Here is a 57671-nt window from a genome sequence, read left to right on the forward strand (position 1 = left end):
TCAGCGTGCCTTCCAGACGGTCGCTGGAAACGATCCCTGGTTTCTGATACGGGAAATAGCTGGAAGGATAAAAGGCCGCCGGACGCATCTGCTCATCCAGCACCAGAACATTTGGCGCATACACGGTTTTACCGGTCGCAATACTGGTCAGCGTAATTTCAAGTGAACCACGGTCGGCAGGCAATGCGAATGCCCCGACGGCGCCCTGAATTTGCCCCTGATTAATCTGTGCGCTGGAAGTCCCGAGCGTCACATCCTGCGTCACTGGCGGAACCAGCGGCGTCCATGAAAGGTTGCGTAAGGTCTGGCTGGAAATCGCCGGAGCGGTATTCGCATCATTCTGCGCCGCATTCACGACCGCAGGTGCAGCAGCCAGCAGGCTCAGCGACAGACACAGTGACAGCAGATTTTTTTTCATTATTGTTTCCTTTGAAATCACCATGAAGGCTGGCGTTTATCAGCTGATAATCCGCCAGCCAGCACATCTTCTTTACTGCTTGTACTTTTAAAAACTGGCACAGATTCTCGACGTCATTTGAGTTGCAGGAAGGCGGCAGCTGAACTCATCCCCGGGAGCGTACATTAAGTACGTGACCGGGGTGAGTGAGGGCAGCCAACGCACCTGCGGCTCAAAGGACAAAGAGAATTACCACCAAATTTCCATCTGGGCACCAAACGTTACTTCATCGTCATTACCACGGCTGAAGGTACGGGTGCTGGTGTCGTTCATTGCTAAGCCATTGCTGGAACCGCTGTCTGTATCATAGCCCCATTTTTCATCCCAGTTTGCGTAGGTTGCAAACACACGGATGGCCGGACGTGACCAGATGCTGTCGCCAGCCTGCCATTGTTGCGCCAGGGTGACTTTGTACTGACCGTTTTTGTCGCCGGTACGCTGAGATTTCACGTTGTCGTAACCGACTTCCAGCAAGGTGCTCATGATCGGGGTCCATTTATACATCGGACGCACACCCACGGTGTACCAGGTTGTCCCGTTATTGTTATCACGGTCAACGTCCTGATACATCGCCACATACATCAGGCTCCAGGTATCGTTGAAGTCGATGGCACCGTGGTCGAGAACACGGATCATACTGCCGTTGTTGTCGATGGCTGCACCGTTGGAGTGGCCGTTCGCTGCGCCCTGGCCCGGATCGGTCATGGAATCAGATGCGTATTGCAGTACGAATTTGTTGTAACCGTTGTAGATGCTTTGCGTGTGCTCAGCCGTCAACAGGAAGCCGTCTTTGGTCGCATTGTCTGCGAAGGAATAACCGTCACGCGCATTGGCACGACCGTAATCCACACCTAACTCCAGCACACCGCCCGGGTTAGTTTGCAGGCCTGCTAAACGAACGTCGAACACGTCGTTGGACGTTGGCACTTCGTTACGCTGATCGGCGATATAGCCGTATGAGCCGCCGCTTTCGGTGTTACGGGTTGCTGCCAGAGACAGTTTACCGAAGCCCAGATCCACATCTTCCAGACCCGCACCAGGACCTGAAATATCCCAGTAGTAGAAGTCGATCATATGAACGTCATGACGTTGGTAGAAACGCTTACCGGCCCAGATGGTGGAACCCGGCAGCCATTCGATCAGGTTCTTACCCTTCACGTTTGCTTCGCGGAAAGCCGGATCGGTTGACTCCCAGTCGTTCTGTTGTGATACGGAATACGCCACGTTGGTGTCGAAGTAGAAGCTCTTATCCCCTTCTTTCCACACTTCCTGACCGAGTTTTAACTCAGCATAGGTTTCACATTCGTTACCAAGACGGTACTTACTGTCAGCGCCTGTCGCTTTGAAACATTGCTGTTCGCCGCCGCTGCCAGTCCAGCCGATGCCCGAACGGGCATAACCGGTAAAATCAACTGCCATTGCTTGTGTAGAAAGGATTCCGGCAGCCACTGCCAGCGCCAGGGAAGAACTACGCATTGTAATCATCATTTTCTCCTGTAGGGGATCGCGTGCTTTCAAACACCAGATTCGGGATGTAACCGGCGACATGCAGTTCCGTCCTCGCGGAACAGATGGCAACGGTGTGGTGGCAACCCGATGGCGAATGTTGCACCTTCTTCTACCAGCACCACGTCGTTCTGGCGGTACACCAGGTTCTGACGAATTGCCGGAATTTGGATGTGGATCTGTGTTTCGTTACCCAGTTGCTCGACGACCTGCACTTCACCGGAAAGCGTCACTTCAGCGACGTCGCTTGGCAGAAGATGTTCAGGACGGATACCCAGCGACAGATTGCTGCCGACTTTCACGTCGGTGCCTTCGACGGGCAGCCAGACTTGCTGGCGGTTTGGCAACTCGACCTGCACACGTGCAGGTTCTGCACCGGTGACTTTCACCGGCAGGAAATTCATTTTTGGAGAGCCGATAAAACCGGCGACAAAACGGTTGGCAGGATAGTGATACAGCTCGAGCGGTTTACCGACCTGAGCGATATGTCCGGCATCGAGCACCACGATTTTATCGGCCAGCGTCATCGCTTCGACCTGATCGTGGGTCACGTAAATCATGGTGCGTTTCAGGCGCTTATGCAGGCGTGAAATCTCAATACGCATCTGTACACGCAACGCGGCATCTAAGTTGGAAAGCGGTTCATCGAGCAGGAATACCGTCGGTTCCGCGACCAGCGTACGGCCAATCGCCACGCGCTGACGTTGTCCGCCGGAAAGCGCTTTCGGGCGACGATCCAGCAGGTGCGCCAGCTGCAATACTTCAGAAACCTGATTCACCCGCTGATTAATTTCGGCTTTCTTTGCTCCGGCCAGCTTCAGACCAAAAGACATGTTTTCAGCGACCGACAGGTGCGGATAAAGCGCATAAGACTGAAACACCATACCGATGCCACGTTCGGCCGGAGGGACTTCGTTCATGCGTTTATCGCCAATTTTCAGTTCGCCGGACGTGATGTCTTCCAGGCCGGCAATCATGCGCAGCAGGGTTGATTTGCCGCAGCCGGATGGCCCGACAAAGACCACGAACTCGCCCTCCTCGATTTCCAGATTGATGTCGCTGGAAATCACGGTTTCACCAAAGGCTTTGTACACGCTGTTAAGGGAAACGCTCGCCATCCTGAACTCCTGTACTTGCTGCCAGCGAGAAAACTCAATGCAACGAAGAGTGAAGGAATAGCCGCTAAGCGTAATCATCCGTAACAAAATTTTTCATGGGGGAGGAGCAGGGAGGATGACGGATTTGCGCAACCGGATGAAAGTTCACATCAAAAACCAAATTCGTGATCTGAATGGCAAAAAACGATGCATATTTTTGAGTGATGAACCACATAACGCCTGAGAGTGTCGGCGGGATCACATTCTGAGAGGCGGGGGCGTAGAGGGGGGGATGATGAAGCGTTGTCGGGTTGAATCCACACTGGCGCCGTACCCTGTCTTTTCCCGTCTCAGACGACAGAAAACCGACTCCTCACAGGAAATAAAAAGGATTGGATTATGACTCTCAGCATTAAAAAGATTGTTAAACAAACACTGGCACTCTCAGCGCTGGCTACGCTGGTGTTGTCATCTTCCGCATTTGCCAAAATAGAAGAAGGAAAGCTGGTCATCTGGATCAACGGTGACAAAGGCTATAACGGCCTGGCGGAAGTCGGTAAGAAGTTTGAGAAAGACACCGGCATTAAAGTCACGGTAGAACATCCGGACAAGCTGGAAGAAAAATACCCGCAAGTGGCAGCCACCGGCGACGGCCCGGACATCATCTTCTGGGCGCACGACCGTTTCGGCGGTTACGCGCAATCCGGGCTGCTGGCTGAAATCAGCCCGGATAAAACCTTTAAAGACAAACTGTTCCCGTTCACCTGGGACGCAGTGACCTACAACGGCAAGCTGATTGGTTATCCGGTCGCGGTCGAAGCGCTGTCGCTGATTTATAACAAAGACATCATTAAAGAAGCGCCAAAAACCTGGGAAGAAATCCCGGCGCTGGATAAAGAGCTGCGCGCCAAAGGCAAGAGCGCCATCATGTGGAACTTGCAGGAACCGTACTTCACCTGGCCAATTATTGCCGCTGACGGCGGTTATGCCTTCAAATATGAAAACGGCAAATACAACATTAAAGACACCGGCGTGAACAACGCGGGTTCTCAGGCTGGCCTGCAATTCATCATCGACCTGGTGAAAAACAAACACATCAATGCCGATACCGATTATTCCATCGCCGAAGCCGCGTTCAACAAAGGCCAGACCGCGATGACCATCGACGGCCCGTGGGCATGGTCCAACCTCGACAAGAGCAAAATCAACTACGGCGTGACGCTGTTGCCAAGTTTCCACGGCAAACCGTCTAAACCGTTCGTCGGCGTGCTGACTGCCGGTATCAACGCCGCCAGCCCGAACAAAGAACTGGCGAAAGAGTTCCTGGAAAACTATCTGATCACCGACGAAGGTCTGGCAGTGGTGAATAAAGACAAACCTCTGGGTGCCGTGGCGCTGAAAACGTATCAGGAACAGCTGGAAAAAGACCCGCGCATCGCTGCCACCATGGCTAACTCCAAAAACGGCGAAATCATGCCTAACATCCCGCAGATGAGCGCCTTCTGGTATGCAGAACGCAGCGCCATCATCAATGCGGTGAATGGCCGTCAGACTGTTGTGCAAGCACTGAAAGACGTAGAAACACGCATTACCAAGTAATGCCGAAGCATTAGCTCAATGAACGGTGCGGGACTCACGGGTTTCGCACCGCCACCACAAGGATTGTCCTTATGCCAAGAGCCAAAAAACGGCCGTTTAGCAATGCGTTCAAATGGCTGATCATCGCCCTGCTCGCCTGCTTTACCGGTTATCTGATCGTGCTGATGTATGCGCAGGGCGAAACCCTTTTTGCCATTCTGACCCTGATCCTCTCCGGCGTCGGGTTATACATTTATGGCAACCGCCGTGCCTATTCATGGCGTTATGTCTATCCGGGCCTCGCCGGAATGTCGTTATTTGTGCTGTTCCCGCTGGTCTGCACCATCGCGATTGCCTTCACCAATTACAGCAGCACTAACCAGCTGACGTTTAAACGCGCGCAGTCGGTGCTGATGGACCGTCAATTCCAGGGCGGAAAAGCGCTTAACTTCTCTCTCTTCCCTGCCGGTGAAGAGCAGGCCGGGGACAAATGGCAGCTGGCACTGACTTCTGCGGATAACAGCGAGACGCTGGTTTCTCCGCCTTTTGCTTTCAATGCCTCCGCACCACAAACGCTGGAGATGCTCCCGCAGACCGCCCCTTCCGCTGAAAAAGCCGGATTACGCGTGGTGACACAAAACCGTGCAGCGCTGGGTCAGCTCTTCGCAAAATTACCCGACGGTGAAATACTGCGTATGAGTTCTCTGCGCCAGTTCTCCGGCACCCAGCCACTGTACAAACTGGGCGACGATAAAAAGCAGCTGACTAACGTTGAAACCGGCACAATCTACCGCCCGAATACCCATACCGGCTTCTATCAGGCAGTGAATGCACAGGGTGAATGGCAGCCCGAACAACTCAGCCCCGGCTTTACGGTCGGTATCGGCTGGGGAAATTTCCTGCGCGTGCTGCATGACGAAGGGATCCAGAAACCCTTCCTGTCGATTTTCGTCTGGACCGTTGTTTTTGCCCTGCTGACCGTCATCCTGACCGTTGCCGTGGGCATGGTGCTGGCCTGCGTGGTGCAGTGGGAAGAGCTGAAAGGCAAAGCCGCTTACCGCATCCTGCTGATCCTGCCTTATGCGGTACCGGCCTTTATTTCGATTCTGATTTTCAAAGGGTTATTCAACCAGAGCTTTGGTGAAATCAACCTGATGCTCAGCGCGTTGTTTGGCATCAAACCGGCGTGGTTCAGTGATCCGTGGACCGCCAAAAGCATGATCATTATCGTCAACACCTGGCTCGGTTATCCGTACATGATGATCTTGTGTATGGGTCTGCTGAAAGCCATTCCGGATGACCTTTATGAGGCGTCGGCAATGGACGGTGCCACGCCGATGCAAAACTTCTTCCGCATCACGTTGCCGCTTTTGATTAAGCCGCTGACGCCGCTGATGATTGCCAGTTTTGCCTTCAACTTTAATAACTTCGTGCTGATCCAGCTGCTGACTAATGGCGGACCAGACATGATCGGCACCACCACGCCAGCGGGTCACACCGATTTACTGGTCAGCTACACCTACCGTATTGCCTTCGAAGGCGGCGGCGGACAGGACTTCGGGCTGGCGGCGGCAATTGCCACGCTGATCTTCCTGCTGGTCGGTGCGCTGGCTATCGTGAACCTGAAAGCCTCACGCATGAAATTCGACTAAGGAGAAACAGACAATGCCCATGGTTAAACCTAAGTCGCAGAAAGTCAGATTACTGGTAACGCACCTTTTACTGCTGTGTTTTCTGGCGCTGATCCTGTTCCCGTTGCTGATGGTGTTTGCCATCTCGCTGCGCCCGGGTAACTTCGCCACCGGCAGCCTGATCCCGGATCAGATCTCGTGGGATCACTGGAAACTGGCGCTCGGCATTGCCGTCACCAACAGCGACGGCAGCATCACGCCGCCGCCGTTCCCGGTGATGTTGTGGTTGTGGAACTCGATCAAGATCGCCGGGATCACCGCCGTCGGGATCGTCGCCCTTTCCACCACCTGCGCCTACGCCTTTGCCCGCATGAAATTCCGCGGTAAAAGCTCGTTGCTCAAAGGAATGCTGATTTTCCAGATGTTCCCGGCCGTCCTTTCGCTGGTAGCGCTTTACGCCCTGTTCGACCGCCTCGGCATGTATGTGCCGTTCCTCGGTCTGAACACTCACGGCGGCGTAATATTTGCGTATATGGGCGGCATTGCGCTGCACGTCTGGACGATTAAAGGCTATTTCGAAACTATCGACGGTTCGCTGGAAGAAGCCGCCGCACTGGATGGCGCCACCCCGTGGCAGGCGTTCCGTCTGGTGCTGCTGCCGCTGTCGGTACCGATTCTGGCGGTGGTATTTATTCTGTCGTTCATCGCGGCCATCACCGAAGTACCGGTGGCATCATTACTGCTGCGTGACGTGAACAGCTACACCCTGGCTGTCGGGATGCAGCAATATCTGAACCCGCAAAACTACCTGTGGGGCGATTTCGCGGCGGCAGCCATATTGTCCGCCATCCCGATCACGGCAGTGTTCCTGATTGCTCAACGCTGGCTGGTCGGCGGCTTAACGGCAGGCGGTGTGAAAGGTTAAATGTAAGGCTAATGCGCTTTGTAGTACTTGATCAATTCCCTGTGTCTTGGGCGGCTGAATAAGCCGCCTTTTTTTATGTCAGTCGCAGATTCCCAACTCCTTCCCACCTATTTCACGGGCGTGCCGGAAAGCGCTTTTCAATGAATCCATATCTTTCCCACTGACCGCAAATTCTTCAAAGCAATTACGCCACTCGCGCACCGCCTTCCAGACGGAATCGATTTCACCCATTGCCCGTTTCCTGCTTAGACCAAAACGCTCTGACCACGAAATAGCGTTAGTCAGTGTAGCCTCACGGCCATATTCTCCAACCCCCAGATGGAGAAGTCGGGAATATGCTACTCCTGGGCGAGGAACAACGTCGTAGAGCGGACTAAGCCGCCAGGCCAGTGAAACCTCTTCTTCGGGCTCTTGAAAACCAAAAATCGGAACGAGATCAGGGGATTCCTTAAGAAGAAATCCGTGATTACGCAGATGATCATCATCATGATTAATTAAAATATTAAATACCATACGCCGGTAGAGTTCAGTCAGATCGTGTTGCAGAAACTGCGCATTCAGATGTCTTCTCATTGCATCTGCTATCTGCGCATAGCTGCTTTTAGGAGAATCCATTTCATGTAAATTCATGAATGTCAGGGCGGAATTAAAATGGCGTTTTCCGGTTAAAGCCCCACAGCCTATCCGATCAAAACGTTTTATCAGCATGGCAAAACGATTATCACCAATTTCTTTAATCTGCGTCGGCGGAACATGCAAACCGGTCAGACGGGCTAATTCAAGTGTTGCTCTTTCCACCTTAGGGATATCAAGCCCACGGTCATTGGGTGATGAAAATTTCGCTAACCAATGGCTTTCATCCGAATCCAATAACGTCGCCTTTGGGCGCATTCCCCCCATGCTGGAACCTGCATCCAAAAGGTTGTGTAAATTGGCCGGAACTGATAACCCCTGTTCAACCCGATCAAACGCTTCCTGAATGTATCCAAGAGACCGAATATCGCTTGCTTTTGAATGCTCACGGGCCAAATCACCGTCAGCCGTAATATCCAGCGCGCCCACCCTGTTGGCACCGGCTTCCTGCAGATAAACAGATTCGGAAAGAGAATTAACAGGTACACGAAATTTTGCTTCAATCACCCGGCGCCCCCATGAATCTGGTGCAGCATCCCGGATACCGCCAAACAACGTGGTATTCGCGGGATAGAGTTCCATTCTTGCAACGTCACGACCATCCAAAAAATTCAACGAGGTGGGATCAATTTCAATCGCGCCTTTTCGTTTTAGATATTTCAGGCCGTAGATAAAGCTGCAGGAAAGGACCTCTGCTCCCGCCTCCGTTATTTTTAATTTTCCGGCAGGAACGGCCCGTGTCGCTCCGGGTAAAAAAGCGTGAACTAATAAAGTGCTTTCAGAAGTCATAATCCTTTAGTTCCTTCTCAGATAATACCCTGGCACGTTTAGGCCTGAAATTCTCATTCATGGCATTGACAACGTTATCCTCAACATTTAGCAGCGAGGACAATGTTTGCCCCGGACGAATGGCATCGAGATAACGCAATATTTGACCTATTGCCACACCTGAATCGCCATTCTCAATTCTGCTGACGGTATTTCTACCGAGATTGGCACGTACCGCAGCTTCAGATTGCGTCATTCGGCGCGCAATCCGTCCTTCGGCAAGTAACCGCCCCAGGCTGTGTAGTTGCTGTAAGATATCGTCAGAAATCAGCAAGGTTTGAGAACGCTTCATATTGCACCTTAAAATAAACCCAATGTCATTAGTGATTACTTTAAGGTGCAATTAGAACTTAACAAGGTGTAATTTTCAGCTTAAGGAACAAACGCCTTTAACATGACGCACACCTCATTGATATTGTTTGTTTTTTTATCATAAAAAAGGGCTTCTGATTTTATTCAGAAGCCCTTAAGTCATTTATAAATATTTTAGCTCACAGAAACTTTTCTCCGGCGTTTATCGAGGTCTTTAATCAGCTTGTTCACCTGCTCATCGGCAAACATCTCTTCGAGAGATGTGGACAATTTACGGCGCCAGTTCGGGTATTCATCGCTGGTGCCGGGCACGTTGACCGGTGCGTCCATATCCAGCCAGTCTTCCGGTTGCAGACCGAGTAAGGCACAGGCGCTGTCCGCGACGTAGCGTTGCAGACCACGGTTGAGCACCGGCGTCATCTCCATCAGCGCCGCTTTACGTCCGGTTTTCTTTGGAATGCAGTCGTAATGATGCAGGCCGTCGAGCAGTCCCTGACGCGCACGGGCGCGGTCGGCGTACAGCTCCTGAAGCACGTCCTCATCACGATACAATCCCAGCGATTTACCCAGCGCCAGATCGTCACTTTGCCAGTATCCGCGCAGCGTCGGCAGGTCATGCGTGGTGATCGTCGCCATCGCCTGAACCGGATACGACTGCGGCGCGCGGAAGTTGTTTTCCTCATCACGCTCGAAATACAGCACTTTGTAGGAATACACGCCGCCCTCACGCAGCTTACTGACGATCTCAACCGGCACAGTCCCCAGATCCTCACCAATCACCATGCAGCGGTGACGCTGACTTTCCAGCGCTAAAATGGCCAGAAGATCGTCCACCGGATATTGCACATACGCGCCTTTATCCGCCGTTTCACCCGCCGGGATCCACCATAAACGCAACAACGTCATGACGTGATCGATACGCAACGCGCCGCAGCTGGTCATGTTGGATCGCAGCAAATCGATAAACGGCTGATAGCCCCGTTTTACCATCACATGCGGATCCATCGGGCGCAGATCCCAGTTCTGACCGAGCGGCCCGAGGATATCCGGTGGTGCGCCGACCGAGGCTTTCAGGCAGTACAATTCGCCGTCACCCCAGGTTTCCGAGCCACCTTCCACCACGCCGACAGCCAGATCACGGTAAAGCCCCATCGGCATATCGTGTTGCTGGCTGGTGTGATAGCACTGCGTAAACTGTGTTTCGGCCAGCCATTGCAGCCACAGATAGAACTCCACATCCTCGGCATGTTGCTCGCAGAAAGCGCGCACTGCCGGGCCACGGGCATCATGATATTGCTCCGGCCAGCGGTTCCAGCCGAGGGCAACATCCGTTTCTTTCGCCAGATGTTCGTATAAAGCGTCAAACGCCGCCTGCAAATACAGGCTCTCGCCGCCCTGCTTCACGAAGGCTGCCAGCGATTTCACCTGCGGATCCTGAGCTTTACGCTTCAGGAACTGCGTATAAGCCAGGCGTAAACCTTCGAGTTTTAGCGGCATCACTTCGCCGTAATCTACCCAGTCGCTGGCGCGCACGGCCTGTAACCGTTGCTGCGTCAGCGGCTGATGCCACCACTGTTGCGCCGCCTCGCTCAGCCTGAAGTCTTCAACAGCGCTGACGTCGATATAAATGACGTTCAGCCAGCGGCGGGATGACGGACTGTAAGGGCTGGCCGCTACCGGATTAGCCGGATACAGCGCGTGGATCGGGTTCAGCCCGACAAACGCACCGCCGCGTCCGGCGACATTTTTCAGCAGCAAACTGAGATCGCCGAAATCGCCGATACCCCAGTTACTTTCCGAGCGCAGCGTATAAAGTTGCACGCACGCGCCCCACAGCTTTTTACCGGCCAGCAGCGCATCAGGTTCATAACAGCGTTTCGGGGCGACAATCACCCGGCAATCCCACTGCCGCGCATCCTGCGTCAGCGTCAGCTGGTGGTAACCGGCAGGAATTTTGCCGGGCAGCGCCAGCGTCATTTTGCCACTGATGCGCCCGTGCTGCATCGCACCGCTTTCCAGTTTCAATGTCCAACCGTATTCACCCTCGCCACCGACCGGCAGTGCCAGACGGCTGCCGCAGATGAACACTTTTACCGCGGGCACCGGCGTGACAGCCGGGCGGCTTTGGGCCACCCAGCCCATTGCGGCTAACAGTTCACGCTTGGTTTGTGGCGCTATCGCCTGCTGCTTACCGTGCGCATTAATAAAACCAGAGGAAATACCCGCCTCCCTGGCGGCCTGCTCCAGTGCTTTGTTCTCCATGCGGGCTCCTTAACGTTTCGCCTGCCAGATCCGCTGCTGGTAATCGCGGATCGAGCGGTCGGAACTGAACATCCCAACACGCGCAGTGTTGAGAATGGTTTTGCGCGTCCAGTCGTCCTGGTCGCGGTAAAGAACATCAACTTTTTGCTGCGCTGCGCAATAATCAGCAAAGTCCGCCAGCACCAGATACGGGTCGCCGCCGCCCAGCAGGCTGTCGAGCATCAGGCTGAACGCCTGTTTGTCGCCATCGCTGAAGAAGCCGTTTTCCAGTTCTTTGAGGATCTTATCCAGATGTTTATCTTTCTTGCGGATCTTCAGCGGATCGTAGCCTTTTGCCTGCAACGCTTTGACCTGATCGACGGTATTGCCGAAGATGAAGATATTGTCTTCCCCGACTTCTTCAGCAATTTCGACATTCGCGCCGTCGAGCGTGCCGACGGTCAGCGCGCCATTCAGCGCCAGCTTCATGTTGCCGGTGCCGGACGCTTCTTTCCCGGCGGTGGAAATCTGCTCGGAAACGTCTGCGGCCGGGATCATCAGTTCGGCGACCGAAACGCGGTAATCCGGAATAAACACCACTTTGATGCGATCATGCACCAGCGGATCATTATTGACTTTCTCCGCCACTTTATTGATGGCGTAGATAATATTTTTCGCCAGGTAATAACCCGGTGCCGCTTTCGCGCCAAACAGGAATACACGCGGCACCATGTCCATTTCCGGGTTATCACGCAGCTGGCGATACAACGACAGAATGTGCAGCAGGTTAAGATGCTGGCGTTTGTACTCATGCAGGCGTTTGATCTGCACGTCGAAGATCGCGTCAGGGTTAAGCGTCAGCCCCATCACCTGTTTCACGTAGTGCGCCAGTTTGATTTTGTTCTCGCGCTTAATCGCCTGATAACGCTGACGGAATTTCTTATTGTCGGCGTAACTTTCCAGCCCTTTCAGGGCGTCGAGGTCATTCACCCACTCGGTTTTCAGCGTCTCATCAATCAGCGAAGACAGCGCCGGATTGCACTGCTTCAGCCAGCGGCGCGGCGTAATGCCGTTGGTGACGTTATGGAATTTGTTCGGCCAAAGCTGGTGATATTCCGGGAACAGGTCTTTCACCACCAGTTCGGAGTGCAGCGCCGCCACGCCGTTCACCGCAAAACCGCTGACCACGCAAAGATTCGCCATGCGGACTTGTTTGTTCTGGTGAACAGACAGTTTTTCCCACACCGCTTTATCGCCCGGCCACTGTTTTTCGACCACTTTTTTGAAGCGGGCGTTAATGGCTTTGATCAGCGAGAAGTGGCGCGGTAACAGGCTGTGCACCAGTTTTTCGTCCCAGCATTCCAGCGCTTCCGGCATCAGCGTATGGTTGGTATACGCAAAGGTCTGGCTGGTGACCGCCCAGGCAGCGTCCCAGTCCAGCTGATGTTCATCGAGCAAAATACGCAGCAATTCCGGAATGGCAATGGTCGGATGGGTATCGTTAAGCTGAATGACTTCGAATTTCGGCAAATCCTGAATTTTGCGACCCAGGAAATGATGACGGCGCAGGATATCGCCGACCGAACAGGCGCACTGGAAATACTGCTGCATCAGGCGCAGGCGTTTACCGGCGTCGTGGTTGTCATTCGGGTACAACACTTTGGTGAGCTTCGCGGCATCAATGCCTTTTTGCTCGGCCTTAAGGAATTCACCGTCGTTGAACAGGGTCAGGTCAAACGGATGTACGTCGGTCGCCTGCCACAAACGCAGCGGCTGAGTGACGCCATTTTTATAGCCGACCACCGGCAGATCCCAGGCTTCCCCGCGCAGGGTGAACGCCGGATGCCACTGCTCTTCGCCCTTTTCGTTCTTGGTCAGTTTACCGCCAAAGGCGACGTCGACAGACAGCGAGCTGTTGTGGCTGAACCACGGATAGCTTTCGCGATGCCAGTTATCAGGCGCTTCCTGCTGTTTGCCTTCGCTGAAAGACTGGCGGAATAAACCGTACTGATAATTCAGGCCATAGCCGGTCGCCGGTTGTCCGACGGTCGCCATTGAATCGAGAAAACAGGCCGCCAGACGGCCTAATCCGCCATTTCCCAGCGCCGGATCGGTTTCCTGTTCCAGCACATCAGCCAGCTCGGCGCCCTGCTCTTTCAGCGCCTGACTGACCGTTTCATACCAGCCGAGATTGATCAGGTTATTCGCGGTCAGACGCCCGATCAGGAATTCCATCGAAATATAGTTCACGTGCCGTTGCGGCTGTTTCGTCGCTTTTGGCGCGGGCTGCGCGCTCAGTTGTTCGGAAAGCGCGGCGCTGGTGGCCTGCCACCACTGATGCGGTGTCATATCCTGTGCCTGTTGCAAACCGAATCCCTGCCACTGGCGTTTTAGCGCGGCTAAAAACTGCGTCTTATCCAAAGTCACCTGCATCACATGCCTCTTTATCCGGGAATTTGTAGGGAAGTCTGATGTTCATTATCACTATGCTGACGCTTGTGCCTGTGAGCAGCATCATCCTGCCAAAGATTAGGCAGGGAGGAGAAACGGGGCGTAGCCGGAGGAGGCGGGAGATCAGGGGGATGCTCTGAAAATTTGTATTTAGAAGTGTGATGTAGAGCAACTTAACGGCATGTAAAAACGTAACATTCTTGCAATCAATGTTTCAAAGGAGGACTTTAGAAAAAGTGATTAATTACACGCTGCGAAATAATTATTACGCCCGCTGACTACCGTCAAAAGAATCGAAAAAAATGCTGATCCCGTCGAAATTGAGCCGCCCGGTGCGGCAGCAAAATACAGTGGTTCGCGATCGTCTGCTGACGAAGCTCTCGACTGCGCCAAATTATCGCCTGACCCTGGTCGCCAGTCCGGCGGGCTATGGGAAAACGACGCTGGTCGCACATTGGGCGGCGGGCAAAAGCGATCTGGGCTGGTATTCACTGGATGAAAGTGACAACCAGCCGGAGCGTTTTGCCAGCTACCTGATTGCGGCTGTGCAACAGGCCTGCGGCGGTCATTGCGTCAAAAGCGAAGCGCTGAGTCAGAAACACCAGTACGCCAATTTATCGGCGCTGTTTGCTCAGCTGTTTGTGGAGCTTTCCGACTGGCACCGTCCGCTGCTGCTGGTTATCGACGATTATCACCTGATTTCAAACGACGCGATTCATGAAGGGATGCGTTTTTTCCTGCGTCATCAGCCGGAAAATATGTCGCTGGTGGTACTTTCCCGCACCCTGCCGCCGCTGGGTATCGCTAATATGCGCGTGCGCGATCAGCTGCTGGAACTTAACGCCAGGCATCTGGCATTTACCCATCCAGAAACACAGCAATTTTTCGACAACCGGCTGAAAGACCCGATCGATCAGGCCGACAGTGGCCGTTTGTGCGACGACGTTGCGGGCTGGGCGACGGCGCTCCAGCTGATCGCGTTATCTGCGCGTCAGTCCACCACCTCTTCACAGCAATCGACACAGCAGTCCGCCCGAAAACTCGCCGGGCTGAATGCCAGCCATCTTTCGGAATATCTGGTGGATGAAGTTCTGGATCGCGTAGATGCGCCGACGAGAGACTTTTTGCTGCGCTGCTCGCTGCTGCGTTCAATGAATGACGCACTGATTGTGCGCCTGACCGGCAGTGAAAACGGTCAGCAGCGTCTCGAGGAACTGGAACGTCAGGGGCTATTTATTCACCGCATGGATGACACCGGCGAATGGTTTAACTTCCATCCGCTGTTTGCGACTTTCCTGCGCCAGCGCTGTCAGTGGGAACTGTCGACAGAACTCCCGGCTATTCACCGTGCCGCTGCCGAAGGCTGGCTGGCTCAGGGGTTCCCTGCCGAAGCGATACATCATGCGCTGGGCGCAGAAGACATCGATATGCTGCGCGATATTCTGCTGCAACACGCCTGGGCGCTGTTTAACCAGAGTGAACTGGCGTTGCTGGAAGAGTGTCTGGCGGCACTGCCGTATGACCGGCTGATCCAGAACCCGAAACTGGTGTTATTGCAGGCCTGGCTGGCACAGAGTCAGCACCGTTATGCCGAAGTGGAAACCCTGCTGGTACGCGCCGAAAGCGAAATGCAGCAGCGTAATATCGTCATGGAGCAGGAGCTGACCGCTGAATTTGATGCCCTTCGGGCACAGGTGGCGATTAACGATGGTCGTCAGGATGAAGCCGAAAAACTGGCCGCCGATGCCCTGAAATATCTGCCTTATGAAAGTTATTACAGCCGCATCGTGGCGACGTCCGTCACCGGTGAAATCCAGCACTGCAAAGGTGACCTGACGCGTGCCCTGCCGCTGATGCAGCAAACCGAACAGATTGCCCGCCGCTACGAAGCCTATCACTACGCGTTATGGGCGTTGCTGCAACAGAGTGAAATCCTGATTGCGCAGGGCTTTTTGCAGGCGGCTTTCGAGATGCAGGATCGCGCCTTTGAACTGGTGCGCGAACAGCATCTTGAGCAACTGCCGATGCACGAGTTTTTACTGCGCCTGCGCTCGCAATTACTGTGGTCATGGTCGCGCCTTGATGATGCCGAAGACGCCGCGCGTCAGGGGCTGGACGTGCTGACTAACTTCCAGCCGCAGCAGCAGCTGCAATGTCTGGCGATGCTGGCGAAATGCTCCCTCGCCCGTGGTCAGCTCGATAACGCGCATCACCACCTGCAACGCTGCGAAAGCCTGCTCAAAACCGGCCAGTATCACATCGACTGGCTGACCAACACTGATAAGCCAAGGGTGATTTACTGGCAGATGATCGGCGATAAAGCCGCTGCCCGCCAGTGGCTGCAACAGGCGCGCAAACCCGACATGGCCGATAACCATTTCCAGCAAGGCCAGTGGCGCAATATCGCCCGCGTGCAGATTTTGCTGGAACAGTTTGATGAAGCCGAAGTGGTGCTCGATGAGCTGAATCAGAATGCCCGTCAGTTGCGTCTGACCAGCGATCTGAACCGCAATCTGCTGCTCAGTAATCTGCTTTACTGGCAAACCGGCCGTAAAAATGATGCGCAGCGGGTATTGATTGAAGCGCTGGGGCTGGCGAACCGCACGGGCTTTGTCAGTCATTTCGTCATCGAAGGGGAAATGATGGCGCAGCAGTTGCGCCAGCTGCTGCAACTGAATTTACTGCCGGAGCTGGAACAACGCCGTGCCCAGCAGATCTTGCGTGAAATTAACCAGCACCATCGCCATAAATTCGCGCACTTCGACGAAGGGTTCGTCAATAAACTCCTGACTCACCCGCAGGTGCCGGAACTGATCCGCACCAGTCCGCTGACGCAGCGCGAATGGCAGGTTCTCGGACTGATTTACTCCGGCTACAGCAATGACCAGATCGCCGGTGAACTCGACGTCGCGTCCACCACCATCAAAACGCATATCCGCAATTTGTACCAGAAACTGGGCGTCGCGCACCGTCAGGAAGCCGTTCAGCAGGCACAGCATTTGTTGCAGGTCATGGGCTACGGCGCATAATTCATCCGTAATTCACCTCGCCCTTCCATTCAGACGCCTCTCTTTTCATAACACATCATCAAAATAAGTTGATGTGTTATGCCTATTTTTCATTAGCGAACATATTTTGCTCAAAAATAAAATCCGGTGATATAATGTGACCTTCATCACATAATTGTATTTTACCATTTCTTCAGTAAAGCCCGTTGCCAATCTGTTGTAGCAGCCTTCGGCTGATTTCAACTTCGTGCAAGTGGCTGTAGTGATTAAGGATTTTATCGATGGGTACGTTAACTACCGGGATTGTCATGATGCGCTGGGAATTGCTGAGCGCCTTTTTGATGTTCTGCACCAGCCAGCTCAATATTGTCTGCCGCCAGTCCAGCCGCAATACCATGGCTTTCGTTTGCAGCGGCCTCGGTCTGACTGTGACTTGTTTCTTCGTGATGAGCCTGATGGGCATGAATTACGATGCCGCCGCCGTCGCACACTTCTGGGCAAATACCAAAGAGGTGTTTTTTGATGTGATGAGCAAAACCCCTACCGATATGTCTTACTACTATTAATCCGATTTCCTGACGGGTTATTCCAGATTTTAAAAAGGCAGAACATTGAGTTCTGCTTTTTTATTGCCTCAGTTATGCCCCTCAGGCCTGACTTGCTGATTATTTGCTCACCGGCATATCACTTAATCCTAAATTTAAAAAAATGCGTGGCGTATCTGAGGTCTTTTTGTACGTGAGTTTCTGATTACCTGTAAATTGCAGTCTGTCCCGCAATGTAAAACGATATTGTGCGCAGGGCATAAACTATTCATTGCTAATAGTTGAAGGGTCGTATTAGATTCTCACACATACTTTTCTTAGAATGATCATTGCTTTTTTTGCTTCAGGCTGCTGAATTTTCACTGATTTGGCAACCCTGCTTATGGCTGAAGGAATTCCGATGAATACGCATCACGTGCTTGGCGCGTTAGTGTTACTGGTAAGTTCTGCTTCTTCGCTCGCCGTCGAAACGACGGGCATCCCCCAGGATCAGGTAAAAGAGCGCAATGCGTTCATTGCTGACCTGATGAAAAAAATGACCATAGATGAAAAAATTGGTCAGCTGAATCTGGTCACTGTGGGGCCGGATTATCAGAAAGAAGCCATTATGGCTGACATCCGCGCCGGCAAAGTCGGTGGCGTGTTTAATACCGTCACAAAGCCAGATATTCGCCGTATGCAGGATCAGGTGAAAGAAAGCCGCCTGAAAATACCTCCGTTTTATGCCTATGACGTGGTGCATGGTCAGCGCACTATTTTCCCTATCAGTCTTGGCCTTGCCGCCAGCTGGGATATGCAGGCCGTCGCCACCAGCGCACGTATTTCAGCGCTGGAAACCGCAGCTGATGGTCTGAATATGACCTTCTCGCCGATGGTTGATATTACCCGTGATCCGCGCTGGGGCCGTGTCTCCGAAGGTTTTGGTGAAGACACCTACCTGACTTCCCGCCTCGCGCATGAAATGGTGACGGGTTATCAGGGGAAAGACCCTTCCGCACCTGATGCTGTCATGGCTAACGTCAAACACTATGCGCTGTACGGCGCTGTTGAAGGCGGGCGCGAATACAACACCGTGGACATGAGTCCCACCCGCATGTTCAACGATTACATGCCGCCGTATAAAGCGGCCGTTGATGCCGGTGCCGGTGGCGTGATGATTGCGCTCAACAGCGTTAACGGTATTCCTGCGACCTCAAATACCTGGTTGCTGAAAGATATTCTGCGTGATGACTGGCAGTTTAAAGGCCTGACGGTGAGTGACCACGGCGCCATCGGCGGCCTGGTTAAACACGGCGTGGCCGAAGATGATCGTCAGGCTGCTGCCATGGCGCTCAAGGCCGGTGTCGATATGGACATGGCCGACAACATGTACGGTAAGTACCTGAAAGGATTGCTCGCCGACGGTCTGGTCAGTCAGCAGGATATTGACCGCGCCGTCCGTGACGTTCTGGCCGCGAAATGGGACATGGGGTTATTTGTCGATGAATACCGTCATTTAGGCCCGCAGTCGAGCGACCCGGCGGACACCAATGCCGAAAGTCGTCTGCACCGCCCTGAAGCCCGCGAAGTCGCGCGCACTTCGCTCGTCCTGCTGAAAAATACCAACCAGACGTTGCCCTTACAGAAAAAAGGCACCATCGCCGTGATTGGCCCGCTGGCCGACAGTAAACGCGATGTGATGGGCAGTTGGTCCGCCGCCGGTAAAGCGGCTCAGGCCGTGACCGTGTTGCAGGGGATGAAAGACGTCCTCGGCGATAAAGGCACATTGTTATACGCCCGCGGTGCGAACATCACCAACGATCAGGGGATGGTCGACTTCCTCAATTCCTACGACAAGCAGGTCATTAACGACCCGCGTAAACCCCAGGACATGATCGACGAAGCGGTAAAAACAGCCGAGAAATCAGACGTCGTGGTGGCCGTAGTGGGCGAAGCACAAGGCATGGCGCACGAAGCGTCCAGCCGTTCTGACATCAGCATTCCGCAGAGCCAGCGCGACCTGCTCAAAGCCCTGAAAGCCACCGGTAAACCGCTGGTGATTGTGCTGATGAATGGCCGCCCTCTGACGCTGACGTGGGAAAACGACATCTCCGACGCCATGCTGGAAACCTGGTTCAGCGGCACCGAAGGCGGTCACGCCATTGCAGACGTTCTGTTTGGCGATTACAACCCGTCAGGCAAACTGCCGATGACCTTCCCGCGCTCGGTCGGACAAATTCCGCTGTATAACAGCGTGCTCAATACCGGTCGTCCGTTTAATCCACAGCATCCGGATAAATACACCACCCGTTATTTCGATATCACCAACGGTCCGTTGTTCCCGTTTGGTTATGGCCTGAGCTACACAAGTTTCAGCGTGTCTGACGTGAGCCTTTCATCAACCACTATGGATGCGAAAAATCCCCTGACCGCCAGTGTGACGGTGAAAAATACCGGTAAAGTCAGTGGTGCTACCATCGTCCAGCTGTATCTGCAGGATGTCACGGCGTCCATCAGTCGTCCGGTGAAAGAGCTGAAGAACTTTGAGAAAATCAATCTGCAACCGGGTGAAGAGAAAGTCGTGACCTTTACTGTCAACGAAAGAGATTTGCGTTTCTACAATGACAAGCTGAAATGGGCCTCTGAACCTGGAAAATTCAACGTATTCGTGGGTTTAGATTCTCAGGATGTGAAGAAAACCAGCTTCCTGCTGAAATAACTTTCCGGGTCTGAAAGCAGACCCGGAATGCAGTCAGCAGTTTCTCTCACAGGCGGAATTCCGGCTAACGGAACCCGCCTGTTCTGAGCAGTAATTTCTGTCCGGTGACTGGATATATAACCGACAGTTGCTAACCTTAAATTCAATGTGTTACGCCTTCCTGTTCTGTATCCGCTCATTGCGGAGCGGTGCGGGTGTGCTGAGCAGAGTAAACTCCGTCTGTGCTGACTGTCGCCTTGTCGCCACACTGGCGGCGTATAGCGTTCTTTTCGGAGAAACATTCATGGTCGATTCTCAAGATGCCTCCATCCTGTACCTGCATTTTGGTACGCCCCGCCCATATTGGCGAGTGGGTTCTGACAGCAATGCACTGGAGCTTTCTGCTGAAAAGGGCGTCGTAAATGTGGCTATATCCCTGACCCAATGGCAGGCAGGAAAAATCAGGCAACTGACCGGGATCACCTCAAGTTTCACACTGGACATCACTCTGTTCGGTTCTCCGGTGCGCCTTTATCTTGTCGGCCGGAAAATTGACAGCAAGGCCTGGGCGGGCACCGCATCGGCGTATCAGGATACAGAATCTGTCGCGCACGACCTTGAAGTCGGTCTGACCTTCGCCGAACAGGTGGTTTCCGAAGCCAACTCCGTGATTGTGATTATCGATCAGGAGGGCAAGATCCATCGTTTTAACCGGCTGAGCGAAGAATATACCGGCCTGCGAGAAGAAGATGTCATTGGCCGCAGTGCTTATGATCTTTTCATGTCGATGGAAGAAGGTCTGGCATCACGCCAGAACATCAACGGTTTTTTTCAGCATCAGCAATCCTACGAAGTAGAACGCTGGATCAATACGGTTAAAGGCCAGCGGCTGTTTCTGTTTCGCAATAAATTCGTCCACAGCGGCAGCGGCAAACAACAAAAATTTCTGATCTGCTCCGGTTCCGACATCACTGACGAGCGCAAGGCGCAGGAACGTCTGCGCGTGCTGGCCAACACCGATTTGGTTACCGGTTTCGCTAACCGTAACGCGTTGCAGGAATCCCTGGCAAGAGCCCTTCTTGAGCGCGGCGAAAATAAAGTCGGGCTGATTTATCTGGATCTGGATAACTTCAAAAAGGTGAACGACGCTTACGGTCATATGTTTGGCGATCACCTGCTGCGGGCGGTGTCTGATGCCATTCAGGATTGCCTGTCGCCTAACGATAAGCTCGCGCGCCTCGGCGGCGACGAATTCATTATTCTGAGTACTCAGGCAGAACTGTGTACGCTGGAAGCACTCAGCCAGCGCGTGCTGCGCCGCCTGAGTCTGCCATTTCGTATTGGCCTCATTGAAGTCTATACCGGCTGTTCCGGCGGCATCGCGATTTGCCCGGAGCACGGTATTGACGGCGATACGCTGTTGCAAAACGCCGATACCGCCATGTATGTGGCGAAAGAAAAAGGCAGAAATGCGCACTGTATTTTCTCGCCGGATATGAATGAAAAAGCCTCAGAATACATGTGGCTGGATACGCATTTACGTAAAGCACTGGCGGAAAAAGATCAGCTGGTTTTGCACTATCAGCCGAAAGTGTCACTTTATGGCACCGTGCAAAGCGTGGAAGCACTGCTGCGCTGGAATTCGCCGGAACGCGGGCTGATCCAGCCACAAAGTTTTATCCCGTATGCCGAAGAATCTGGCCTGATTACGCCCATCGGCAAATGGGTCATTGAAACCGCCACCCGTCAGGCGACCGAGTGGCAGAAAAAAGGGCTGAATCTGCGCGTGGCCGTGAATCTTTCCGGACGTCAGCTGAATAACGGTTCGTTTATTACCACACTGTCTGACGCCATGAAAAAAGCCGGTATGAAAGGCTGTCTGCTCGATTTTGAACTGACAGAAAGCTGTCTGGTGGAAGACGAAGGCGCAGCAGTCGCCATGATAAACCAGCTGCATAAACTCGGCGCTCAGGTGCATCTGGATGATTTCGGTACCGGCTATTCTTCTCTGTCCCAGCTGGCGCGAATTCCGCTCGACTGCATCAAGCTGGATCAAAGTTTTGTCCGCGGGATCAATGACAATCCGGTTTCGCAGGCGCTGGTGCGGGCGATTGTGGCGGTGGCTAAAACCCTGCAACTGACGGTGGTGGCGGAAGGTGTGGAAACGGCGGAAGAAGAGAAGTTAATTGACGAAATCGGTGTGGACAGCAAACAGGGCTTTCTTTACGCCAAACCAATGCCCGCAAAGGAACTCGAGCACTGGCTTGAGGAAAAAATGGTTGCTTCACCCAATGTCTTTAAACATAAAGCAAAACAGAAATAGCGCCAGTGACGGGCCATTTCTGTCCGCTGTTAGCCGGTTTTACGCAATGACGCCGTATGCCGGTTTTGCAGCATGACCAGACGCTCCATATAACTCAGGTCTTTCTCCTCCAGCGTAAATGCGGCATCCACCCAGTCCTCCGTAATATCCATCAGCTCGGAACGTGATAGTTGCAGCACGCGCTGGCGCGCGCGGATCATCGCGCGGATCCCGTTAAGCTTTGGTCGCAGCACATCCATAAAGGTACGCGTGGCATTGAATGCCTCACCCGGCTGGAACAGCACATCCACAAGCCCGCGGCTTTCAAACCATTCCGCAGTATGAGATTCACCGGTGGAAATCAGTTCCTCCGCCAGTTTCATACCCCCCTTGCGCGATACCAGCGAATAACCGCCCATTCCCGGAAAGAGGTTAAACGCAATTTCAGGAAATCCCATCCGGGCCGTGTTTTGTGCCAGTACGTAATGATGCGCGAGCGCCGCTTCGAATCCGCCGCCCAGCGCCGTTCCTTCAATCATCGACAAGCTTATCGCCCCCACATCAAATCCGCGCGCCGCGGCATGAACACAGTCCACACAGGCTCTGGCGTAGGACCGCAACGCTTCGCGCTTATTATTGACGATGGAGTCGACAAAGAAACTCAGATCACCTCCCACATTGTACATATTGGGCACCAAAGAACCCGTGACCCAAAAATCGAAACGCAGCCCCGATGCCTTAGCGGCATAGGTCAGCGTCATGATGTCCTCAATGAGGTCCTGATTAAAACATGGACGTGGATAAGACCTGAGCATCATCCACATGACATTACGGCCTTCTTCATAATAGGCTGCAATCTGGGACAAATGCCCGGCTTCGGTAAACGGGCGGCAGGCTGTATGGTCAATAAGATTCATAGTATATATCCAGGTTAGAAATGAATTTTTTAGGGTGAAGCAGCTCCAGCCTAGTCCAGCTCTAACCCGAACTGAATCGATTCGAGATTGTTTTATAAAAATAATCCTAAACGCATTTAATTAATAAAAAAATGTTAAAAATAAACAACCTGCAACTAATCAATATTGTGTAAAAACAAAGAAATAATTATTTTACTTGTTATGCCGGACGGCCAGCCTCCTTCAAAAATAACCCGCCAGAATTAATGCTCAACAATTAATAATATGCGTGATAGTTAATTAACTCTCAGGGAATTCCTCATAGTGATACGTATCACAGTCATCGCACGCTGACTTTCCAATTGCTCTGCCACCCGCTAAATTGAATTCATCTCCTCCGACCACTTAAGAGAATTCCATGACTGAACGCGCTTCGCTGTTTTATCCGCACCTGCTGGCGCCGCTGGATTTAGGTTTTACACAACTGAAAAATCGCGTGCTGATGGGTTCGATGCACACCGGACTTGAAGAACTGGAGGACGGGCCTGAACGGCTGGCGGCCTTTTATGCCGAACGTGCAGCGGCAGGCGTCGGACTGATTGTGACTGGCGGCATTTCCCCTAACGCACAGGGCGTGGTGTATCAGGGGGGATCAATCCTCGCCGAACAGGAACACATCACGCATCACCGCGTGGTGACGGAGGCCGTGCATGCCGCGGGCGGCAAAATTGCGCTGCAAATTCTTCATGCTGGCCGCTACAGCTATCAGCCCCACCCCGTCGCACCTTCGGCTCTTCAGGCACCGATCAACCGTTTTACACCTCACGCCCTGAGCGAAGAAGAAATCGAATCCACGCTGTCAGATTTCGCCCGCTGCGCCCAGCTTGCGAAGGAGTCCGGCTACGACGGTGTGGAAATCATGGGCTCGGAAGGTTATCTGATAAATCAGTTCCTCACTGCGCGTACCAATCAGCGCACGGACCACTGGGGCGGTTGTGCTGAAAACCGGATGCGTTTTGCCACCGAAGCGGTGCGCCGCGTGCGCGAAACCTGCGGGCGGGAATTCATCATTATTTATCGCTTATCGATGCTGGACTTAGTGGAAGAAGGCTCTGACTGGCAGGAAGTGGAAAATCTGGCGCAACGTATCGAACAGGCTGGCGCGAGCATTATCAACACCGGCATCGGCTGGCACGAGGCACGTATTCCGACCATCGCCACGATGGTGCCGCGTGCGGCGTTCAGCTGGGTGACACAAAAACTGATGGGCAAAGTGGGTATTCCGCTCATCACCACTAACCGCATTAATGACCCGGACGTGGCAGAGAAAATTCTCGCCGAAGGTTGTGCGGATATGGTGTCGATGGCGCGGCCTTTCCTCGCTGATCCGGCATTTGTCGAAAAAGCGGCGCAGGGGCGGGCAGATGAAATCAATACCTGCATCGGCTGCAATCAGGCCTGTCTGGATCAGATATTCGCTGGCGAAGTCACTTCCTGTCTGGTCAATCCGCGCGCTTGTCGTGAAACACAGCTGCCGGTCACCCGTGCTGAAATTATCAAACGGCTGGCGGTCGTCGGCTCCGGCCCGGCCGGACTGGCGTTTGCCACCACAGCCGCCAGCCGCGGCCATCACGTCACGTTGTTTGATGCCCACAATGAAATCGGCGGGCAATTTAATGTCGCCAAACAGATCCCCGGCAAAGAAGAGTTTTATCAGACGCTGCGTTATTACTCGCGCCAGCTGACGTTGCTGGGCGTGACGCTGCGCCTTGGTGAAACCGTCACCGCCAGCCAGTTAACGGGCTATGACGAAGTGATCCTCGCCTGCGGTATTTCGCCGCGTCTGCCGGACATTGCGGGAATTGATCACCCGAGCGTGCTGACCTATCTCGACGTACTGCGCGATAAAAAACCGGTGGGTCAGCGTGTGGCGATTATCGGCGCGGGCGGCATCGGTTTTGATACCGCCGAATACCTGGTGCAGAAAGGCATATCTTCAAGCCTGAGTACTCAAGCCTTCAGTCACGAATGGGGAATTGACCAGAGCCTCACACACCGCGGTGGTCTGGCGCCAAACGGGCCACAGCCGGAACCGGCCACGCGGGACATCGTTCTGCTGCAACGCAAAACTACCAAAGTCGGTGCAGGACTGGGGAAAACTACCGGCTGGATCCACCGCGCCAGTCTGCTGCATCGTGGCGTGAAGATGCAAAGTGGCGTGAGCTACGAACGCATCGACGATGCGGGTTTGCATCTGATCATGAACGGCGAACCGGTGTGTCTGGAAGTGGATAACGTGATTATTTGCGCCGGACAGGAACCCCGGCGCGAGCTGTATCAGCCATTGCAGGATGCGGGTAAAACTGTGCATCTGATTGGCGGCGCAGATGTCGCCGTCGAGCTCGACGCACGCCGCGCTATCGATCAGGGCACACGGCTGGCCCTGAAAATATAAACATTGGATTAGAAAACTGCAGACGAAAAAAAAGCCGCGATTCGCGGCTTTTTCATTTCAGTTCTTCACACTAATGCTGCAATCAGTGGTGCGATGCCGTTTTCACTGCGCGCAAAATCACGAATTTCTGATTGGTGGCGATAGTCGTGCAGTTACCGAACAGGCGACGCAATTTCTGGTAGTAATCCAGATGACGGTTACCGACGATGCGCAGTTCGCCACCGGTTTGCAGGCAACGTTTGGCGTCGCAGAACATGCGCCAGGCAGTGTCATCACTGACCACGGTGCCCTGATGGAACGGCGGGTTACACAGCACGGCGTGCAGGGTTTCGCGTTCCACACCCGCCAGCATGTTGTTCACTTCGAAATGACAGCGGCTGACATCCTGCGGCAAATTGTTTTCGACGTTAATACGGCTCGATTCCACCGCCATATAGGATTCATCGACGAACAGCATTTCGGCATCCGGATTCAGCGCCAGCGCGGTCATACCGATCACGCCGTTACCACAGCCCAGATCTGCCATACGTCCTTCAATACCTTCCGGCAGATGTTGCATGAAGAAACGCGCGCCGATATCCAGACCGCCGCGTGAGAACACGTTCGCGTGGTTGGAAATACGGAATTCGCTGTCATCGAGCGCCCATTCGGAAATCACCGGCTCCGCTGTTTGCGCAGGCAACGTGGCTTCACAATGGATCAGACGGGCTTTTTTCCACGCCAGACTGGTTTTGGTCGGCCCGAGGATTTTCTCGAACAACTGCAACGTGGAGGTATGGATATCGCGGGCCTTTGCACCAGCGATAATCTGCGTGTCCGGCGTCACCACTTCACGCAGCGCCAGCAGTTGCTGTTCCAGCAGTGCCAGCGTTTTTGGCACTTTGATGATGACCAGACCCGGATTGATCGGCAACGGCACCAGGCTGCTTTGCGCCGCCACACTGTCTTCGTCAAAACCGTTGAGGCGCAGGTTATGGCGCATCGCCAGCTGGCTCATGAAGGAATCATTAATGCTGGTCGGATTATGTGGCTGCAATGCGCAGGCCAGCGTGCCAAAAGCATCGTTGAAAATCAGCAGCGGTCGGCCGTTGAGCGCGTCGGTGTTCAGGTTTTGCAGCAAATATTCATCAGCCGCTTCCCATGCCTGCAACTGCGTTGCCGCTTCTTCCAGCGGATAACGCTCCAGACGCAGTGGCAATAACTGACCACCTGTTTCGGTTTCGAATTGGCTCATTGGCCCTCCTCAATATTCAATTTGCGCTGTTTATCCCTTAATTTGGTCTATCAGTAAAACGTTTTTTCAGTTAAAAAGGGGTTTATCTGCCGGATCGGCGCGATCGTAACGAAAACCCCGCTTACCGGTATGGCATCTTTTTCCCGGCAATAAGAGACAAAGCAAACAGTTATGCCTGAATTGACCTATCTGCAAGGCTATCCCGAGAATCTTCAGGCTCAGGTGCGCCAGTTAATCGAACAGGAACGTTTAGGTAAAGTGTTGCTGACGCGATATCCCGAGCCGCACGAGCTGACCACTGACAAATCGCTCTATCAGTATACGCTGGACCTGAAAAACCAGTTTTTGCGCAGTTCATCGCCTTTAAGCAAAGTCGCTTACGACAATAAAATCCACGTGATGAAGCATGCGCTGGGCCTGCATACGGCGATTTCCCGCATTCAGGGCGGCAAGCTGAAAGCCAAAGCGGAAATCCGCGTCGCGACGGTGTTCAAAAGCGCACCGGAAGCGTTTCTGAAAATGATCGTGGTGCATGAACTCGCGCACCTGAAAGAAAAAGAACACAACAAAGCATTCTACAGCCTTTGCTGTCATATGACGCCCGACTATCATCAGTTAGAATTCGATACGCGCATGTACCTGACGCATCTGGAAATATTCGGTAAGTTGTACCAATAATAATTAACTATAGGGATTTCTCATGATTCGTTTTGGTGTTGTGGGTACTAACTGGATCACCCAGCGTTTTATTGATGCCGCCCACGAAAGCGGAAAAATGAAACTGACCGCGATTTACTCCCGCACGCTGGAAGGCGCTAAAAAGCTGGGCGAGGATTATCCGGTTGAGCACTATTTTGATTCACTGGAAAAAATGGCCGCATCTGATCTGATTGATGCCGTCTATATTGCCAGCCCGAATTCATTGCATTATCCGCAGTCCCTGCTGTTCCTCAGCCATAAAAAACACGTGATTTGCGAAAAGCCGCTGGCGTCCAATCTGAAAGAGGCCGAAAGCCTGATCGCCCGCGCGAAAGAGAATAATGTGGTGCTGTTCGAAGCGTTCAAAACCGCGTATCTGCCGAACTTCCTGCACATGAAAGGCGCGCTGAACCGCATTGGTAAACTGCGCAAAGCCATTCTGAATTACTGCCAGTATTCGTCACGTTATCCACGCTATCTGGCGGGAGAAAACCCGAATACCTTCAATCCGGCCTTCTCCAATGGCTCGATTATGGATATCGGTTATTACTGTCTGGCCAGCGCCATTTCGCTGTTTGGTGAACCGGCATCGGTAAAAGCCACCGCGACATTACTGGAAAGCGGTGTCGACGGTCAGGGCACTGTAGTATTGACCTATGCGGATGATTTCGAAGTCGTTATCAACCATTCCAAAATCAGCGATTCCCATCTTCCGAGCGAAATTCAGGGCGAAGACGGTACCCTGCAGATGGAAAAACTGTCTGAATGCCAGACGCTCAGCCTGACGCCACGCGGCAGCCAGAAGCTGGATCTGACGCAGCCTCAGCACATCAATACCATGCTGTATGAAGCAGAAACTTTTGCGATTCTGGTCGATAGCCAGTTTGTCGCGCACCCGGGGCTGGAAGTCTCGCGCATCACCGCTAAAGTGCTGACGGAAATCCGTCGCCAGACCGGCGTGGTGTTCCCGGCAGACAGCCAGTCCTGATTATCCGTAAAAAATTATCCATCGTTCGGGAGTAACAGATGATTGCACCCAGCCAGAAACCGCTGTTGATTTTACAAACCGGCCACGCGCCGGAGCCTATCCGCCGCGCGCACGATAACTTCCCGCAGATGTTTATCCGTCAGGGGGATATCGACGTGCAGCAGGTGGTCATTGTGGATTTGCAGGCGGGTGAACGTCCGCTGCCGCCGGAAAACTATTGCGGGGCGATCATTACCGGTTCGCGCAGCATGGTGACTGAACATCTGGCGTGGAGCGAAGAAGCGGCGGACTGGGTACGTCTGGGCATGTTGCAGGAATTGCCGATGTTCGGTGCCTGTTACGGTCATCAGTTGATGGCGTACGCACTGGGCGGCGAAGTGGATTACCATCCGCAGGGCATTGAAGTCGGCACGCACGAAGTCACGCTGACGCCTGCCGGACATTTGGATCCGCTGGTGTCGCAACTTCCGGCGCAGTTCGCGGCGAATCTGATCCATCTGCAAACCGTCATTACGCCGCCCGCCACGGCGACGGTGCTGGCGAAAACACTGCATGACCCGCATCAGATCCTGCGTTACGGCCCGAATGCAGTCAGCACCCAGTTCCACCCTGAATTTAGTCTGGCGGTGATGAAAACGTATTTGTCATGGCTGGCCTCTGTTGCCGAAGATGACCACGTGGACTTTGCTCATCAGGCTCAGCAACTTAGCGAAACCCCGCTCAGTCAGGGGCTGCTGCTCTCCTTCATCGGCGCACTCGGCAAGCGTCAGGCACTGGCAGGATAATGACCCATAATGTTTCTGAATGTTTGACATCCGACACATTTTGCATTAATTTTCGAACTGCAAAGGGGAGTAACTTCTTCGTCGGATAATCGTCATTACGGTGTCTGGACCCGCGCTTAGCGCTGTCTCAGCCACCCGGTTACCGGGGCAAAGATAGAATTTCACAAGATGAATACCTATCTTTGTAAGTGAGACCTTGCCGGAAGGCGAGGTTTGCTCACAGCTCAAAAAAATGAGCGGCTAACGTCTTCCGACGCTGGCCGTTTTTTTTTGATGTTTTTTCGAGGATACCGCAATGATGAACTCCGTTGGCAACCCGATGTTATGGGGCTCTTTTGCCGTGGTAGTGATAATTATGCTCGCTTTCGACCTGCTGTTGCAGGGCCGTAAAGGCGCGCAAACCATGAGCATGAAAAGTGCTGCGATGTGGTCGCTGGTGTGGATAGGCCTGTCGCTGCTGTTTAACTTCGGCTTCTGGTGGTATCTCAACGGTGAGTTTGGCCGTGAAGTCGCCGATGCCAAGGCAACGATGTTCCTGACCGGCTATCTGCTGGAAAAAGCGCTGGCCGTGGATAACGTCTTCGTCTGGCTGATCCTGTTCAGCTACTTCTCTATTCCGGCTAACCTGCAACGCCGCGTGCTGGTCTATGGCGTGCTCGGCGCCATCGTCCTGCGTACCGGTATGATTTTCGCCGGCAGCTGGCTGGTGGGGCAATTCAGCTGGATTTTGTACGTGTTCGGCGCGTTCCTGCTGTTCACCGGTATCAAGATGGCACTGGCGAAAGAAGACGACGGCGCAGTGGGCGAAAAACCGATGATCCGCTGGTTGCGCAGTAAAATGCGTATGACCGACGATTTGCAGGGCGAGAAATTCTTCGTGCGCCGTAACGGGATCCTGTTCGCAACTCCGCTGTTGCTGGTGCTTATCATGGTGGAACTGAGCGACGTGATTTTCGCGGTCGACAGTATTCCGGCAATCTTCGCCGTGACCACCGACCCGTTCATCGTACTGACTTCTAACCTGTTCGCAATTCTGGGTCTGCGTGCGATGTACTTCCTGCTGGCAGGCGTGGCAGAACGTTTCTCGATGCTGAAATACGGTCTGGCAGTGATCCTGATTTTCATCGGTATCAAAATGCTGCTGCTCGACGTGTTCCATATTCCGGTGGGGATTTCGCTGGGCGTGATCGCGTCGATTCTGATCATCACCCTGTTGATTAACACCTGGGTGAACCGCCGGGCTGACCTCGCAAAATCCAAAAAATAAGCGTGCATCGATCTCAAATTAACTTTTTCAAACGGGTGCCATCAGGCGCCCGTTATTTTTTGAGCTAAATTCTGCTAGTCTCCTGCGTTACCACTCAGGACAAGGGTGGCAATTACATATCAAAAAGGAAAAATCATGCAAACACAATCCTCCGCGTCATTTCTAAAACGCTTTCTCAACAGCAGTCTGGTGATGCAAATCCTGGTCGGTTTACTCGCCGGTATTGCCCTTGCGGCACTGGCTCCAGAAGTCGCCAAAACTGCCGGTCTGCTGGGCAGCTTGTTTGTCGGCGCACTGAAAGCGGTTGCTCCGCTGCTGGTGCTGGTACTGGTTACCGCATCCATTGCCAATCATCCGAAAGGCCGTAAAACGTCGCTTGGCCCGATCCTGTTTCTGTATCTTTTCGGGACTTTTTCGGCAGCGCTGATTGCCGTCGTCGTCAGCTTTATTTTCCCTTCGACGCTGGTTCTGAAAATGGTTGACGTCGAAATCACGCCGCCGGGGGGTATCGCAGAGGTGCTGAAAGGACTGATTATGAGCATCGTGTCCAATCCTTTCCGGGCGCTGATTGATGCCAACTACATCGGTATTCTGGCGTGGGCGATTGGTCTGGGACTGGCGCTGCGTCAGGCGGCAGAGACCACCAAAATGCTGGTTACGGATGTCTCTGTCGCCGTCACCAAAATTGTCCGTGTGGTTATCCGTTTCGCGCCGCTGGGGATTTTCGGTCTGGTGTCAGAAACGCTGGCGACCAGCGGTTTCAGCGCGCTCTACAATTATGCGCACCTGCTGGTGGTGCTGATTGGCTGTATGTTACTGGTCGCACTGGTGTTCAATCCGCTGATCGTGTTTTTCAAAACCCGCCGAAATCCTTATCCGCTGGTCTTCGCCTGCCTGCGTGAAAGCGGTGTCACTGCCTTCTTCACCCGCAGTTCGGCAGCTAACATTCCGGTCAATATGAATCTGTGCCGCAAACTGGGGCTGGATGAAGATACGTATTCCGTCTCGATTCCGCTGGGTGCCACTATCAATATGGCCGGTGCGGCGATCACCATCACGGTGCTGACTCTGGCGGCGGTCAATACGCTTGGGATTGAAGTGGATATCCTGACGGCACTGCTGCTGAGTGTGATGGCGGCAATCTGTGCCTGTGGCGCTTCCGGCGTGGCGGGCGGTTCGCTGCTGCTGATCCCGATGGCGTGCGGCCTGTTTGGTATTCCCAATGACCTCGCCATGCAGGTGGTCGCGGTGGGCTTCATCATCGGTATTTTGCAGGATTCTGCCGAAACCGCGCTGAACTCATCCACTGACGTGCTGTTTACCGCTGCGGCCTGTCAGAAAGCCTGATCCACGAAACACCGGGCGCAAGTTGCCGCCCGGTGTTTTCCCTCTGCATTACTGCGTGGCTTTAAGACCGGCCAGTAATTGTTCCAGCGGATACACCACCGCGATCACCAGTTCATCCTGCACTTTTGCCGCATCGTCGAGTTTAGCCTGCGCCAGCTGGCGTTCCTGCGCAGTCAGGGTTTCGCCTTTTTGCAGTTTCTCCAGCCACGCCAGCCCAAGTGACGACAAATCACCTAACTGCTCCGCCACCGGCTGCAACGGTTTCAGCACGTAATTGTGCGCCAGTACCGGTTTCACCTGCTCCGCACTGCGCTGCCAGCTTTCCAGATGCTCGCGCACGGATTGCGCCGCCTGCGCATTTTTCGGATCCTGCACCAGCGTATTCATCTGCGCAGCAAACTTACGCACGGCATTGCTTTCTGCCGGTAGTGCGTCGGCCAGACGGTTCAGCGGCTCGGACTGTGTGTAATGCCCGGCCTGGAATTTAATGTGCTGGCGGGTGTAATACTGCGCCGGTTCGAGCGCCGTCGAGAAGCTGAGCAGCGACGCAATATCGGTGCTGTTGGCCAGTCGCGTCATCAGCCGCGCCGTTTCCACATGCTGTTGCAGCCCGACAGAGACCACCGACCAGGCATCGATTTTCGCCAGCCGCTGATACATATTGCCGGTGTCTTTCACGTCCTGCGCTGACCACAACCGCTCCGCCACCACAAAGCCGCGCGGCCACAGTTTCAGATCCAAAATCTGCGACGTAATATTTTCCTGCCACAGCGCCGCTTCGCCACCGAGAATGTTTTTCATGCCTTCGGCATCCGGCACGACCGGCGGCAGACCGTCCGGTACCGCACTCAGCTTGCTGCCGGTGACCGGATAGCGCGCATTGCCGATAATGAAATAGCCGTCAGTTTTACCGTCTTTCAGGCTCAGCACCGGTCGCGTATCGCCCATCCAGGTATCGACTGCAAAACTCACACCCCCGTCGTTGTGCCAGACAATATCGCGCACCGCGCGGCGCGTTTTGCCGGTGAAATCGATAAATCCGCGCCAGCCGTCTTTGCCCTCAATCAGCGTAAAGCTGCCGTCGACGGGTTTGCCTTTCAGGCGCGGCATTTTGAATGACCAGCTCTGGGCTTTTTCGCCTTCGGCCACATTCTGATCTACACCCGGAGGCTGCGGCAGAATTTCGTTACGGTAGTGATAGGCCGCGCTGTGCGGCTGATCGAGATAGAAACCGGTGGAAAGAATGCCCTGATAGCCCTTCTGCGCGCTGGCACCGAGAGAATCCGGCCCCTGCCACGACTGGATCACAATGTCATGCGGCAGATCCGGGTGGAATATCTCGTCCCAGCCGACCATTTTGCGCTGATGCTTGTGCAGGATAGTTTGCAAACGGGTGTTGAAATACGCCTGCAAGGCATGGATATCCGCGATGCCCTTCTCTTTCATAAATGCCTGGATCGGTGGCGAGGTTTTCCACTGCGTAGCGTCCACTTCGTCACCGCCGATATGCAGATACGCATCGGGGAAGATCTGCGTCAGTTCGCCGACGATAGCATCAGCAAAGGCATACACTTTTTCATTGGTCGGATCGAGCGTCGGTTCGTGCACGCCCCAGGATCGTTCCATTTTGTACGGGCCCGGCGCGCTGAGCAGTTCGGGATACGCGACCGCGATTGCCGAAGCATGACCCGGCATATCGATTTCCGGCACCACGCGGATCCCGCGCTCCGTGGCATACGCCACCACCTCTTTCATTTGCGCGACGGTATAAAACTGCCCGTCGCTGGCCAGTTCCTGCAATTTTGGATATTTTTGCGATTCGAAGCGCCAGCCCTGATCGTCGCTCAGATGCCAGTGAAGCACGTTGAGTTTCGCCGCTGCCATGCCATCGAGCTGGCGTTTGATATCGGTCACCGGCAGGAAATGACGGGCGGAGTCGAGCAGCACGCCGCGCCAGGCAAAGCGTGGCTGATCGTGAATGCTGACCAGCGGAATAAAGGTATTTTCGCCGTCGTTCTGCACCAGCTGCAACAGCGTTTCCATCCCGCGCATCGCGCCGAAACGGGTATTGGCGGTCAGTGTAGCGCCGTACGCCGTAACGTCCAGCTGGTAACTTTCGTCGCTGTCCGGCATCGGCTGCGCATTAACTTTCTTCTGGATATTAAGGGTGATGGTGGCCTTACCGCTGACCGTTTCGCTGTTTTGCGGCAACAGATACCAGCCGGTTTGCTGTGCCAGACGTTCGCGCCAGCGGTTAACTTCAGGTATCAGCGCATCGCCTTTGACCTGAATCTGCAACGCATCATTGAGAACAAGTTTACCGGCGGGCGACGTGACATCCACCTGCTGCGGCCACGGCATCAGCGGCAAATTACCGGCCGGAGCAGCATAAGCGGAAAGACAAAGCAGCAGGGATGAAGCCAGGAGGGTACGGCACAAAGGCAATAACATCGGTGAAATTCCTCAGAGTTAAAATGAGAGTAAAAAAAGCGCGCCATCTTAGCCCGCTGAATCTAAAGGAATAACTATAGCTGCTGGATATCAAAAAGGCGGTGACTGAGTTAACAATCACCGCCTTTATGATTAATGCGCCCCGGTTACTGCCAGCCGTAACGACGAACGAACCAGCCTTTCACGCACTGAGTCAGCACCATATAGCCCGCCAGAATCGCGATCAGCCACGGGAAATAGCTCAGCGGCAGCGCCTGCAATTGCAGGAATCCGGCAACCGGCGAATAAATCAGGGCGATACCGGTGACCACCACCATCAGCGTCATGATGCACAGCGGCCAGGAGGCGCGGCTCTGAATAAACGGCACTTTACGGGTGCGGATCATATGCACAATCAGCGTCTGCGACAGCAGCCCTTCGATGAACCAGCCGGATTGGAACAGCGTCTGTGCTTCAACGGTATTGGCTTTAAACACCCACCACATCAGGCTGAAGGTCAGAATGTCAAACACAGAACTGATCGGCCCGAAGAACACCATAAAGCGGCCGATATCACCGGCGTTCCAGCGCTGTGGTTTTGCCAGCTGTTCTTCATCGACGTTATCAAACGGGATCGCCACCTGAGACACATCGTAAATCAGATTCTGGATCAGCAGATGCAGCGGCAACATCGGCAGGAACGGCAGGAAGGCGCTGGCCACCAGCACGCTGAACACGTTACCGAAGTTGGAGCTGGCGGTCATTTTGATGTATTTCAGCATGTTGGCGAAAGTTCTGCGCCCTTCCGTCACGCCCTGCTCCAGCACCATCAGGCTTTTTTCCAGCAGAATAATGTCAGCCGCTTCTTTGGCGATATCCACCGCGGAATCCACAGAAATGCCGATATCTGCCGCACGCAGCGCCGGTGCATCATTAATGCCGTCACCCATGAAACCGACCACATGCCCTTCGCCTCGCAACACGCGCACGATGCGTTCTTTATGCATCGGCGTCAGTTTGGCAAACACCGTGGTTTCGCGGGCGACATGCAGCAGCTGTAAATCGTCCAGTACATCGATATCGCTGCCGATCAGCACCGTTTCTGCGCGTAATCCGACATCTTTGCAGACTTTACGCGCCACCAGCGGATTATCACCGGTGAGGATTTTCACGGTGACGCCTTTACGTTGCAGTGCTTCCAGCGCCGGTGCGGTGCTCTCTTTTGGCGGATCGAGGAACGCGATATATCCGGCCAGGATCAGGCTGGATTCATCGGTCACGCCGTAACCCTGGGTACGCGACGGCATCACTTTATGCGCCACGGCCACCACGCGCAGCCCTTGCTGGTTCAGGTCGTCGGTAATGCGGCGGATGCGCCCGAGCAGCACATCGGTCAGCGGTACAATCTCACCGTTGAGCTGTACCAGCGTACAAATCGACAGCATTTCTTCCAGCGCGCCTTTGCAAATCAGACGGTGGTTCTGGTCGTTTTCTGCCACAACCACGGACATACGGCGGCGGTCGAAATCAAACGGAATTTCATCCACTTTCAGCGAGTTATGCGCCCCACTGGCATCGCCCGCTTCCAGCACGGCAACATCCAGCAGGTTTTTCAGGCCGGTCTGATAGTGGCTGTTCAGCCACGCCAGATGCAGCACGTCATCACTGGTCACACCCAGTACGTCGGTGTGGCGCTCGAGCACGATTTTATCCTGCGTCAGCGTGCCGGTTTTATCGGTGCAGAGAATGTCCATCGCGCCGAAGTTCTGGATAGCGTCCAGACGTTTGACGATCACTTTCTGGCGGGAAAGTTTGACTGCGCCTTTCGCCAGCGTCGAGGTGACAATCATCGGCAGCATTTCAGGCGTCAGGCCCACGGCCACGGAGAGCGCAAACAGCGCCGCTTCCCACCAGTCGCCTTTGGTATAGCCGTTGATCACCAGCACCACCGGCGTCATCACCATCATAAAACGGATCAGCAGCCAGCTGACTTTGCTGATCCCGGCCTGGAACGCATTCGGTTGGGTATCTTCCTGCACCACGCGTTCAGCCAACTGACCGAACCAGGTTTTGCTGCCGGTGGCGATCACCATCGCGATGGCGGTGCCGCTGACCACGTTGGTGCCCATAAAGCACAGGGTGTTCAGTTCGAGCGGATCAGCCGCAATCGGTTTTTTCTCCCAGGCATGCTTTTCTACCGGCAGGGATTCACCGGTCAGCGCCGCCTGGCTGATAAACAAATCCTTGGCGGAGAGAATACGCAAATCTGCCGGGATCATATCCCCCGCCGAAAGCTTGATCAGATCACCCGGCACCAGTTGGCTGATCGCTACCTCCGCCGTTTCGCTGCGCCCGTTTTGCGCGTCACTGCGCAGCACGGTGGCGGTGTTGCTGACCATCGCTTTCAGCGCATCGGCGGCTTTGTTGGAGCGCGCTTCCTGAATGAAGTGCATGAAAGTGGAAATAAACACCATCGCGCCGATGACCAGCGCCGCCGTGAGGTCATCGGTCGCGTAAGACACCAGACCGAGCACGGTCAGCAGCAGGTTGAACGGATTACGGTAACAGTGCCACAGATGCAGCCACCACGGCGCAGGTTGCTGGTCGCCGGTCTGATTGAGGCCGGAAACCTCGCGGATAGCGTCGGCTTCCTGCGCCGTCAGCCCTTCAGGATGGCTGGCAAATTGCAGGTACAGCTGGTCTTCTGTCGCACGGGCACACGCCTGACAATGCGCGGCCATCGCCGCAGGAACAGCCTGCGCGGCGCGGCCTGGCACATTTTCGAGCATCGGATCGCGACGAACTAAACGGCGCGGTAAGTTGCGGCTGAGCGCAGTGAGCAGCCGGGAAGTGAAATTTTTGAACATCATTCGCACCTTATTGCGCCCACGGCAAAACGGCCGCAGACGGGCAAAAGGGTTGTAACAAAACAGGGGCGAACGAAGAAACGCGCACCACCGCTTACCTGATAACTTTTAACGTCACGGTAAGCAGCAGCAAAAAGCGGATGCTTACCGGATCACAACGGACCTACAGAATTGGGGTCAGGTTCCATGGGTTTTCACCTCCGGTAAGGAACGGTCTGGAAATTCATACGCATCGGGTATAAAAATCCGTTAGGGTAGAGCTGTTAAGTACGCCTCGGGCGTATTTTTCGCGAATTATAGACCTGTTTACTGCAACCGAACTTAAACCTGATCAAACTTAACCATACAAAATAACTATGCAAAATCGCCTGACCATAAATGACATTGCGCGCCTGAGCGGCGTCGGAAAATCCACGGTTTCCCGCGTTTTAAATAACGAAGGCAATGTCAGCCCGCAAACCCGCGAACGCGTGTTGCAGGTGATTGAGCAGCAACATTTCAGCCCGTCGAAATCAGCGCGGGCGATGCGCGGATTCAGCGATAAAATCGTGGCGATCATCGTTTCGCGTCTCGACTCTCCGTCGGAGAATCAGGCTGTCCGCGCCATGCTGCCGCTGTTTTATCAGCAGGGTTATGACCCGATTGTGCTGGAAAGCCAGTTCAGCGCCGAGCGTGTCAAAGAGCATTTGCAGGTGCTGAAACAGCGCAATATCGACGGCGTGGTGTTGTTTGGTTTTACCGGTTTGTCGGCGCAGATGCTGACGCCGTGGCAGGACAAACTGGTGATGCTGGCGCGCGATATACCGGGGCTGTCGTCGGTATGTTATGACGATGCAGGCGCAGTACAGCTGCTGATGCAAAAGGTGCTTGCGCAGAACCTGCGTGAAATCGGCTTTATCGGCGTCTCTGCGCAGGACACCACCACCGGTCAGCGGCGCAGCGAAGCCTATCAGACATTCTGTCAGGAACATGGCCTGACGCCGCACATGGCGCTGGGCGAACTCACTTATCAGAGCGGTTTCGAGCTGATCCCGCAATTGCTGAAAAGCAACGTACAGGCGGTGATTTGCGCCTCCGATACGATTGCTATTGGTGCACAAAAACACCTGCAACAGCAGCAAATTACCGGTGTACAGGTCTGCGGTATCGGTAACAACCCGCTGTTACGCTTCCTTTTCCCGGAGTCTCTGTCGGTTGAACTCGGCTACGGCGAAGGCGGTGAGGCCGCGGCTAAGCAGTTGCTGGCACAGCTCAACGATTCGGCGCCCCTGCAACAACGCATTATTCCGGGAAAACTCTCCGCCTGATCTCCCCTGCTTTCTGCCCTCTGCTTTTGCGAAAAGCAGAAACTTTGTGATCGTCCCGGCAAAACCGGGAACGTTCCCGGACAAGTTCCCACCGCCTTCGCTATGCTTGAACCGTACCCTACACACTTACGCAAAAATCACAGGCCATTCCCTATGAGCAAAGTTAAGCAACAGGATGTTGATCAGCTGATCGCCCTCGTCGGCGGCAGCGACAATATCGCGATGGTGACTCACTGCATTACGCGTCTTCGTTTTGTCCTCAATGACCCGTCCAAAGCCGATCCGAAAGGGCTCGAAGCCCTGCCGATGGTCAAAGGCTGTTTCACCAACGCCGGACAGTTTCAGGTGGTTATCGGCCCGGAAGTGGATGATTACTACAAAGTCCTGATCGCCAGCACCGGTAAAAGCGCTGCCGGGAAAGAGCAGGCCAAAGTCGCCGCCCGCCAGAACATGAGCTGGTTTGAGCGCAGTATTTCCCACTTCGCGGAAATCTTCTTCCCGCTGTTACCGGCGCTGATTAGCGGCGGTTTGATCCTCGGTTTCCGTAACGTCATCGGGGAGATCCCGATGAGTGACGGCCAGACGCTGGCGCAAATGCATCCGCTGTGGCAATCCATTTACGACTTCCTGTGGCTGCTCGGCGAAGCGGTGTTTATGTTCCTGCCGGTGGCGGTGTGCTGGTCAACGGTCAAAAAAATGGGCGGCACCGAAATCCTCGGGATCGTGCTCGGTATCACCCTGGTTTCTCCGCAGCTGATGAACTCCTACAACCTCGGGCAGCAAATCCCTGAGGTGTGGAATTTTGGCTGGTTCACTATCGAAAAAGTCGGTTATCAGGCGCAGGTTATTCCTTCCGTTCTCGCCGGTATGGCGCTGGCGATGATAGAAAATGGCCTGAAACGCATCATCCCTAATTACCTGTATCTGGTGATTGTCCCCGTTACGTCACTGATTATTGCGGTGTTCCTGGCGCACACGCTGATCGGGCCGTTTGGCCGCATGATTGGCGACGGCGTGGCCTTCGCGGTGAAATTCGTGATGACCGGCAGCCTCGCGCCGATCGGTGCCGCGCTGTTTGGTTTCCTCTACGCACCGCTGGTCATCACCGGCGTGCATCAGACGACGCTCGCCATCGATATGCAGATGGTACAAAGCACCGGCGGAACCCCGGTCTGGCCGCTGATTGCCCTGTCTAACATTGCTCAGGCCGCCGCAGTCGTCGGCGTGATTATCGTCAGCCGTAAACACAACGAGCGTGAGATTTCCGTGCCTGCGGCGATTTCCGCCTTCCTCGGCGTGACCGAACCGGCGATGTACGGGATCAACCTGAAATACCGCTTCCCGATGCTGTGCGCGATGATCGGCTCGGCGTTTGCCGGTCTGATTTGCGGCCTGTTCCACGTCACGGCGAATGGCATCGGCGTCGGCGGATTGCCGGGTATTTTGTCCATCAAACCGCAGTTCTGGAGCATCTACGCGCTGGCGATGCTGGTGGCGATTGTGGTGCCGATTACTCTGACCGTGCTGGTTTACCAGCGCAAAGCCCGCCGTGGTGAACTGGCTGTGGTGTAAGACATTCAAGAAGGAAAATGGAATGAACAGCGAATTGCCGTGGTGGAAAAACGGCGTGATTTACCAGATTTATCCAAAGAGTTTTCAGGACACTACGGGCAGCGGCACCGGTGATATCAACGGGATTACGCAGCGTCTGGATTACCTGAAAACGCTGGGCGTCGATGCCCTGTGGCTGACGCCGATGTACCTGTCGCCGCAGATTGATAACGGCTACGACGTGGCGGATTACTGCGCGATTGATCCGGCTTACGGCACGCTCGAAGACTTCGAGCGGCTGACCGCCGAGGCCCATCAGCGCGGGATCCGCATCGTGATGGATATGGTGTTTAACCACACCTCGACGCACCATGAATGGTTCCGCCAGTCGCAGGATCCGGGCAGTCCGTTCCGCCCGTTTTATATCTGGCGCGACAGCGCAACGGAAGGCGGCCCGCCGAATAACTGGCGTTCTAAATTCGGTGGGGGCGCCTGGCAATGGCATGAAACCAGCGGCCAGTACTATCTGCATCTGTTCGCGACCGAACAGGCCGATCTCAACTGGGAATACCCGCCGGTGCGGGAAGCGCTGAAAAAAGTCTGTCAGTTCTGGGCAGATAAAGGCGTCGACGGACTGCGGCTGGACGTGATCAATCTGGTATCAAAACAGCAGGATTTCCCTTTCGACAACGCCGGTGATGGCCGCCGTTTTTACACTGACGGCCCGCGCATTCACGAGTTTTTACAGGAATTCAGCCGCGATGTGTTTAAACCGCTCGGGCTGATGACGGTCGGCGAAATGTCTTCAACTAAACTGGAACATTGCCGCCGCTACGCCGCCAATGATGGCAGCGAACTGTCGATGACGTTTAACTTCCATCACCTGAAAGTCGATTATCCGAACGGCGAAAAATGGACAGACGCGCCGCCGGATTTCGTGCAACTCAAGCAGATTTTCCGCGACTGGCAGCAGGGAATGCACGGCCATGCCTGGAACGCGCTGTTCTGGTGTAATCACGATCAGCCGCGCATTGTGTCGCGCTTTGGCGATGAAGGCGCACTGCGCACAACGTCAGCTAAAATGCTGGCGATGGTGCTGCACGGTTTACAGGGCACGCCGTATATCTATCAGGGCGAGGAAATCGGCATGACCAATCCGGGCTTTAAACACCTCGAGCAATACCGCGATGTGGAAAGCCTGAATATGTTTGCCGAACTGAAATCTGACGGGCGCAGCAACGAAGAACTGCTGCGCATTCTGGCGAAGAAATCACGCGATAACAGCCGCACGCCGATGCAGTGGAACGCCGGGAAACAGGCCGGATTTACCACCGGCACGCCATGGATTTCCGTCAGCCACAACGCGCAGGAAATTAATACGGAACAGGCGCTGGCGGATAAAAACTCGGTGTTTTATCTCTATCAGCAACTGATCCGTCTGCGCAAAACGCTGCCGGTGCTGACTGACGGTGATTATCAGGACCTGCTGCCAGAGCACCCGCAACTGTGGTGCTATACACGCACGGCAGGCGGCAAAACCCTGCGTGTGGTGGCGAACCTGAGCGCACAGGAACAGGCGCTCGCTTTGACGGAGTGCTCCGGCAAGACGCTGCTGAGCAATTACGGCACACCCGTCACTTCCGGCATCCTTCGTCCGTACGAGTGCCGCTGGCAACTCACCGAATAATCTGAAATTTCGGTTCTGACGGGTCAGTCACATTCGTGTCTGGCCCGTTTATTTTTTATGCATCTCCTTATAAAACAACACGCAAAATTCAGGCCAGAATTTACATTTGGTCATCTATTCTTCCGCTGAAAAAAATCTTTGTTTCAGGTCAATAAAGTGAGAATTAACGCTCGCACCAATCCTACATCTAGTGTGTATAGTACACACCCAACCCAATATATAGCGGTTTAACGCAAATCCCACACAACCGGCCTGCAAGCCTTGTGGGGCGCGGGATCCGCCCAAAAGGAGTTTCATTGTGAAGGCAGACAGACTGGAAACCATATCCGCAAAATCCACAAAAATGCAGCCCGTCGTAATCAAGCGGGATGGTTGTCAGGTCCCTTTCGATGAAGTTCTGATTAAACAAGCCGTACAACGCGCAGCCGCTGCCGCCGGGATCGACAGCGTGGATTATTGCGCGCAGGTTGCGCGCGTGGTGGCTGAAAGTCTGCAAGATCAGGCTCGTGTTGATATCCATGATATTCAGGATGCGGTCGAAAATCAGCTGATGGCGGGCCCGCATAAAAAGCTGGCACGTGCCTATATCGAATACCGCCACGACCGCGATGTGAAACGCGAAATGCGCGGTCGCCTGAATCAGGAAATCCGTGGTCTGGTTGAACAAAGCAATATGGCGCTGCTCAACGAGAATGCCAACAAAGACAGTAAAGTGATCCCGACGCAGCGTGATTTGCTGGCGGGTATTGTCGCCAAGCATTACGCCAAACAGCATATTTTACCGCGTGACGTGGTACTGGCGCATGAGCGTGGCGAAATTCATTATCACGACCTCGATTACTCTCCGTTTTTCCCGATGTTCAACTGTATGCTGATCGACCTTAAAGGCATGCTCAATCACGGTTTCAAAATGGGCAATGCGGAAATTGACACACCAAAGTCTATTTCCACTGCAACAGCCGTGACCGCACAGATTATCGCGCAGGTCGCCAGCCATATTTACGGCGGCACCACCATTAACCGTATTGATGAAGTGCTGGCACCGTTCGTCACCGCCAGCTTCAACAAACATCGCCAGACCGCCGAAGAATGGCAGATTGCTGATGCCGAAGCCTTCGCCCACAACCGTACCGAGAAAGAGTGTTATGACGCCTTCCAGTCGCTGGAATATGAAGTCAACACGCTGCATACCGCCAACGGCCAGACGCCATTCGTCACCTTCGGTTTTGGCCTCGGCACATCCTGGGAATCGCGCCTGATCCAGCAATCCATTCTGCGTAACCGCATTGCCGGTCTGGGTAAAAACCGCAAAACTGCCGTGTTCCCGAAACTGGTGTTTGCTATCCGCGACGGGCTGAATCACAAGGCCGGCGATGCCAACTACGACATCAAGCAACTGGCTCTGGAATGCGCCAGCAAGCGCATGTACCCGGATATTCTTAATTACGATCAGGTGGTGAAAGTCACAGGGTCGTTCAAAACGCCAATGGGCTGTCGCAGCTTCCTGGGCGTGTACGAAGAAAACGGCGAGATGATCCACGAAGGCCGCAATAATATCGGCGTGATCAGCCTGAACCTGCCGCGTATCGCGCTGGAAGCAAACCGCGACGAAGACGCATTCTGGAAGCTGCTCGACGAACGCCTGCTGCTGGCGAAGAAAGCGCTGATGACCCGCATCGCGCGTCTGGAAGGCATCAAAGCCCGTGTGGCGCCAATCTTGTATATGGAAGGGGCGTGCGGTGTGCGCCTGAAAGCCGACGACGACATTTCAGGCATCTTCAAAAATGGCCGTGCATCGATTTCACTCGGTTACATCGGCGTGCATGAAACCATTAACGCGCTGTTCGGCGACCAGACTCACGTGTTCGACGCCAGCCAGTTACGCGAAAAAGCCGAGGCGATTGTTGCCCGTCTGAAAGCGGCAACCGAAAGCTGGAAAGACGAAACTGGCTACGGATTCAGTCTGTACAGCACGCCGAGCGAAAACCTGTGCGACCGCTTCTGCCGTCTGGATAAAGCCGAATTCGGTCTGGTGACGGGTGTCACCGATAAAGGTTATTACACCAACAGCTTCCATCTCGACGTCGAGAAGAAAGTGAATCCTTACGAAAAAGTCGACTTCGAAGCGCCGTATCCGCCACTAAGCAACGGCGGTTTCATCTGTTACGGCGAATACCCGAACCTGCAGCACAACCTGAAAGCGCTGGAAGATGTGTGGGATTACAGCTACACCCGCGTGCCGTATTACGGCACCAATACGCCAATCGACGAGTGCTATGACTGCGGCTATACCGGTGAATTCGAGTGTACCAGTAAAGGTTTCACCTGCCCGAAATGCGGCAATCACGAACCTTCCCGCGTGTCAGTCACCCGCCGCGTGTGCGGTTATCTTGGAAGCCCCGATGCCCGTCCGTTTAACGCCGGTAAGCAGGAAGAAGTGAAACGCCGGATCAAACATCTGGGTAACGGTCAGCTGGGATAATGCTGTGAATTTCCATCAGTATTACCCGATAGATGTGGTCAACGGGCCGGGAACACGGTGTGTGCTGTTCGTTTCCGGCTGCGTCCATGAATGCCGCGGGTGCTATAACAAAAGCACCTGGCGGCTGGATTCCGGCAAACCGTTTACGCAGGAAGACGAAGACCACATTATCGCCGATCTGCAAAACACGGTGATCCCGCGTCAGGGCTTAACGCTTTCCGGCGGCGACCCGCTGCATCCGCAGAATCTTTCCGCCGTGCGTCAGCTGTTGCTGCGCGTGCAGGCGGAATGTCCGGGCAAAGACGTTTGGATGTGGACCGGTTACACGCTCGGTGAACTGAGCGCGGAACAGCAGGAAGTGGCTGCATTGATCAACGTGCTGGTCGACGGAAAATTCGTGCAGGAGCTGAAAGACCCGTCGCTTATCTGGCGCGGCAGCGGTAATCAGGTTATCCATTATTTGCGCTAAGCGCTTAGCCGCGACTCTTCAGAGGGGAACTCGCTCCCCTCACTTCTTTCAGATTCCATTCAGTAAAAAATCAAACGCATTTTTCACTTCATAGATTTCACCATCGAGCTGCCTGACCTGATCGCCAATCTCTCGTGACTTAACGCCACCTAGCATATGAGTCATCACCACATACTGCTGATGCTCAATCTTTAGCAAAGGGCAAAGCTTTTTGGGCGGAGAGTCCATTAGTCTGGCCAATGGCACCAACGGAACCATCACCGTATTACCGAACCCACTGGCAGACGAATGATGAATATTCAGCAAAAATGGATAAGCAGCCTTCCCGCCACCTTTGTTTTCATAAACAGCATATTGATCCATCAAAATGCACGCTGATAATCTGAAAACGAGCCGTGTTCTTCGGCGTATTTATTTATCGCCTCAATTCCTTTTTGGTTTTCCCGCTTCCATTTTTCCGCTGGGGTTTCAGGCAATACTGTAACAGGTAACTCATTGAATTCACGATCAAGTGCTTCTGACATACACAGTCCTTATGTAAATAATGTTTAAAAACCGATCCGACAACCAGAGTGTAATTTGTACTGTTCGTCCCGTAAATCACCCTCTTTCATTCCTGCGAGACGTCTTCCAACTCTTCATTTTCCTGCAACCAGACCTTCACCCAATTGTCACTTAGCACGCCCAAGATGATGCCAACGCCACACTGAGGTTTGCATCATGACCCTTTCAGACCGCTTTAAAATTTCTCCTGCCACTGCCCGTTTATCCCGTGCGAGGTATTCATTGTGATGAACTTATCTAGACATCCGACCAGTCACACCACGGTGTATCAGCAAATCGCAGCTGAACTGGAACAGGAACTGCGTAGCGGTTATCGCTGCGGCGACTATCTGCCACCAGAACAACAACTTGCTGAACGTTTTCAGGTGAACCGCCATACGCTGCGTCGTGCGGTGGATGAGCTGGTGGATCGCGGCTGGCTTCAGCGTCGTCAGGGGGTTGGCACGCTGGTGCTGATGCGTCCTTACGATTACCCGCTGCATTCACAGGCACGCTTCAGCCAGAACCTGCTGGATCAGGGCAGTCACCCGACCAGCGAACGTTTGCTGGCAGTGCTGCGTCCGGCGACCGATCACGTTGCGGCGGCGCTGTCACGTCAGGAAGGCGACACAGTGATCCATCTGCGCACGTTGCGCCGCGTAAACGGCGTGCCGGTCTGCGTGATTGATCACTATTTACCTGATCTCGACTGGTGGCCTGCATTGCAAAACTTCCATAACGGCTCGCTGCACGATTTTATCCGCCAAGAAATTAAGCAAAAACTCAGCCGCCGCACGACCCGTATCAATGCCCGCCGCGCGCTGGCAAAAGAGAGCAAATTACTCGAAATCGTCCCGCAGGCACCGTTGCTGTGTGTCCGCACCCTGAACATTTGTGAAGGCAGCGATTCGGTGGCGGAATATTCCGTCAGCCTGACGCGCGCCGACATGATCGAACTGACCATGGAGCACTGAATGGATCACCTGCAAACCCGCCAGCGCTGGATGTCGGTGCTGGCGCACAGCCGTCCCGATGAACTGCTCGCCCACTGGCAACCGCTGAATTTATCTCCGCAGTTTGAGCGCATCCGCGCTGCCGAAACCGGTCTGACCCAGCTTCAGGGACGGATGGGCGGCACCGGAAAACGCTTTGTGATGGGCGATATGACCGTCACCCGCGCCGTCATTCAGTTAGATGGCGGCGTTTACGGCTACAGCTACGTCAGCGGACGCAATAAACCCCACGCCGAACTTTGCGCAGTCATCGACGCCTTGCTGCAAATGCAGGGCATGAATGAGCTGCTGCATAAACGCGTGATCGCGCCGCTGGCCGCATTGCAACAGGAACGCCGTCAGCAACGCGCCCGTGAAGTGGCTTCCAGCCGCGTCGATTTCTTTACCCTGGTTCGCGGAGAATAATTCATGTCACTTGTTGCCAGTTTTCAAAATCCGGTTGCTGATGCGCAGTACAGTTTCCGACGTATTCTCAAAGCATTAAGCGAACCCGGCGTCAGTGTGCAGTTGCCTGCCATGCCCGGCTTCGGTGCTTTAGGCTCCGCCAGTGCCTGCGTGCTGCTGACCCTTATCGATCAGGACACGCCGCTGTGGCTGAGCGCCTCGCTCAACGATGAAATCCTGCGCAAGAATCTGCGCTTTCATACCGGCGCGGTGCTGACCGATGACCCATCCGCCGTAAGCTTTGCACTGGCCGATCCGGCACTCGACAGCGCGACTTTGCTGGCGTTTGCGTGCGGTGATGAGATGTCGCCGGAGCTGGCCACCAGTGTGATTGTTCAGCTGGAAAGCCTGACCGGCGGTACGCCGCTGCGTCTGCGCGGGCCGGGCATTGAGAGCAGCCGCATGATTTCCCCGCAGCTGCCTGATTCTGTCCGTGATTATCTGCTTAACCGCCCTCACCGTTTCCCGCTGGGTCTGGACTTTATGTTCACCTGCGGCGAAGAACTGATTGCCGTACCGCGCACCACGCGCGTGGAGGTGTGCTGATGTACGTCGCCGTTAAAGGGGGTGAGAAGGCGATTGCCGCCGCCCATCAGCTGCTGGCGCATGAACGCCGCGGCAATACCGATGTGAATGAACTGGGTTGCGAACAGATTGAACAACAGCTGGGTCTGGCCGTTGACCGTGTGATGAGTGAAGGTGGAATTTACGACCGCGAGCTGGCCGCGCTGGCGATTAAGCAGTCCGGCGGTGACCTGGTGGAGGCCATTTTCCTGCTGCGCGCATACCGCACCACGTTACCGCGTCTGGCGACCAGCGAGCCGCTGAACACCCAGGCAATGCGCCTCGAACGCCGTATCTCCGCCATTTATAAAGATTTACCCGGCGGACAGGTACTCGGCCCGACTTACGATTACACCCATCGTCTGCTGGATTTCGCCCTGCTGGCTGAAGGCGAAGCGCCCTTTACCCCTGTTGCCGATGAACCGCAGCCGGAAGATTGCGGTCATGTGTTTGATTTGCTGACCCATCAGCAGCTGGCCGTTCGTGAAGAAGATGACGGCACCGAGCCGGAAGATATCACCCGTACGCCACCGGTGTTCCCGGCTTCCCGTGCGGCGCGCCTGCAACAACTGGTGCGCGGTGACGAAGGTTTTCTGCTGTCATTGAGTTATTCCACCCAGCGCGGTTACGGGCGTAACCACCCGTTCGCCGGTGAAATTCGTACCGGCTGGCTGACTGTTGAAATCGTGCCGGAAGAACTGGGTTTTGCGATTGATATCGGCGAAATCCTGCTGACCGAATGCGAAATGGTGAACGGTTTTGTCGACCCGCAAGATAAGCCGCCGCACTTTACCCGGGGCTACGGGCTGGTGTTTGGCCGTGCCGAACGCAAGGCGATGTCGATGTCACTTGTCGACCGCGCGCTGCAAACCCGCGAATACAACGAGCAGATCAGCAGTCCGGCGCAGGATGAGGAATTCGTCCTGTCGCATGCCGATAACGTGGAAGCCGCCGGTTTTGTCTCGCATCTCAAACTGCCGCACTACGTCGATTTCCAGGCTGAACTGGAGTTGCTCAAACGCCTGCGCTCCGCGAAAGAACAGGATCTTACCCATGAATAATAATGCTGCCCAAACCCTGTCGGGTTACAACCACGGTTATCTCGACGAGCAGACCAAACGCATGATCCGCCGCGGGATCCTCAAAGCCGTGGCGATCCCCGGTTATCAGGTTCCTTTCGCCGGCCGTGAAATGCCGATGCCATACGGCTGGGGCACCGGCGGCATTCAGCTGACCGCCAGCGTGATCGGTGAAAAAGACGTGCTGAAAGTGATCGACCAGGGCGCGGATGACACCACCAATGCCGTGTCGATCCGCAAATTCTTCCAGAGCGTAGCGGGTGTGAAAACCACCGAGAAAACCGTGGAAGCCAGCCTGATCCAGACCCGTCACCGCATTCCGGAAACACCGTTGCAGGAAGATCAGATCCTTATTTTTCAGGTGCCGATCCCGGAGCCGCTGCGCTTTATCGAACCGCGTGAAACCGAGACCCGCAAAATGCACGCGCTGGAAGAATACGGCGTGATGCAGGTGAAACTTTACGAGGACATCGCCCGCTTCGGCCATATCGCCACCACCTACGCCTATCCGGTAAAAGTGAATGACCGCTACGTGATGGATCCGTCGCCGATCCCGAAATTTGATAACCCGAAAATGAACATGATGCCTGCATTGCAGCTGTTCGGTGCCGGACGTGAAAAACGTATTTACGCCCTGCCGCCGTTCACCAAAATCGAAAGTCTGGATTTCGACGATCACCCGTTCACCGTCCAGCAATGGGATGAACCCTGCGCGATCTGCGGCTCGCACCACAGCTATCTCGACGAAGTGGTGCTCGACGATCAGGGCAACCGCATGTTCGTGTGCTCCGACACCGATTTTTGTGCTCAGCAGGTTGAGCAACAGGCTTCCAATGAGGTTAACCGCTGATGACCACTCCCTTAAATCTCGCCGCCGAACCGCTGCTGTCGGTGAATAATCTGACCCATCTGTACGCGCCGGGCAAAGGCTTTAGCGATGTGTCGTTCAACCTGTATCCGGGCGAAGTGCTGGGTATCGTCGGGGAATCCGGCTCGGGTAAAACTACGCTGTTACAGTCGATCTCAGCCCGTCTCGCTCCGCAGGAAGGTCAGGTCATCTACAACAATGGCCAGTCACCGGCGCAGTCGCTGTATGACATGGCAGAAAGTGACCGTCGTCGTCTGCTGCGTACCGACTGGGGCGTGGTGCACCAGCATCCGATGGACGGTCTGCGCCGCCAGGTTTCAGCGGGTGGCAATATCGGCGAACGCCTGATGGCGGTCGGTGAGCGGCATTACGGCGATATCCGTCAGAAAGCCAGTCAGTGGCTGGAAGATGTTGAAATCCCGGTTTCGCGCATTGATGACCTGCCGACGACGTTTTCAGGTGGTATGCAGCAGCGTCTGCAAATCGCCCGCAATCTGGTGACACATCCGCGTCTGGTGTTTATGGATGAACCGACCGGCGGTCTCGACGTTTCGGTTCAGGCACGTCTGCTGGATTTGCTGCGCACGCTGGTGGTGGAAATGCAGCTGGCGGTGGTGATTGTCACCCATGATCTGGGTGTCGCCCGCCTGCTCGCGCACCGTCTGCTGGTGATGAAGCAGGGTCATGTCGTGGAGAGTGGTTTAACCGACCGCGTGCTCGACGATCCGCATCATCCTTATACACAGCTGCTCGTTTCTTCCGTGCTGTCCTAACCTAATTTCAGAGAAAGAGTGACCAAAATGACGACGAAGCTCAGGGTCGAAAATCTCAGTAAAACTTTTGTTCTGCATAACCAGAACAGCGCCAGATTACCGGTTTTCAGTCATGCCAGCCTGACGGTGGATGCCGGGGAATGCGTGGTGCTGCACGGCCATTCCGGTAGCGGGAAATCCACCCTGCTGCGCTCTTTGTACGGCAACTATCTGCCGGACAGCGGCAAAATTTGGGTCGAACATCAGGGCCAGCATATTGATATGGTCAGCGCCGAAGCGCGTGACCTTCTGGCCGTTCGCCGCCATACGGTCGGCTGGGTCAGCCAGTTTCTGCGCGTTATTCCGCGCATCAGTGCGCTGAATCTGGTGATGCAACCGCTGCTGGAACTGGGTGTTGATAAAGTCCAAAGCGAAGCCCGCGCCAGCGCTTTGCTGCGCCATCTGAATGTGCCGGAACGCCTGTGGCATCTTGCGCCGTCGACGTTTTCCGGCGGCGAGCAGCAGCGCGTGAATATCGCGCGCGGTTTCGTGGTCGATTATCCGGTGTTGTTGCTCGACGAACCGACCGCCTCGCTGGACGCCACCAACCGTGCCGCCGTCGTCACGCTGATTGAGCAGGCCAAGGCCCGCGGTGCGGCGGTGGTCGGAATTTTCCATGATGAAGATGTGCGCGAACGCGTTGCTGACAGGTTGTATGAAATGAGCCCGGAAACGGCTCCGGAGATGTCCGTATGATCATAAATAACGTCAGACTGGTGCTCGACGATCAGGTGGTTGAAGGGTCGCTTGAGATGCAAAACGGCGTGATCAGCGCCTTTGCTGACAGCCGTAGTCAGTTGCCTCAGGCGCTGGATGCTCAGGGCGGCTGGCTGCTGCCGGGATTCATCGAACTGCATACGGATAATCTGGATAAGTTTTTCACCCCGCGGCCAAAAGTCGACTGGCCTGCGCACTCCGCGATGAGCAGCCACGATGCGCTGATGGTCGCCAGCGGGATCACTACCGTGCTGGATGCTGTCGCCGTCGGTGACGTACGCGACGGCGGGCATCGTCTGGATAATCTGCAAAAGATGATCGACGCGATTGTGCACAGTCAGAACGCAGGGCTGAACCGTGCCGAACACCGTCTGCACCTGCGCTGCGAACTGCCGCACGAGACCACACTGCCTCTGTTTGAGAAGCTGATGGATACATCAGTATTGTCACTGGTTTCGCTGATGGACCATTCGCCGGGTCAGCGCCAGTTCGCCACGCCGCAGAAGTACCGTGAGTATTATCAGGGCAAATACCACATGAACGATGAGCAGATGGACGATTTTCAGGAAGAACAAATCGCCCTCTCCCGTCGCTGGGCACAGCCAAACCGTGAAGCGATTGCCGCACACTGCCGCGAGCGCAATATTTCGTTGGCCAGCCATGACGATGCTACGGCAGCACACGTCGAAGAATCACTGGCACTCGGCAGCGTGATCGCCGAATTCCCGACAACAGAAGAAGCCGCCCGCGCCTCGCACACCCGCGGTTTGCAGGTGCTGATGGGCGCGCCGAATATCGTGCGCGGCGGTTCGCATTCCGGCAACGTGGCGGCGCACCATCTGGCCTCGCTCGGTCTGTTGGATATTTTGTCCTCTGACTATTATCCGGCCAGCCTGCTCGATGCGGTTTTCCGTATTGCCAACGATGAAAGTAATGCCTTCAGCCTGCCGCAGGCGGTGAAGCTGGTGACGCGGAATCCGGCTAACGCACTGGGCCTGAAAGATCGCGGTGAAATTGCCGAAGGTAAACGCGCGGATCTGGTTCTGGCACGCGCACATGGCGATCACTACTTTGTGCAAAACGTCTGGCGCCAGGGCATTCAGGTGTTCTGAGGGGAGAAAGGATGAGTCGTTTACTCTATCTGATGGGCGCTTCGGGTTCAGGCAAAGACAGTCTTCTGGACGCATTGCGCCAGCATTTACCTGCCGATGTCGCCGTGGCGCACCGTTATATTACACGCCCTGCGGATGCCGGTTCCGAAAATCATATCGCGCTGAGTGAAGCCGAATTTATTCAGCGCCGCCAGCACGGTTTATTCGCCATGGACTGGCACGCGCACCAGTGCCGGTACGCCGTAGGTATTGAGATAGACACCTGGATGCAGTTCGGTTGTCACGTGGTGGTGAACGGCTCGCGCGCGCATCTGGAAAAAGCCCGGCAGCGTTATGGTCAGCGGCTGGTACCGGTCTGTTTACAGGTTTCAGAAACGGTGCTGACTGAGCGACTGACGCGGCGCGGACGTGAAGATGCAGCGCAAATCGCCTGCCGTCTTCAGCGCGCCAGAGAGTATGAAGGTGCGTTACCCGCAGCCTGTCACCGGCTGAATAATGACGGTGCGTTGCACGAGACTTTACAGCATCTGCTGGCCATTCTTGCATTGCCTGTCAGTGCGTTTATTTATCCCGTCACTTCATCATGAGCGATTTTATGACAGACATCATTCACCCGTTTTCGCTGGCTGACGAACAGGATTATTCACGGCCAAAAATCGGTCAGCAGGTCGAGCTGAACCGGTCAACGCTGGGTCAGTACGTACATATTGCTGACAACGCGATCATCGAAGAATCGCAGATCGGCGATTACTCTTACACCGCCGGAAATAATCAGATCTTCTACGCTACCATCGGGAAATTTGTTTCGATCGCGACTTATGTGCGGATCAATCCCGGCAACCATCCGACTTATCAGCGCGTGGCCCAGCACCATTTCACCTACCGCAGTTCTGTCTATGGTTTAGGGGAAGACGATCAGGAATTTTTCGACTGGCGGCGCGAGCATCATGTCACCGTCGGCAACGATGTCTGGATCGGCCATAACGCGGTGCTGATGCCGGGCGTGAAAGTCGGTAATGGCGCGGTGATCGGCACGGCTGCCGTGGTCACCAAAGATGTAGAGCCTTATTCGATCGTCGCGGGCGTGGCCGCAAAAAAGATCCGTATGCGCTTTGATGACAATATGATCGGGCGGATCGAGAAAAGTCAGTGGTGGAACTGGGATCATGAAACGCTGAAGGAAAGGATGCCGGACTTCAGAGATATCTCCGTTTTTGCAGAAAAGTATCTGTAAGGATCGGGTCTGCGTAGGGAGGGATGAGCTGAAAGGACGAAAATTCGCGTTTTTTGCCTGATACCTTATCACAAGGATCCGGTTCAGCGGATCACGCGAATTAAAGATCTTCGATACTGGCGGCAATCTCATTGGATTCCAGCACCGTGATGCCGCCTAATCCGGCATTAAATGCCTGCTCCTGCAACGCTTTCGCCACCACATCCGAATCAATCGCTTTCCATTTCCCCGGCAGCATTTTAAACAGCGGCGCACTGAGTTGTTCCAGCAGGCGCGGCGGATGACGCTTCCCGACCAGCAATGAAGGACGGACTAATGTCAGCAACGGCCATCCCTGTTGCATCAGCGCCAGTTCCATTTCGCCCTTGGTCCGGTTATAGAGAAAACGCGAGCGCGCATCGGCGCCGTTAGCACTGACGGCCAGACAATGACGTGCGCCGAGTTCGCGTGCCGCCTTGGCACAATCCACCACCAGGTCGTAATCCACCGCCCGGAAGACCTGCGCGCTACCCGCCTGTTTTCGCGTAGTGCCCAGGCAGCAGAACAGTAAATCTATTGGCTCATCGAGTGCGACCACCAGTGACGTGAGATTGTCGCCAAGCGGATTAAACAGTTTATTCCCGGGCAGCAATGGTCGACGGCTGGGCGCCACGATACGGCTGACACGCGGATCAAGTTGCAGCAGGCGTAAGAGCTCGCGCCCGATCAGGCCACTTCCGCCCAGAAGAAGAACTTTTGCCATATCACTTCCTTTTAAAAAACGGCTTTCGCACAGCGGTTCTGAAACATGGGTTTTAAAAACATGGATTTCTGAAAACATGGCTTTCTGAAACCAGAGTCATGAACAGATATTTGAAGTGTTACCTGAATGTAAATATCACGCTATAAGACAGTTCCTGTTACTGGCGATTGTCGGATTATCTTCTTTCCCATAACAGTTTTTTCCCGAAACCGAGAGTGTTATCAGTCATTTTGATGTCAGTGAGTTTCAGCGCCCAGACCGGCGCTTTCATGGCGATGGCGACCGGGAAATGTTTGCAGTACAGATGCCGCGCCTGCGCCTCTTCTTCACCGCTAAGCACGGTGGCTTCGCCGCGATACTGAATGCCTTTGATCAGCGCGATGGTTTTCGGATGAGGAGCAATCGTGCCGACAATGTGGGGGGATTTCGCCATCAGCGTACCGTGCAGCGTTTTCATTTCGGTCATGAAATACAGCGTCATGCTTTGTGCATCCGTGACGTAAAAACAGTTAGCGCTCCACATCTCGCCGTCAGCAACGGCACACAGCGCCAGCACATGGTGTTTATTGAGAAACTTCAGAATATGTTTCAGGTCATCAGGGTTATTCATCACAGGTGCCTTATTTTCGTTTGTGCCAGTTTACCGCTCCATGTCAACGTTTTGCCTCACTCTGTTATGCCTTTTAGGTAAACATTGTGCCTTTTAGGTAAACAATGTGCCTTTCGGGTAAACTGACACAAAATTTTCCTGATACCCAGAGCTTATGTCCGCCACATCCAACTGGTTTTTATACATGCTGAGAACCCCGACCGGGATGCTTTACACCGGCATCACCACCGATGTGGGGCGACGTCTCGGGCAGCATCAGACCGGGAAAGGGGCTAAATCGCTGCGGGGGAAAGGCGAGCTGACGCTGGCATTTCACTGCCCGGCGGGCGACCGTTCTCTGGCGTCAAAGCTGGAAATTAAGGTCAAAAAACTGAGCAAAGCGCAGAAAGAGTTGCTGGTGAAACAAGCACCTGAATGCCTGGAAAGTTATCTGGATTTACCCGAAAGCGGAAAGTAAAAAGGCCGGGAAACCGGCCTTTGTTGTATCTGAATAAGAGTCGTTGTTTCTGAGTAAAATCAGAAACGATTAAACGCTGCCGGGAAAACCACTTCTCCGCTGGCATTTTTCAGTGCGTCATCGGACAAGGTGAACAGCTGGAAGGCAGCTTCCGTTCCCGGCCAGCGGCAATGCAGGTCATGAGCAGCGGCGGGTTTGAAGCCGAAACGGCTGTAGTAGGCCGGGTCGCCTAATACCACAACGGCGGCATAGCTGAATTCATTCAGGGAATCTAACCCTTCATACACCAGTTTTTGGCCTATCCCCTGGCAGCGCAGTGATTCTTCCACTGCCAGCGGTACCAGCCCGACCCAGTTGCGGTCTTCGCCCTGAATATCAACCGGACAGAAGGCGACGTAACCCACCACACCACCTTCATCGTCAGTGGCGACAACGCCCAGTGTCAGCAGGCCGTCTTCGCGCAGTTCCTGCACCAGATCGGCTTCTGCACCTGTCGGGAATGAGGCGCGTAACAAACGGTCAATGCCCGCGGCATCTACCGGGATTTCAGTACGAATTAACATGGTTCAGCTACCGGAGCTTGTGGCTCACGGTCCTCTTGCAGACCCGCTTCGACAAAATCGGCCAGGCGCAACAGGCCATTTTTTAGCAGCAGCGGCATAGTATCGAGATCGATAGAATCCATCAGATTCTTCACATACAAGCCCAGTTCAGTATCACCTTCAATACGCAGACGGCGCTGGAAGAATAACGTGTCGGGATCTTCTTTGCGGGCCGCGATCAAAATCAGATCGTTTGCATTCCCGCTGAAGCTGACATCCGCTTCGCCACGATCGGCGATCACCAGTTTGCCCTCTTCCACCGACATCAGCCAGGTCAGGTTGAGATCGCTGACGTCAATTTTCAACCAGCGGCCTTCGAGGAAATCCAGCTCTCCGTCGGCCAGCGCCTGACGAAGCTGCCAGCTCAGCACCTGTTGCAAAACCTGCCGTTGCAACGCAAAAGGCGTGAATTTCAAAGGCACACTTAACAGGGATGGCCCCTGACGGACCATACGTGCACGTAGTTTTTGCAACACTGGCACTACTCCTTTCGGTAACTTGTCGGCAAGTTTTAAGGCTGTTATCACGCCTATTTTGACACATTGCCGGGAATGTTCAGCGGTCTACATCAATAAATACTGCAACAGAAAAACATCACGTACAACCTCCCTGGGCGTTGTACGCCTTCCAACACCTAAGAAACTGCCTCAAATCAAAATATTGCATCCATAGCTTCTCTAAAATAGTTCGCCAATCAAAGCCCTGACTGATGAATGAATGACGTCGGCAACTGGCTTTTCATCACCCACCAACCTCAGCTCTGGCTGGCCGGTTGCAGTAAGGAACGAGAATGGAGCTACTTTGCCCGGCAGGAAATTTACCTGCGTTGAAAGCGGCGATCGATAATGGCGCCGACGCGGTGTATATCGGCCTGAAAGATGACACCAATGCGCGCCATTTCGCCGGTCTGAATTTCACGGAAAAAAAATTGCAGGAGGCGGCGGATTACGTCCATCGTCATCGCCGTAAACTGCATATCGCCATCAATACGTTTGCGCATCCTGACGGCTATCAGCGCTGGGAGCGCGCGGTAGATATGGCCGCTCAGCTTGGCGCGGATGCGCTGATCCTGGCCGATATCGCGATGCTCGATTACGCCGCGAACAAATATCCTCACGTTGAGCGCCATGTGTCGGTGCAGGCATCGGCCACCAACGACGAAGCAATCCGTTTCTATAAACGTAACTTTGATGTTGCCCGCGTTGTTTTGCCGCGCGTGCTTTCGATGCATCAGGTGCGCCAGCTTTCCCGCACAACGGTCGTACCTCTGGAAGTGTTTGCCTTTGGCAGTCTGTGCATCATGGCCGAAGGCCGCTGTTATCTTTCTTCCTATCTGACCGGTGAATCGCCAAATACCGTCGGTGCCTGCTCACCGGCGCGGTTCGTGCGCTGGCAGCAGACGGCTCAGGGCATGGAATCACGTCTCAACGATGTGCTGATTGACCGTTATGACGAAGGTGAAAACGCCGGTTATCCGACGTTGTGCAAAGGGCGTTATCTGGTGGATGGCGCGAAATATCATGCGCTGGAAGAACCGACCAGTCTGAATACGCTGGAGTTATTGCCGGAGTTATTCGCCGCCAATATTGCCTCGGTAAAAATCGAAGGACGTCAGCGCAGCCCGGCCTATGTCAGTCAGGTCGCCCGCGTATGGCGTGCGGCAATCGACCGCTGTATAGCGGATCCGCAAAACTTCAAAACCGACGACGCCTGGATGAAAACGCTGGGTTCCATGTCTGAAGGTACCCAAACCACGCTCGGTGCCTATCACCGCAAGTGGCAGTAATCGAAGAGACGATGATGAAATATTCTTTAGGGGCCATTCTTTATTACTGGCCGAAAGCGCAGGTTGAAGATTTTTATCAGACCGCTGCGACCAGCAGTGCGGATATCATTTATCTCGGTGAAAATGTCTGTACCAAGCGCCGTGAGATGAAAGTGAATGACTGGATGGAGGTCGCACGCCAGCTGGCCGCATCCGGTAAGCAGGTGGTGATTTCCACGCTGGCTTTGTTGCAGGCACCCTCTGAACTCAACGAACTCAAACGCTATGTGGACAACGGCGAGTTTCTGCTGGAAGCCAACGATTTTGGCGCCGTGAACATGGCGGCAGAACGCCATCTGCCGTTTGTGGTCGGCCATGCGCTGAACTGCTACAACGCCGTGACGCTGAAACTGTTGCAAAAACAAGGCATGGTGCGCTGGTGTATGCCGGTCGA

At 54.3% G+C, this 57671-nt stretch carries 48 protein-coding genes (2 of these 48 cut by a window edge); 31 read left to right on the forward strand and 17 right to left on the reverse strand.

The window, feature by feature from the left end; genetic code table 11:
* From malM to malK, 3 genes are all read right to left on the reverse strand, one after another.
* On the reverse strand, positions 1-418 hold the 5' end (the start) of the coding sequence (gene malM, locus D6C13_RS13335) for a maltose operon protein MalM (protein WP_120133219.1). It extends 479 nt beyond the left edge of the window; 418 of the gene's 897 nt are visible here — the first part of the coding sequence; the start codon lies at positions 416-418; its stop codon lies off the left edge, out of view.
* 228 nt (positions 419-646) lie between these two features.
* Complete coding sequence (locus D6C13_RS13340) at positions 647-1945, reverse strand: maltoporin (RefSeq protein ID WP_167458027.1); 1299 nt, start codon at positions 1943-1945, stop codon at positions 647-649.
* Positions 1946-1971: 26 nt separating this feature from the next.
* Positions 1972-3081, reverse strand: coding sequence for a maltose/maltodextrin ABC transporter ATP-binding protein MalK (gene malK, locus D6C13_RS13345; protein WP_120133221.1), 1110 nt, complete (start codon positions 3079-3081; stop codon positions 1972-1974).
* A 378-nt stretch (positions 3082-3459) separates the two neighbouring features.
* On the opposite strand from malK, the gene malE reads away from it, so the two are divergent.
* The 3 genes from malE to malG all read left to right on the forward strand — a co-directional run bounded on the left by malE (position 3460) and on the right by malG (position 7194).
* A complete protein-coding gene (gene malE / locus D6C13_RS13350) occupies positions 3460-4659 on the forward strand; it encodes a maltose/maltodextrin ABC transporter substrate-binding protein MalE (RefSeq protein WP_120133222.1) in 1200 nt (399 codons plus the stop codon).
* A 71-nt stretch (positions 4660-4730) separates the two neighbouring features.
* Positions 4731-6290 carry a maltose ABC transporter permease MalF gene (gene malF, locus D6C13_RS13355; protein ID WP_120133223.1) on the forward strand — a complete coding sequence of 520 codons (1560 nt, stop codon included), beginning with the start codon at positions 4731-4733 and terminating at the stop codon, positions 6288-6290.
* 13 nt (positions 6291-6303) lie between these two features.
* Entirely contained in the window at positions 6304-7194 is an 891-nt protein-coding gene (gene malG, locus D6C13_RS13360; RefSeq protein WP_120133224.1) for a maltose ABC transporter permease MalG, read from the forward strand.
* 78 nt (positions 7195-7272) lie between these two features.
* Here the strand turns inward: malG and D6C13_RS13365 are convergent, their stop codons facing one another.
* The 4 genes from D6C13_RS13365 to malP form a co-directional block, all read right to left on the reverse strand.
* Positions 7273-8616, reverse strand: a complete 1344-nt coding sequence (locus tag D6C13_RS13365) for a type II toxin-antitoxin system HipA family toxin (protein WP_120133225.1) — start codon at positions 8614-8616, stop codon at positions 7273-7275.
* Positions 8606-8947: a helix-turn-helix domain-containing protein gene (locus tag D6C13_RS13370; protein WP_120133226.1), complete on the reverse strand. Its 342-nt coding sequence runs from the start codon at positions 8945-8947 to the stop codon at positions 8606-8608. Before D6C13_RS13370 ends, D6C13_RS13365 begins: the two co-directional genes overlap by 11 nt.
* 194 nt (positions 8948-9141) lie before the next feature.
* Positions 9142-11229, reverse strand: coding sequence for a 4-alpha-glucanotransferase (gene malQ, locus D6C13_RS13375; protein WP_120133227.1), 2088 nt, complete (start codon positions 11227-11229; stop codon positions 9142-9144).
* Positions 11230-11238: 9 nt separating this feature from the next.
* The gene (gene malP, locus D6C13_RS13380) at positions 11239-13641 is read right to left on the reverse strand and encodes a maltodextrin phosphorylase (protein WP_120133228.1); all 2403 of its coding nucleotides are present in this window, start codon (positions 13639-13641) and stop codon (positions 11239-11241) included.
* A 320-nt stretch (positions 13642-13961) separates the two neighbouring features.
* Between malP and malT the strand changes: the two genes are divergently transcribed.
* The 4 genes from malT (at position 13962) to pdeR (ending at position 22212) form a co-directional block, all read left to right on the forward strand.
* A complete protein-coding gene (malT, locus tag D6C13_RS13385; protein WP_120133229.1) occupies positions 13962-16688 on the forward strand; it encodes an HTH-type transcriptional regulator MalT in 2727 nt (908 codons plus the stop codon).
* A gap of 260 nt (positions 16689-16948) precedes the next feature.
* A complete protein-coding gene (locus tag D6C13_RS13390) occupies positions 16949-17233 on the forward strand; it encodes a YjcB family protein (protein ID WP_120133230.1) in 285 nt (94 codons plus the stop codon).
* 379 nt (positions 17234-17612) lie between these two features.
* On the forward strand, positions 17613-19910 hold the full coding sequence (gene bglX / locus D6C13_RS13395) for a beta-glucosidase BglX (protein WP_120133231.1): 2298 nt from the start codon (positions 17613-17615) through the stop codon (positions 19908-19910).
* A 283-nt stretch (positions 19911-20193) separates the two neighbouring features.
* A complete protein-coding gene (gene pdeR, locus D6C13_RS13400; protein WP_120133232.1) occupies positions 20194-22212 on the forward strand; it encodes a cyclic di-GMP phosphodiesterase in 2019 nt (672 codons plus the stop codon).
* Between the two features lie 29 nt (positions 22213-22241).
* Here pdeR and D6C13_RS13405 read toward each other — a convergent pair whose 3' ends face one another.
* Positions 22242-23108: a crotonase/enoyl-CoA hydratase family protein gene (locus D6C13_RS13405; protein WP_120133233.1), complete on the reverse strand. Its 867-nt coding sequence runs from the start codon at positions 23106-23108 to the stop codon at positions 22242-22244.
* A 397-nt stretch (positions 23109-23505) separates the two neighbouring features.
* Between D6C13_RS13405 and D6C13_RS13410 the strand changes: the two genes are divergently transcribed.
* A complete protein-coding gene (locus D6C13_RS13410; protein ID WP_120133234.1) occupies positions 23506-25542 on the forward strand; it encodes an NADPH-dependent 2,4-dienoyl-CoA reductase in 2037 nt (678 codons plus the stop codon).
* Between the two features lie 82 nt (positions 25543-25624).
* Here D6C13_RS13410 and rlmG read toward each other — a convergent pair whose 3' ends face one another.
* On the reverse strand, positions 25625-26776 hold the full coding sequence (gene rlmG / locus D6C13_RS13415) for a 23S rRNA (guanine(1835)-N(2))-methyltransferase RlmG (RefSeq protein ID WP_120133235.1): 1152 nt from the start codon (positions 26774-26776) through the stop codon (positions 25625-25627).
* A 171-nt stretch (positions 26777-26947) separates the two neighbouring features.
* Between rlmG and D6C13_RS13420 the strand changes: the two genes are divergently transcribed.
* From D6C13_RS13420 to sstT, 5 genes are all read left to right on the forward strand, one after another.
* On the forward strand, positions 26948-27454 hold the full coding sequence (locus tag D6C13_RS13420; protein WP_112286754.1) for a M48 metallopeptidase family protein: 507 nt from the start codon (positions 26948-26950) through the stop codon (positions 27452-27454).
* Positions 27455-27476: 22 nt separating this feature from the next.
* Complete coding sequence (locus D6C13_RS13425) at positions 27477-28463, forward strand: Gfo/Idh/MocA family protein (RefSeq protein WP_120133236.1); 987 nt, start codon at positions 27477-27479, stop codon at positions 28461-28463.
* 38 nt (positions 28464-28501) lie between these two features.
* The gene (locus tag D6C13_RS13430; RefSeq protein WP_120133237.1) at positions 28502-29248 is read left to right on the forward strand and encodes a glutamine amidotransferase; all 747 of its coding nucleotides are present in this window, start codon (positions 28502-28504) and stop codon (positions 29246-29248) included.
* Positions 29249-29546: 298 nt separating this feature from the next.
* Positions 29547-30515 (forward strand): TerC family protein, encoded by a 969-nt coding sequence (locus D6C13_RS13435; RefSeq protein ID WP_120133287.1) that lies wholly within the window; start codon positions 29547-29549, stop codon positions 30513-30515.
* A 135-nt stretch (positions 30516-30650) separates the two neighbouring features.
* On the forward strand, positions 30651-31862 hold the full coding sequence (gene sstT / locus D6C13_RS13440; RefSeq protein WP_120133238.1) for a serine/threonine transporter SstT: 1212 nt from the start codon (positions 30651-30653) through the stop codon (positions 31860-31862).
* Between the two features lie 48 nt (positions 31863-31910).
* On the opposite strand, the gene D6C13_RS13445 is transcribed toward sstT, so the two are convergent.
* The gene (locus D6C13_RS13445) at positions 31911-34313 is read right to left on the reverse strand and encodes a beta-N-acetylhexosaminidase (RefSeq protein WP_120133239.1); all 2403 of its coding nucleotides are present in this window, start codon (positions 34311-34313) and stop codon (positions 31911-31913) included.
* A 146-nt stretch (positions 34314-34459) separates the two neighbouring features.
* A complete protein-coding gene (gene mgtA, locus D6C13_RS13450) occupies positions 34460-37162 on the reverse strand; it encodes a magnesium-translocating P-type ATPase (RefSeq protein ID WP_120133240.1) in 2703 nt (900 codons plus the stop codon).
* A gap of 353 nt (positions 37163-37515) precedes the next feature.
* On the opposite strand from mgtA, the gene treR reads away from it, so the two are divergent.
* The 5 genes from treR (at position 37516) to nrdG (ending at position 44655) form a co-directional block, all read left to right on the forward strand.
* On the forward strand, positions 37516-38466 hold the full coding sequence (gene treR / locus D6C13_RS13455; protein WP_167458028.1) for a trehalose operon repressor TreR: 951 nt from the start codon (positions 37516-37518) through the stop codon (positions 38464-38466).
* 153 nt (positions 38467-38619) lie between these two features.
* Positions 38620-40038: a PTS trehalose transporter subunit IIBC gene (gene treB, locus D6C13_RS13460; RefSeq protein WP_120133242.1), complete on the forward strand. Its 1419-nt coding sequence runs from the start codon at positions 38620-38622 to the stop codon at positions 40036-40038.
* Positions 40039-40060: 22 nt separating this feature from the next.
* Positions 40061-41704: an alpha,alpha-phosphotrehalase gene (gene treC / locus D6C13_RS13465; RefSeq protein ID WP_120133243.1), complete on the forward strand. Its 1644-nt coding sequence runs from the start codon at positions 40061-40063 to the stop codon at positions 41702-41704.
* Positions 41705-42047: 343 nt separating this feature from the next.
* On the forward strand, positions 42048-44186 hold the full coding sequence (nrdD, locus tag D6C13_RS13470; protein ID WP_120133288.1) for an anaerobic ribonucleoside-triphosphate reductase: 2139 nt from the start codon (positions 42048-42050) through the stop codon (positions 44184-44186).
* A gap of 4 nt (positions 44187-44190) precedes the next feature.
* Positions 44191-44655, forward strand: a complete 465-nt coding sequence (gene nrdG / locus D6C13_RS13475; RefSeq protein ID WP_120133244.1) for an anaerobic ribonucleoside-triphosphate reductase-activating protein — start codon at positions 44191-44193, stop codon at positions 44653-44655.
* A gap of 48 nt (positions 44656-44703) precedes the next feature.
* On the opposite strand, the gene D6C13_RS13480 is transcribed toward nrdG, so the two are convergent.
* Both D6C13_RS13480 and D6C13_RS13485 read right to left on the reverse strand, forming a co-directional pair.
* The gene (locus D6C13_RS13480; RefSeq protein ID WP_120133245.1) at positions 44704-45018 is read right to left on the reverse strand and encodes a CcdB family protein; all 315 of its coding nucleotides are present in this window, start codon (positions 45016-45018) and stop codon (positions 44704-44706) included.
* A complete protein-coding gene (locus tag D6C13_RS13485; protein ID WP_120133246.1) occupies positions 45018-45179 on the reverse strand; it encodes a type II toxin-antitoxin system CcdA family antitoxin in 162 nt (53 codons plus the stop codon). The genes D6C13_RS13480 and D6C13_RS13485 overlap by 1 nt, the downstream gene beginning before the upstream one ends.
* Before the next feature lie 267 nt (positions 45180-45446).
* Between D6C13_RS13485 and phnF the strand changes: the two genes are divergently transcribed.
* From phnF to D6C13_RS13535, 10 genes are read left to right on the forward strand one after another with little or no spacing between them, the layout of a single operon-like run.
* Positions 45447-46172 (forward strand): phosphonate metabolism transcriptional regulator PhnF, encoded by a 726-nt coding sequence (phnF, locus tag D6C13_RS13490; RefSeq protein ID WP_120133247.1) that lies wholly within the window; start codon positions 45447-45449, stop codon positions 46170-46172.
* A complete protein-coding gene (phnG, locus tag D6C13_RS13495) occupies positions 46173-46616 on the forward strand; it encodes a phosphonate C-P lyase system protein PhnG (RefSeq protein ID WP_120133248.1) in 444 nt (147 codons plus the stop codon). It begins immediately after the preceding gene.
* A gap of 3 nt (positions 46617-46619) precedes the next feature.
* Positions 46620-47201, forward strand: a complete 582-nt coding sequence (phnH, locus tag D6C13_RS13500) for a phosphonate C-P lyase system protein PhnH (RefSeq protein WP_120133249.1) — start codon at positions 46620-46622, stop codon at positions 47199-47201.
* Positions 47201-48280 (forward strand): carbon-phosphorus lyase complex subunit, encoded by a 1080-nt coding sequence (locus D6C13_RS13505; RefSeq protein WP_120133250.1) that lies wholly within the window; start codon positions 47201-47203, stop codon positions 48278-48280. Before phnH ends, D6C13_RS13505 begins: the two co-directional genes overlap by 1 nt.
* Positions 48273-49148 (forward strand): alpha-D-ribose 1-methylphosphonate 5-phosphate C-P-lyase PhnJ, encoded by an 876-nt coding sequence (locus tag D6C13_RS13510; RefSeq protein ID WP_120133251.1) that lies wholly within the window; start codon positions 48273-48275, stop codon positions 49146-49148. The genes D6C13_RS13505 and D6C13_RS13510 overlap by 8 nt, the downstream gene beginning before the upstream one ends.
* On the forward strand, positions 49148-49939 hold the full coding sequence (gene phnK, locus D6C13_RS13515; protein WP_120133252.1) for a phosphonate C-P lyase system protein PhnK: 792 nt from the start codon (positions 49148-49150) through the stop codon (positions 49937-49939). The genes D6C13_RS13510 and phnK overlap by 1 nt, the downstream gene beginning before the upstream one ends.
* A 27-nt stretch (positions 49940-49966) precedes the next feature.
* Positions 49967-50674, forward strand: coding sequence for a phosphonate C-P lyase system protein PhnL (gene phnL / locus D6C13_RS13520; RefSeq protein ID WP_120133253.1), 708 nt, complete (start codon positions 49967-49969; stop codon positions 50672-50674).
* Positions 50671-51807 (forward strand): alpha-D-ribose 1-methylphosphonate 5-triphosphate diphosphatase, encoded by a 1137-nt coding sequence (gene phnM / locus D6C13_RS13525; RefSeq protein WP_120133254.1) that lies wholly within the window; start codon positions 50671-50673, stop codon positions 51805-51807. Before phnL ends, phnM begins: the two co-directional genes overlap by 4 nt.
* A gap of 11 nt (positions 51808-51818) precedes the next feature.
* Positions 51819-52394: a ribose 1,5-bisphosphokinase gene (phnN, locus tag D6C13_RS13530; protein WP_120133255.1), complete on the forward strand. Its 576-nt coding sequence runs from the start codon at positions 51819-51821 to the stop codon at positions 52392-52394.
* A gap of 8 nt (positions 52395-52402) precedes the next feature.
* Positions 52403-53041, forward strand: coding sequence for a DapH/DapD/GlmU-related protein (locus D6C13_RS13535; RefSeq protein ID WP_120133256.1), 639 nt, complete (start codon positions 52403-52405; stop codon positions 53039-53041).
* Between the two features lie 100 nt (positions 53042-53141).
* Here the strand turns inward: D6C13_RS13535 and D6C13_RS13540 are convergent, their stop codons facing one another.
* Together D6C13_RS13540 and D6C13_RS13545 are read right to left on the reverse strand one after the other, a co-directional pair.
* Positions 53142-53783, reverse strand: coding sequence for a Rossmann-fold NAD(P)-binding domain-containing protein (locus D6C13_RS13540; protein ID WP_120133289.1), 642 nt, complete (start codon positions 53781-53783; stop codon positions 53142-53144).
* A 175-nt stretch (positions 53784-53958) separates the two neighbouring features.
* Positions 53959-54393: a YhbP family protein gene (locus D6C13_RS13545; protein WP_120133257.1), complete on the reverse strand. Its 435-nt coding sequence runs from the start codon at positions 54391-54393 to the stop codon at positions 53959-53961.
* Positions 54394-54547: 154 nt separating this feature from the next.
* Between D6C13_RS13545 and D6C13_RS13550 the strand changes: the two genes are divergently transcribed.
* Complete coding sequence (locus D6C13_RS13550) at positions 54548-54850, forward strand: GIY-YIG nuclease family protein (RefSeq protein WP_120133258.1); 303 nt, start codon at positions 54548-54550, stop codon at positions 54848-54850.
* 59 nt (positions 54851-54909) lie between these two features.
* Here the strand turns inward: D6C13_RS13550 and D6C13_RS13555 are convergent, their stop codons facing one another.
* Positions 54910-55413 carry a GNAT family N-acetyltransferase gene (locus D6C13_RS13555; protein WP_120133259.1) on the reverse strand — a complete coding sequence of 168 codons (504 nt, stop codon included), beginning with the start codon at positions 55411-55413 and terminating at the stop codon, positions 54910-54912.
* Positions 55407-55928, reverse strand: coding sequence for a ubiquinone anaerobic biosynthesis accessory factor UbiT (ubiT, locus tag D6C13_RS13560; protein WP_120133260.1), 522 nt, complete (start codon positions 55926-55928; stop codon positions 55407-55409). The genes D6C13_RS13555 and ubiT overlap by 7 nt, the downstream gene beginning before the upstream one ends.
* 314 nt (positions 55929-56242) lie before the next feature.
* On the opposite strand from ubiT, the gene ubiU reads away from it, so the two are divergent.
* Together ubiU and D6C13_RS13570 are read left to right on the forward strand one after the other, a co-directional pair.
* Entirely contained in the window at positions 56243-57238 is a 996-nt protein-coding gene (gene ubiU, locus D6C13_RS13565) for a ubiquinone anaerobic biosynthesis protein UbiU (protein WP_120133261.1), read from the forward strand.
* A 14-nt stretch (positions 57239-57252) separates the two neighbouring features.
* A protein-coding gene (locus tag D6C13_RS13570; RefSeq protein ID WP_120133262.1) for a U32 family peptidase crosses the window boundary here: on the forward strand, positions 57253-57671 show its 5' portion. Its footprint extends 460 nt past the window's final position; only the first 419 of its 879 coding nucleotides appear in the window; it begins with the start codon at positions 57253-57255; its stop codon lies beyond the right edge, outside the window.

The organism is Rahnella woolbedingensis (assembly GCF_003602095.1).
Classification (GTDB): domain Bacteria; phylum Pseudomonadota; class Gammaproteobacteria; order Enterobacterales; family Enterobacteriaceae; genus Rahnella; species Rahnella woolbedingensis.

Bases quoted from the DNA above. Each gene is read 5' to 3' on its own strand.
- treC (WP_120133243.1), top strand. From the start codon at position 40,061: ATGAACAGCGAATTGCCGTGGTGGAAAAACGGCGTGATTTACCAGATT.
- malE (WP_120133222.1), top strand. From the start codon at position 3,460: ATGACTCTCAGCATTAAAAAGATTGTTAAACAAACACTGGCACTCTCA.
- D6C13_RS13425 (WP_120133236.1), top strand. From the start codon at position 27,477: ATGATTCGTTTTGGTGTTGTGGGTACTAACTGGATCACCCAGCGTTTT.
- bglX (WP_120133231.1), top strand. From the start codon at position 17,613: ATGAATACGCATCACGTGCTTGGCGCGTTAGTGTTACTGGTAAGTTCT.
- D6C13_RS13390 (WP_120133230.1), top strand. From the start codon at position 16,949: ATGGGTACGTTAACTACCGGGATTGTCATGATGCGCTGGGAATTGCTG.
- malF (WP_120133223.1), top strand. From the start codon at position 4,731: ATGCCAAGAGCCAAAAAACGGCCGTTTAGCAATGCGTTCAAATGGCTG.
- malK (WP_120133221.1), bottom strand. From the start codon at position 3,081: ATGGCGAGCGTTTCCCTTAACAGCGTGTACAAAGCCTTTGGTGAAACC.
- D6C13_RS13420 (WP_112286754.1), top strand. From the start codon at position 26,948: ATGCCTGAATTGACCTATCTGCAAGGCTATCCCGAGAATCTTCAGGCT.
- D6C13_RS13540 (WP_120133289.1), bottom strand. From the start codon at position 53,783: ATGGCAAAAGTTCTTCTTCTGGGCGGAAGTGGCCTGATCGGGCGCGAG.
- malP (WP_120133228.1), bottom strand. From the start codon at position 13,641: ATGCAGGTGACTTTGGATAAGACGCAGTTTTTAGCCGCGCTAAAACGC.
- D6C13_RS13430 (WP_120133237.1), top strand. From the start codon at position 28,502: ATGATTGCACCCAGCCAGAAACCGCTGTTGATTTTACAAACCGGCCAC.
- pdeR (WP_120133232.1), top strand. From the start codon at position 20,194: ATGGTCGATTCTCAAGATGCCTCCATCCTGTACCTGCATTTTGGTACG.
- D6C13_RS13545 (WP_120133257.1), bottom strand. From the start codon at position 54,393: ATGAATAACCCTGATGACCTGAAACATATTCTGAAGTTTCTCAATAAA.
- treR (WP_167458028.1), top strand. From the start codon at position 37,516: ATGCAAAATCGCCTGACCATAAATGACATTGCGCGCCTGAGCGGCGTC.
- D6C13_RS13555 (WP_120133259.1), bottom strand. From the start codon at position 55,413: ATGTTAATTCGTACTGAAATCCCGGTAGATGCCGCGGGCATTGACCGT.
- D6C13_RS13410 (WP_120133234.1), top strand. From the start codon at position 23,506: ATGACTGAACGCGCTTCGCTGTTTTATCCGCACCTGCTGGCGCCGCTG.
- phnK (WP_120133252.1), top strand. From the start codon at position 49,148: ATGACCACTCCCTTAAATCTCGCCGCCGAACCGCTGCTGTCGGTGAAT.
- D6C13_RS13435 (WP_120133287.1), top strand. From the start codon at position 29,547: ATGAACTCCGTTGGCAACCCGATGTTATGGGGCTCTTTTGCCGTGGTA.
- malG (WP_120133224.1), top strand. From the start codon at position 6,304: ATGCCCATGGTTAAACCTAAGTCGCAGAAAGTCAGATTACTGGTAACG.
- D6C13_RS13405 (WP_120133233.1), bottom strand. From the start codon at position 23,108: ATGAATCTTATTGACCATACAGCCTGCCGCCCGTTTACCGAAGCCGGG.
- mgtA (WP_120133240.1), bottom strand. From the start codon at position 37,162: ATGATGTTCAAAAATTTCACTTCCCGGCTGCTCACTGCGCTCAGCCGC.
- rlmG (WP_120133235.1), bottom strand. From the start codon at position 26,776: ATGAGCCAATTCGAAACCGAAACAGGTGGTCAGTTATTGCCACTGCGT.
- ubiU (WP_120133261.1), top strand. From the start codon at position 56,243: ATGGAGCTACTTTGCCCGGCAGGAAATTTACCTGCGTTGAAAGCGGCG.
- D6C13_RS13485 (WP_120133246.1), bottom strand. From the start codon at position 45,179: ATGTCAGAAGCACTTGATCGTGAATTCAATGAGTTACCTGTTACAGTA.
- D6C13_RS13480 (WP_120133245.1), bottom strand. From the start codon at position 45,018: ATGGATCAATATGCTGTTTATGAAAACAAAGGTGGCGGGAAGGCTGCT.
- phnH (WP_120133249.1), top strand. From the start codon at position 46,620: ATGTCACTTGTTGCCAGTTTTCAAAATCCGGTTGCTGATGCGCAGTAC.
- D6C13_RS13340 (WP_167458027.1), bottom strand. From the start codon at position 1,945: ATGATGATTACAATGCGTAGTTCTTCCCTGGCGCTGGCAGTGGCTGCC.
- sstT (WP_120133238.1), top strand. From the start codon at position 30,651: ATGCAAACACAATCCTCCGCGTCATTTCTAAAACGCTTTCTCAACAGC.
- D6C13_RS13365 (WP_120133225.1), bottom strand. From the start codon at position 8,616: ATGACTTCTGAAAGCACTTTATTAGTTCACGCTTTTTTACCCGGAGCG.
- phnN (WP_120133255.1), top strand. From the start codon at position 51,819: ATGAGTCGTTTACTCTATCTGATGGGCGCTTCGGGTTCAGGCAAAGAC.
- D6C13_RS13370 (WP_120133226.1), bottom strand. From the start codon at position 8,947: ATGAAGCGTTCTCAAACCTTGCTGATTTCTGACGATATCTTACAGCAA.
- treB (WP_120133242.1), top strand. From the start codon at position 38,620: ATGAGCAAAGTTAAGCAACAGGATGTTGATCAGCTGATCGCCCTCGTC.
- D6C13_RS13510 (WP_120133251.1), top strand. From the start codon at position 48,273: ATGAATAATAATGCTGCCCAAACCCTGTCGGGTTACAACCACGGTTAT.
- phnG (WP_120133248.1), top strand. From the start codon at position 46,173: ATGGATCACCTGCAAACCCGCCAGCGCTGGATGTCGGTGCTGGCGCAC.
- D6C13_RS13535 (WP_120133256.1), top strand. From the start codon at position 52,403: ATGACAGACATCATTCACCCGTTTTCGCTGGCTGACGAACAGGATTAT.
- D6C13_RS13505 (WP_120133250.1), top strand. From the start codon at position 47,201: ATGTACGTCGCCGTTAAAGGGGGTGAGAAGGCGATTGCCGCCGCCCAT.
- phnM (WP_120133254.1), top strand. From the start codon at position 50,671: ATGATCATAAATAACGTCAGACTGGTGCTCGACGATCAGGTGGTTGAA.
- phnL (WP_120133253.1), top strand. From the start codon at position 49,967: ATGACGACGAAGCTCAGGGTCGAAAATCTCAGTAAAACTTTTGTTCTG.
- nrdD (WP_120133288.1), top strand. From the start codon at position 42,048: ATGCAGCCCGTCGTAATCAAGCGGGATGGTTGTCAGGTCCCTTTCGAT.
- D6C13_RS13550 (WP_120133258.1), top strand. From the start codon at position 54,548: ATGTCCGCCACATCCAACTGGTTTTTATACATGCTGAGAACCCCGACC.
- phnF (WP_120133247.1), top strand. From the start codon at position 45,447: ATGAACTTATCTAGACATCCGACCAGTCACACCACGGTGTATCAGCAA.
- malQ (WP_120133227.1), bottom strand. From the start codon at position 11,229: ATGGAGAACAAAGCACTGGAGCAGGCCGCCAGGGAGGCGGGTATTTCC.
- D6C13_RS13445 (WP_120133239.1), bottom strand. From the start codon at position 34,313: ATGTTATTGCCTTTGTGCCGTACCCTCCTGGCTTCATCCCTGCTGCTT.
- malT (WP_120133229.1), top strand. From the start codon at position 13,962: ATGCTGATCCCGTCGAAATTGAGCCGCCCGGTGCGGCAGCAAAATACA.